The organism is Streptomyces sp. NPDC027185, from assembly GCF_055567035.1.
On record NZ_JBVHRF010000009.1, the window covers coordinates 1 to 56,328 of the forward strand.

A 56,328-nucleotide genomic window follows, 5' to 3' on the forward strand; every position below is an offset into this window, starting at 1 on the left:
CGAACCCGGAAGCTAAGCCTTTCAGCGCCGATGGTACTGCAGAGGGGACTCTGTGGGAGAGTAGGACGCCGCCGAACAATTTTTGGGGAAAGCCCCGCATCTTATGGTGCGGGGCTTTCCGCATTTCCAGGACCAATCGCCTGGAAGCCGACACCCTTTGGGTGCCGGCGGACGGACGCCTGTCCGTGGGCCTTCGCCCTCCGCCTCCCCAGCCGCGCCCCGTACGCGAGGAGCCTCGCCCCTCGGACACTCGGGCAAGCAAATGCCCCATTTCCTACCCTCCATCATGGTTTCATCCCGTCATGAAAGGTGAGGGAACGATGAACGGAGGCCGCCCGCAGGCTGCCTCCTCGCGGGTGGTCCCGTCCCGGCGGCGGTTGCTGGCCGCGGTGGCGGCGGCGCCGGTGCTGGCCGGAGCGGCGGGCGGCGGGGTAGCCGCCGCGGGCGCGCGGTTCGCGGGAGCGGGAGGGGGCCGGGGGTTGCGGAGGATCGCGCCGATGCCGACCACCGAGGCGGACTGGGCCGGGGTGGCGCGGGCGCTGGGGCGAGGCGGGAACATGTTGCGGGGGACGATCTATCACACGGGGTTTCCGCGGGGGGATCTGAGCGTGGTCTCCGAGGGGGTGCTCGTGCGGCCGGGGCTGGCGCTCGGGGCGCATGTGTCGTTCGTCCGGTACGCCGACGGCGGTGCGATGGCGATGGGCGATGTGGTCGTCACCGAGGACGAGATGCAGCGGGTGATCGACGCGTGGCAGACCCACGGGATCGAGCTGACCGCGCTCCACAAGCATCTGCTCGCGCAGTACCCGGACGTCTGGTGGGCCCATGTGCACGCGCACGGGCGGGACGCGGAGGCGATCGCCCGGGGGCTGCGCGCCGGGTTCGACCGGACCGGCACCCCGCCGCCGGGGCCGCCGGAGCCGTCGCTGCCCCTCGATCTCGACACCGCGGGGATCGAGGCGGCGCTGGGCACCCGCGGGACCACCGAGGACGGGGTCTTCAAATGCCTCTTCGTGCGCCGGGAGGAGGTGACCGGCGGTCCGCTGCTGCTGCCCACCGGGCTCGGGTCGACCTGCGCCTTCATCTTCCAGCCGGTCGGTGGCGGCCGGGCCGCGCTGGCCGGGGATTTCGCGATGACGGCGGACGAGGTCCCCGACGTGCTGCGGGTGCTGCGGCGCGGTGGGATCCGCCTCGTCGAGCTGCACAACCATCATCTGGACGAGTCGCCCCGGCTGTTCTTCACCCACTTCTGGGCCGTGGCGGACGCCGTCGCGCTCGCCCGGGTCCTGCGCCGCGCGGTGGACGCCGCGAACGTCGAGGCTCCGGTGGGGGAGGTGCCGGCCGGGTGAGGGGGCGCTTCCGTCCCGGTCCGCGGCCCTGTGGGTGCGGGACGGAAGCGTGCCGCCGTTGTGCGGGCCGTCGCCCGGGTGGTGTCGGCGGATGGGCCAAAGGGGATCAATCGCCCGGATGCGGCGCGTGTGCCGGGAGGTGACCGGGTACCTAGGTCGTGTCGTCCACGCCGGGACCGGTCCACGGGGTCCGGTGCACGAGGTCCGGCGCGCCCGAGTGCCGCCCCCGTCGGCACGCCGTCCCCGACCGTGCCCCGTGGCCGCGGACCGACCCCGTGGAACCGCCCGGCGGACGGACGGCGCCACGCCGGCGGTCTTCCGAGGGGCCTGATTCCCCTCCGGCCCCGCCCCATCCGTCCGATCCCGTACCTGGAGCTTCGTATGGACCCCGTGCCCGCCACGCGGAACTGCCCCTTCGACTACGCCGAGGCCCTCGAATTCGACCCGCAGCTGCGCGCGCTGCAGAACGAGGGGCCCGTCTCCCGGATCCGGCTGCCCTACGGCGAGGGGGAGGCGTGGCTGGTCACCGGCTACGACGACGTACGTACCGTCACCACCGACCGGCGTTTCAGCCGCAGAGAGGTGGTGGGCCGGGACTTCCCGCGGATGACGCCCGAGCCCATCGTCCAGGCCGAGGCCATCAACGTCATGGACCCGCCGGGCAGCAGCCGGCTGCGCAGCCTCATCTCGAAGGGGTTCGCGCCGCGCCACATGGAGCGGATGCGGGTCCGCACCCAGCATGTGGTGGACGAACTGCTGGACCGGATGGAGGAGCACGGCGCGCCCGCCGACCTCTTCGAGCACCTCGCGGCGCCGCTGCCGCTGACCACCATCTGCGAGGTCCTCGACATCCCCGAGGGCGACCGCGCGCAGCTGCGCAAGCACGCCCGGACGATGATGAACGTCACCGTCGAGAACAAGGAAGCCGCCATCCGCTCCAAGGCCGATCTGCGGGCCTACTTCGCGGAGCTGACCGCGCGGCGGCGGGCGGACCCGGGCGACGACCTGATCAGCGTGCTGGCCACCGCCCGCGACGGGGACGAGCTGCTCAACGACGACGAGCTGACCGTGATGGCGATGGTCCTGCTCATCACCGGCCAGGACACCACCACCTACCAGCTCGGCAACATCTCGTACGCCCTGCTGACCCGGCCCGATGAGATGGCGATGCTGCGGGACAACCCGGAGAAGTTCCCGCAGGCGCTGGAGGAACTGCTGCGGTACATCCCGTTCCGCAAGGGCGTCGGTATTCCCCGCGTGGCCACCGAGGACGTGGAACTGGGCGGGGTGCTGATCCGTAAGGGCGACATCGTGCACGTCTCGTACCTGACGGCCAATCGGGACGGCCGGAAGTTCGACCGGCCGGACGAACTGGACCTGGAGCGCAGCGGGCCGTCCCACATGACCTTCGGGTGGGGCGGCCATCACTGCCTGGGCGCCCCGCTGGCCGCCACCGAACTGGAGGTGGCGCTCACCACGCTGATGAAGCGCTTCCCGGCGCTCAAGCTGGCGGTGCCTGCCGAGTCGATCGAGTGGAACAAGAATTCCATCTGGCGCTACCCGCTCGCCCTGCCCGTCACCTGGTGAGCACGGGATGACGGCGTCCTGCCGGACCGGCGGCTCCCGCCCGTCCGGTGGGACACCGCGACGCGGCGCGCCCGGCGGGGCCCGTGGCCCCGGGGCGGTGCGGGCGGTGCGCCCGGCGGCGGTCCGTCGGCGCGACCTCTTCCGAAGGTGCGCCGGGCGTCAGGGTGCGGCAACCGGGGGCGCCGGGCCCGTGGGGCGCGGGGCCGGGAGCCGACATGCGGGCGTCACCTGGCTGCCGTAACGTAATGCCGAGGGCCAACCACGGTGCGGCGCACCATCATCTGCCCATACGGCGAGAACCCGATCTTTCGGCGGTCGGCCCGTCAGCGCCCATTCCGGGGACGCGCGGCGCCGCGCAACGCCAACGGCCCGCCCCGCGCCATCGCGCGCACAAACTGCCGCAACGCCGCCGGCCATCGGCCGGCGACCCCGTCGCGTCCCCCAGAGGGCTCAGCCGTGTGGAGCACCGTCCGCTAGGAGGAGATCCATGGCGGTTCTCTGCAAACCGGCCATCGCAGTACCCGAGCACGTCATCACCAACGAGGAAACACTCGAACTCGCGGAGCGGCTGCACGGCGACCATCCGCAACTCGGCCTGGTCCTCCGGCTGATCGAGCACACCGGTGTACGCAAGCGCCATCTGATCCAGCCGATCGAGGAGACACTGCGCCACCCGGGGCTCGACGCCCGCAGCATCGTCTACGAGGAGCAGACCAAGGAACGGGTGCCCGCCGTGGTGCGGCGCGCGCTCGACCACGCCCAACTGGAGCCGCAGCAGATCGACTTGATCGTCTACGTCTCCTGCACCGGCTTCATGATGCCGCCGGCCACCTCCTGGCTGATCAACGCCATGGGGTTCCGGCCCGAGACGCGGCAGCTGCCGATCGCCCAACTCGGCTGCGCGGCGGGCGGCGCGGCCGTCAACCGGGCCCACGACTTCTGCACGGCGTACCCGGACGCCAACGTGCTGATCGTCGCCTGCGAGTTCTGCTCGCTGTGCTACCAGCCCACCGACCTCGGGGTCGGATCGCTGTTGTCCAACGGCCTGTTCGGCGACGGGATCGCCGCGGCCGTCCTGCGGGGCGACGGCGGGACCGGCATCCGGCTGGAGCGCAACAGCTCGTACCTCATACCGGACACCGAGGCGTGGATCTCCTACGCGGTCCGGTCCACCGGGTTCCACTTCCAGCTCGACAAGCGGGTGCCGGGCACGATGGAACCGCTCGCCCCGGCGCTCTCCTCCGCCGCGGAGGACCACGACTGGAACGCCGGGAAGATGGACTTCTACATCATCCACGCCGGCGGCCCGCGGATCCTGGACGACCTCAGCTACTTCCTCGACGTGCCGCCGGAGGCGTTCCGCTTCAGCCGGGCCACGCTCACCGAGTACGGCAACATCGCCAGCGCCGTGGTGCTCGACGCCATGGCCCGGCTGTTCGACGAGGCGTCCGCCCTCGACGGGGACCGCGGTCTGATGGCCGGTTTCGGGCCCGGCATCACGGCCGAGATCTCCCTCGGCACCTGGGTCGCGGACTCCGAATCGGGGGAGTGAGCCGGGCGTTCGCGGGCGCGCCCGTCCCGGCGGCCCGCGGACGGGACGCCTGTGGACCGCTCCGTCCGGCGTCCGGCGGCCCGCCCCGCACCGCTCCGTGCGCCCCCTCGGCGGGCCGTGTCGCGCCTGCCGTCCTCCGGTGGCGCGTGCTTCAGTGAGCGCCATGGCCGAGGCAGGGAGCACGGGGAGCCGGGACGGTGTGGATCCCGGCGGTGAACAGGCGGGCACGCTCGACCGTAAGGGCGGGCCGGGGCACACCGTCCTGATGGCGCTGGCCCTCGCCGTGCCGGTCGTCAAGGTCGCGTACACGGTCGGGGGCGGTGACGCGGTCCGTGAGGTGCTCGTCGGGATGGAGCCTGCCAACTGGCCGGACGTCCTGATCGGGATGGTGCTCACCGATCCGCTGCTCGCCTCGGTGCTCGGCGTCGTCGTCTCCCGGGTGGTGTTCGCGTTGTTCGCGGCGCGTGGCGCGGTACCGGCCGGCGGCGGGGTGGCGGGCGCCGCGCGGCGGGTGGCGCTGACCGTCGTCAACCCGGTGGCGGTCGGCACGATCATCGCCTGCCTCTTCGGCCTGCGGTGGGGGCTCGGCACGTGTGCGGTGGCGTATCTGCTGCGCGAGGGCGTGGTGGTGGAGTACCTGACCGGGCGGCGCCGTCTGCGGGGCGGGAAGGGCGGTGGTGCCCCGGGGTACCGGCCGGCTTCCTGGCTGCGCCGGGCGGCGGCCGTCGAGCAGTGGGTGGCGCTGGCCCTGACCGTGCTGGTCCTGCCGGCGTTGGCGCTCGTCTCCGCGCTGGACGGGCGGGCGTGGACGCCGATCGTGCGGTGCCAGGTCACGAGCGGCACCGTGACCGGGAGCGACCGGCTGATCGAACTGGGCCGCAAGGGCAACGGCATCGTCGGCTGGAACCTCGACTCCGAGCAGATCTCCAACGGCCAGGGCTGCACCCGGGTGGAGAGCCTGTACGTACGCAAGCCGTGGTGGCGGGGGTGAGGCGCGGGGCCCGGTCCGCCGGGGCTGAGCGAGGCACGGCGGCGCGGGCCGCTCACCCGGGTCCGGCTGCGGGACGGCAGCACGCCCTGGCTGGTGACCCACGCCGGTCAGCGGGCCCTGCCGGCCGACCCCCGGATCAGCTCCGCCACCACGCGGCCCGGCCATCCCGCCTCCGCGCCCGCCCCGGGGGGCGCGCGGACGAGTTTCATCCTGGGGCGACACCTGGTGAACCGGGCGTCCCCGGGGCGGTGCGGGGCCCCGATGGGAGAGGGGGCGCGCGCCCGCCGGGACGCGCCCTTCCGCCGGGGCGGGCCGCCCGTCCCGTACGCCCACGGGCGATGCCTGCCCCGCCCCGGGCCGGAGGGGCGGGGCACATACCGCCCCGCCCCTCCGGCGTCACACGCTCTCCGGCACCTCCAGCAGCGCCCGGACCTCCTCCGCGGTGGTCTCCTGAAGCGTCTCGCCGACGAAGAGCCAGCGGGTGATGCCGATGGACTCCAGGAACGGCAGATCGTGCCCGGCGATCACCAGCGCACCCCGGTAGGACGCCAGCGCCGCCGTGAGCTGCCGCACCCCGGACAGGTCCAGGTTGTTGGTCGGCTCGTCCAGCATCAGCAGCTGCGGGGCGGGCGCGGCGAGCATCGTCGCGGCGAGCGCGGCGCGGAACCGCTCACCGCCCGACAACGTGCCCACCAGTGCCTCCGCGCGCGCCCCCTTGAACAGGAACCGGGCCAGCTGTGCCCGCAGCGCGTTGTCGGTGACACCGGGCGCCGTACGGGCCGCGTTCCGCGCCACGCTCAGACCGTCGTCCAGGATGTCCAGCCGCTGCGGCAGGAAACGCAGCGGCACGAACGTCCGCGCCTCACCGGACACCGGCTCCACCTGCCCGGCCAGCGTGCGCAGCAGCGTCGTCTTCCCGGCGCCGTTCCGGCCGATCAGTGCGACGCGCTCCGGGCCACGCACCTCCAGATCGCCTTCCCGCAGCAGCCCGTGGCGCGGCCGCAGCGCCGTCAGCCGCAGGACGGTGCGGCCCGCGGGGACCGCCGTGTGCGGCAGCTCCACCCGGATCTCGGCGTCGTCCCGGATCGCGTCCGCGGCCTCCTCACGCCGCTCGCGGGCCTCCTGGAGGCGGTCCTCGTGGATGCCGCGGACCCGGTCGGCGGACTCCTGGGCGGAGCGTTTGCGCTCCCCGGCGACGATGCGCGGCGCCCGCCGCTGTGCGTCCAGCTTCGCGCTCTGCCGGCGCCGCCGGGCCGCCTTGACGCGGCTCTCCTCCAGCTCCCGCTGCTGCCTGCGGACGTCCGCCTCGGCGGTACGCAGCGTCCGCGCGGCCGCGTCCTGCTGAGCGGCGACGGCCTCCCGGTACGCGGACCAGCCGCCGCCGTACCAGGTCACGCCGGTGGCGCGGAGTTCGGCGGTCCGGTCCATCCGCTCCAGCAGCTCCCGGTCGTGACTGACCACGATCAGCGCGCCGGAGCGCCAGGACGCGACGGCCTCGTACAGCCGCCGCCGGGCGAACACGTCGAGGTTGTTGGTCGGCTCGTCCAGCAGCAGGACGTCGGGGCGGTCGAGGAGCAGCGCGGCCAGCCGCAGCAGGACGGTCTCGCCGCCGGACATCTCCCCGACGGTCCGGTCGAGGCCGAGGGAGCCGAGCCCGAGGGAGCCCAGCACCGCAAGGGCGCGCTCCTCGATGTCCCAGTCGTCGCCGAGCGCGGTGAAGTGCGCCTCGTCGGTGTCGCCGGACTCGATGGCGCGCAGCGCGGCACGCCGCTCGGCGATGCCGAGGGCGTCCTCGACGCGCAGGGCGGTGTCGAGGGTGAGGTTCTGCGGCAGATAGCCGAGGGTGCCGGTGACGCTCACCGTGCCCTCGGCGGGCCGCAGCTGACCGGCGATGAGCCGCAGCAGCGTGGATTTTCCGGTGCCGTTGTCACCGACGAGACCGGTGCGGCCCCGGCCGATGACGAGGGAGAGCCGGTCGAGGACGGTAGTGCCGTCGGGCCACCGGAACGTCACGCCGGAGCAGGTGACCGAGGCTTGCGGAGCGGGGGGTCGGGACATGGTTCTTCTCGCAGTCTGCACGCAGGAACGGGGGCGTCGTAGGCGAGCACCACGCGGCGACCGGCCGGGGAGGGAGAGGTGCGGTCCTGGCAACGGAGGACGGCTCATGCACCGAGGTCGCATCCGCGCGAGGTCACGGGCGGCAGAAATGCCGGCACGGCGTGACAGGCGTACGGCGGGGCCGTACCGCGCGATGGTCGCGGACCTCAGATGCGCAACGTCCACCTCTATCGGAGACAACAGGACCCGGGAACCGTACCTCAGGCCGGAGCGGGCCGCATCAGGAATTCTCCGGGGGGCACGGCGGTGGCGAGCTCGGGCGAGGCTGAGCGGAGGCGAACCGGGCCGGGCGGTGGTGTGGCGGGCCGGTCCGTGAGGCGGGGAGCGGGCGGGGGGGCCGGTCCGCCGGTCCGCCGGTCCGCCGAGCTCCGGGGCCGCGGGACCACGCAGTCCTCGGGCTCGGGGCCTGCTCGTTCCGGCCTCGCGCCTGCTCGCCGCCCGCGCCGCGGGGGCCCCGGGACCTTCCCGATCCGGTTCGCCCGGGGCCCGGCCCGCCACCGTCGGTCCGGGCTCGTGGCGCCGCCCGGCCCGCCGCCACGCCCCGCCGCCGCCCGCCCCGTCGGCCGCGCTCCAGGTCAGGGGCGGTTGTCAGACCCCCGTGCCACGATGCGGGCATGAGCATTCCCGAACGTGTCATGCCGCCGATGGACGCCGACGAGCGGACGTCCCTGACCAGCTGGCTCGATTTCTACCGGGCGACCCTCGCCGGCAAGTGCGAGGGGCTGGCGGAGGAGCAGTTGCGGACGGCTTCGGCGCCGCCCTCGCCGCTCACCCTCACCGGTCTCGTCCGGCATCTCGCGGAGGTCGAGCGGCACTGGTTCCGCCGCGTCCTCACCGAGGAGGACGTCCCCGATCTGTTCCCCGGGGACCCGGGCGCCGAGGGCATGAGCGGTGGCTTCGGCGGCGCCGGGGAGATGACGGGCGAGGAGACCCTGGCCCTGTGGCACACCGAGGTGGAGCACGCCCGCCGCGTCTGCGCCGACCGCTCCCTGGACGGCACCGGGGCGCTGGGGGAGTCCCGTGTCACGCTCCGCTGGATATACACCCACATGATCGCCGAGTACGCGCGCCACTGCGGTCACGCCGACCTCATCCGCGAGCGCATCGACGGCCGCACGGGCTTCTGACGGCTCTCCGGCCCGGCGCTGTGCCCGGAGCCGGCGGCCCGGGACGGCCGGGCGCCCCGGGGCCGTGGCTTCCGGGGCGCCCGGCGGTCAGTCCCGGGGCGCGATCTCGCGGCCGTCCTCCCGCACGGTGATCGCCATCGCCGGGCACAGGTCCGCGGCGTCCAGGGCCAGTTCGTCGTCCCCGTCGATCTCCTCGCGCACCGGACGGGAGCGCGGGCCGTCCAGGACGAACAGTCCGGGCGCGGTTCCGGCGCAGATGCCGGAGCCGATACAGCGCAGCGGATCCACCTCCACCTGGCGGCTCACGGGCTCACCACCCCACCGGCAGCACGCGCGGACCGCGTACCAGCATCTCGGTCTTCCACTGCACATCACCCGCGACGTGCAGCCGCGGGAAGCGGGTGATCAACGCGCCCAGCGCCTCCTGGAGTTCCAGCCGGGCCAGCGGCGCGCCCAGGCAGTGGTGGACACCGTGGCCGAAACCGAGGTGCTGGTTGCCGGTCCGGGTGAAGTCCAGCGTGCCGGGGGACGAGAAGCGGAGCGCGTCGCGGTTGGCGGCGCCCACCGCGACCAGCACCGGCGTCCCGGCCTTCACCAGCGTGCCGCCGACCTCGATGTCCTCGGTGGCATACCGCGGCTGGCCCGCCCCGCTGCCCAGCGGCACGAACCGCAGCAGCTCCTCCACCGCACCGGCCATCAGCTCCGGCCGCTCCCGCAGCCGGGCCAGCTCCTCGGGGTGATCGAGCAGGGTGAGGACGAAGTTGGGGATCTGCGTCGCGGTCGTCTCGTGCCCGGCGACGAGGATGCCCACGCACAGATCGACCAGCTCCAGCTCGGAGAGGCGGTCCCCGGCGTCCCGCGCGTCGATGAGCGCCGTCATCAGGTCGTCCTGCGGACTGCTGCGGTGCTCCTCGATCAACTTCCGCATGTAGGAGCGGAGTTCCTCGCGGTTGGCGTCGAACTCCTCCGCCGTCAGCGAGCTGGTCGACAGCGCCGCGTCGCTCCAGGCCCGGAATTTCGGCCGGTCCTCGACGGGCACGCCCAGCATCCGGCAGATGACCGCCACCGGGATCGGCAGGGCGTAGCGGTCCACGAGATCGGCGGGCGGACCGGCGTCCTCCAGTTCGTCCAGCAACTGGCCGGTCAACTCCTTGACCTGTGGCCGGAGTTTCTCCACCTGGCGGACGGTGAACGCCTTCGCCACCAGGGAGCGCAGCCGGGTGTGCTCGGGCGGGTCCATGCTGAGGATGCCGCTGTCGCGGCTGCCCTCGGACTGCCGCGGCTCATCGTGTTCGAGCCCGAGGGCGCGGCTGAAGCGCTGGTCACCGAGGACGAAGCGGGCTTCGGCGTACCGCGTCACCAACCAGGCGGGCTCCCCGTAGGCCATACGGACCCGCAGCAGTCCGGGGCTGTTGCGGGCTTCGTCGTACATCTCGGAAAGCGACAGGTTGTCGGCGGTGTTGAAGGGATAGGAGAGGGGTGCTGTGTCAGCTGTGGTCACGGTGACCTCCCTTGTGTAAGCACCTGCTTACAAACGTTAGGGCGCCGGTCCGCGGACGGTCAACGACCGGTTACGGCCGTTATCCTGACGGACCGTCCGGAGAGGAGCACCATGGCGAACCCCGCCGGCGTACCGGCCGGTTCACCCCGTAGGAGAGATGCTCGGGCCACCCGCCGCAGACTGCTGGAGGCCGCCGCGGATCTCTTCGCCGAGCGCGGTTACGACGCCGCCACCGTGCGGGACATCGCGGACCGGGCCGGTGCCAACCAGGCGCTGCTGTTCCGCTACTTCGGGTCGAAGAGCGCGCTGCTGACGGAGGTGATGGCGCACAGCGGGCAGGAGCAGCTGCGCTCCACACCCCCGGAGAAGCTGTTCGAGACGACGCTGCGCGGCATGCTCACCCACCACGGCAAGGAGCCCCACGACCGTTCCCTCGCGGTGTATCTGCGCTCCCTCGGCGCCGACGACGCCACGGAGACGGTGAAGGCGCTGGGGGAGGAGTACGTGGCGGTGCTCGCGACGCTCTCCGGGGCGAAGGACGCGGCGCTGCGCGCGGATCTCGCCATGGCGTGGCTGCTGGGCATCGGCATGATGCGGGTCGTCGTCGGCCGCGAACCCCTCGCCAGCGCCGACCCCGACGACGTCTGCGAGCTGGTCCTCGGCCTCCTCTGGCGGCTCCTGGACGGAGTGCCGCCCCCGGACGGGACCGCGCCGCCGGAGCCCGGGGCGACCTGACACCGGCGGGGCTCCGCGCGGACCGCGCGCTGTCACCGGTACCCCCTAACCTGGAAGCAGGTTCACGGAGTTCGGGGGCGGAGATGGGCGACGCGGATTCTTTCCGGGCCGAGGCGGGCGAGGGCGGGCGCGTCCATCAGGCGGGCCGGGACCTGCACATCATCACCTACGGCGGACCGGCACCCGCAGCGGCGGCGGGACCGGACGCCGCGGCCCCGCCCGGCCCCGAGGAGCTGCTGGCGCGCTTCGCGGACGCGCCGCTGCCCGCCCAGGTGCTCGACGCGGCGGCGCTGGCCGCCGTCCCGCCGCCGGAGCCCGGCCCCACGTCCGGGGCACTGGCGGCGGCGGTCGGCACGCTCGCCGCCGAGACCGTGCCCGCGCTCCCGCCCACGGCACCGGAAGGCGCGGCCCCCGTCCGGGTCCGCTGTCTGCGTCCGCCCGCCGCCCCTCCCGGCGGCCCCGCGCGGCCCGCGCTCGACGCGTGGGCCGCCGCACTGCTGGAGCGCGCCCTGCCCCGGCGCGCCGACGACGCCGTACTCCCGCTGTTCGCCCCGCACGTCCACGCCCTCCTGCGGCGCTCCGGCGGGACGCGGCCCGAGCCGGTCGCCGCGGGCCGCCGCCTCCGGGAGGGCTTCGAGCGGTGCGGCGCCTACGGGGCGGCGCTGCCGTTCGCCGAGCTGATCGTGGCCTGCCCGGAGGGCGACGGTCTCGCCGACGCCCTGGCGCTGGGCCGCCTGAGGGTGCGCTGCGGGGAGTACGCCGAGGCCGAGGCGGCGTTGCGGCCGGCGCTGGCCCGCGCGGACGAGGCGGTGACCGCCCGCGGGCTGACCCTGGCCGGACGGACCGGCCCGTCCCTGGGGGAGCTGCTGCGGGAGAACGCCGAGGGGCCCTTCACCGGCAAGCTCTCCTCCGTCGACGGCGAGGTGCTGGTGCGGGCCGCCGACGTCCTGACGGTGCTGGCCGGCGCGGTGTGCGGCCGCCGCCGGTACGCGGAGGGGGAGCGGCTGCTGCTTTCCGCCAACGGGCTGTACTGGCGGGTCCTGGGCGCCGCCCATCCGGCGCGGATCCTCACCCAGCTGCACCGCGCCCGCGTCCGGGGCCGTCAACGGCTGTGGGGCGAGGCGCTGTCCCTGCTCCACGACGCCCTGTTCTTCCGGGACGCGGCGGCCCTGGAGCGTGACCACCCCCGCGCGGCCGCGCTCATCCGCCTCACCCATGCCGAGGTGGCCGGTGAGGCGGTCCGCAGCCTGGCCGAGGACGGTCCGGGCCGCACCCGCGCCGTCGGCGTGTTCCCCGCCCCCGTCGTCCGCTTCCTCGACGCCACCGTCAGCCGGCCACCGCGACCCACCCCCGCCGACGCCCACCGCCTGGCGAAGGAGGCGGCCGAGGCGTGCGAGCGCGCGTACGGCCCCTGGCATCCACGGACGTGCGAGGCCAGGGCGCTGCCGGCCCACCGGGAGCCGGACGGCCGGCGGGGCGGTCCGGCTCCGTGATCACCCGGCGGGGAAAAGAGCTGGACGGCGTGCGGCCGGGCTTGTAGCTTGCGTCCGACCGTGACGCCGCCCGAGGAGGTGAGACCCATGACCGCTGTATCGACGTGGGTGCTCCCCCTTCCCGTCACGGCCGGCGATTGACGTAGAGGTCGCCGGGAGCGCCTCGATCACCAGGCACTCCCGAAAGGCCCCACCATGCGCTCTCCGCACTTCACCGCCGAATCGTCGGCGAACGGCATCCGCGAACGCGACTTCACCGTCGGCGGCGTCCCCGGCGTCCTCCGGTCGCCGTCCTCCGGCGCCGAGCGGGCACCCCTGGTCCTGATGGGCCACGGCGGCGGCGCCCACAAGAAGCACCCGGCGATGCTGGGCCGGTCCCGGCAGCTGGTGACCGGCCACGGCTTCCACGTCGCCGTCATCGACGCCCCCGGCCACGGCGACCGGCCGCGTACCGCACAGGACGAGCGGGACATCGCCGCCCTGCGCGCGGCACAGGCGGCGGGCGCGCCGGAAGGCCCGGTCGTCGTCCCCTACAACGCCCGCCTGGCGGAGCAGGCCGTGCCCGAATGGCAGGCGACCCTGGACGCCCTGCAGACGCTCCCGGAGATCGGCGACGGTCCGGTGGGCTACGCCGGTATCGCGCTGGGCACCGCGATCGGCGTGCCGCTGGTGGCGGCGGAGCCCAGGATCAAGGCCGCCGTCCTCGGCCTGATGTGGCCCGACGCCCTGATCGGGGCGGCGAGGCGGATCACCGTCCCCGTCGAGTTCAGCCTGCAGTGGGACGACGAGCGCATCCCGCGCGAGGCCGCCCTCACCCTCTTCGACGCCTTCGCCTCGAAGGAGAAGACCCTGCACGCCCACGCGGGCGGACATGGCGCCTTCCCCGGTCTCACCGAGGCCGACAGCGCGGCCCGTTTCCTCGCCCGGCACCTCGCCCCGGCGGCGGGCTCACGGGGCTGAGGGGTGAGTGCCACGGCGTCCGGGCCGTCCACCGGGCGCCGTGGCCGCGGAACGGTGGTTCCGACGAGCCGGTGTTCCGGGCTCCGCCGGGCCGTCGCGGACGGTCCGCACCGTCGGCCCGCCGACCGGATCACTCCCGCTGATGCGCCGTCCGGGCCGCGTCCACGAAGTGTTCCAGGGCCTGCCAGAAGGGGTGGTAGGCGGCGTCGAGGTGGGCGCGGCCGGTGGAGTCGCCGTCGAGTTCGGCGGTGATGCCGGTGAAGAAGGGGCCGGTGGCCTTCTGGAGGGAGAGGGCCGCGGCGGCGGCCGCGGGCGGGCCCTCCAGTTCGACGACGCGGGCGCAGCGGCGGATGCGGGCGTACTCCGCGATCTCGCGGTTGTGGAGTTCGCGGAGGGCGGTGAGGCGTTCGGGGGAGTCGGGGCGGCGCAGGAGTGCGGAGGTCTCCCAGTACAGCTCGCCCATGCGGTGGGCCTGCTCGATGAGGTCGAGGTAGGCGGTGCGGCGGCTCTCCCGCAGCCGTTCGGCGCGCTGGGTACGGGCGGCGGTCTCCGCCTGGATGGTGGCGGCGCGGGCGCTGCCGCGGCCGGTCACCCAGCTCGCGAGCACCGCGGTGCCGCCCGTCACCGCGGAGATGGCCAAGGTCCACAGTGTGCTGTTGTCCCCCATACGGCGTCACGATACCGAGGCGGGGCAGCGGTGCGGGGCCCGGTGGCCGTCCCGCCGGGCGCGGGGGCCCGGGGTGCGGGACGATGGAGGTCCCAGACGTGACGCGCATCGCCGAAGAGGCAGCAATGGAGTACCCGGAAGCCTTTGAGCTGGTGTTCCAGTCGTCCGCCGTCGCCGACGACGTGGTGGTCGTCCGGCGCACCGCGGCCGCCGGTGCGGGCGGATTCCCCATCTACGAGGACGAGACGGGGATCGTCCGCGCCGAGATCAGCGACCGCGGTGAGGTCCGGATGCTGGCCAGCGGCGGGCACCAGGAGATCGGCGTACCGCTCCTGGCCCGCGCGCTGAAACCCTTCTGAACCCGGACGCCGTACGGATTGTGGCCCGCACCGCGGGGTCCCCCGTACGGCGGCCGTGACAGGCGCGGGGGTCAGTCGATGACCAGCTCGCCCATGGCGCTCCAGCCGGTGGCGCCCTCGATGGTGGTGCTGACGATCTCGGGGGTGTGCCGCAGCAGCGGCCGCATGGTCTCCAGCCCGGCGCGGAAGTGGTCGGAGGTGACGTGGGCCTCGGCGGCGTCGTCCTGGAACGCTTCGACGAGGGTGTAGGACAGCGGGTCCTCGACACTGCGGGACCACTCGAACCAGAGGTTGCCGGGCTCGGCCCGCGTCGCCTCGGTGAACGCCGCGACGTGCTGCGGCCACTCCTCGGCGTATTCGGGCTTCACCGGAAACTTCACAACAATAAAGATCATCCGGTGATTCTAGGGCATCTCCGGCAGGTGGGGCGGGGTGGGCCCCGCCGCCCCTACGGCGTGCGGTCAGGCGGCCGCGGGAGCGATCCGCGCGGTGACGCAGGGGTCGCCGGTGCGGTAGCCGAGGCGGTCGTAGAGCCGTTCGGCGGGGGCGTTGCCGCCGAGCTGCCACAGGGTGCAGACGCCGTCGTGGCGGACGGCGTGCCGGGTCAGCCAGGAGGTGAGGGCGGCGCCGAGCCCTTCGCCGCGCCGGGCCGCGTCGGTGGCGACGGAGACCATCAGCGGCGCGCCGCTGTCCCGCAGCCGGCTCAGCGCCCCGCACGCCACCAGCTGCCCGGCGTCGTCGCGGATACCGGCCCAGAGGGTGACGTCGGGGGAGCCGGGGCCCGTGGAGTGGGCGGGGCTGTGCTCGGCGAGGAAGGTGCGCAGCTCGTCGTGGTGGGTGGCGTCCAGCGCCTGGACCCGCTGCTCCGCGGGGTGGGCGGGCGGTTCCTGTTCCGTCCAGCGGAAGACCCAGTCGACGGCGTCGGTCACCGGGAGGTGCCGCCCGACGAGGACGTCGCAGCCACGCGGCACGGTGAACTCCCGCACCCGGTCCGGGAGTCCGTGCGCGGCGCGCAGGACGAGACCGGCGGCGGCGTCCGGGTCCCCGACGCTCAGCACCTGGCCGCGATCGAGCCAGGCGGCGGCGCCGGTGCCGCTCCAGCTGATCCGGTCGGCGGGACGGTGCCGCGCGACTCCGTAGCGCAGCAGAGCGGTACCGGTCCGCGACTCCAGGCCCTGACCGAGCGGGTCGGTGGTGCGGGGAGCGGGTGTCGTTGCCTGCATAGCGTTCTCTCGGGGGCGTGGGGAGGCCGACGGGCCGGGCGCGCGCGGGCGCGACCGGTGGCGGGCCGTTTTTTCGGAAGTGGGGGTCCGGCGGCGGCAGCGCGGACGCGCGCCCGGCCGGCCGGAGGACCACTGTCGCACACCGCCCCGACCCCGGCGCAACTCCGCGCCGCCGTCCGTCCGCCTCGCCTTCGCAGGGCGGGACGCGCCCGGACCACCGAAGCACAGGCGGATGCCCGTGTGGGCCGTCGGAAGGGGGCCGGGCCGGTCGGTCCGTTCTCGTCCCGGAGCCGTCAGACGCCGTCGCAGCGGCCGAGAAGGCGGTGCGGGGCCGGCGGCCCTCTAGGGGGCCGGGTCGCGGGTACGGGCGGCGCTCTCGCGGTGCGGCCGGGGGGCCGCGAGGGCGAGGAGTCGCCGCACGCGGTCGCTGATCCGCAGCGGCCGGGCCCGGGAGCCGGCCGGGTCGCGGTCGCGTACCACCGGACCTGCGCGGTGCGGACCGGCGACCTGGCGGCTGAGGGCCGACGTGTTGAGGCCGTACAGACCGGTGAGGCCGTCCGTGCGGACGCCCTCGTGTGCGGCCCTCTCGGTCAGGAGGGCGTAGCCGGCGAGGGGCAGCTCGGGGTGGAGCCGTTCGGCGTCGGCCCGGAAGCGTCGCGCGAGGATCTTCAACTGGCCTGCTGATCCCGGGAGTTCGACGCCTTCCTCCGTCGTCGTCCAGCGCGCCCGCCCCGCCTTTCCCGCCTCGGGGCGGCCGGTCGCCGGACCGGCCTCCGCGTGCTCACCCGTCCGCCCGGACGCGCGGCCGCGATGCGGGTGCGCCGGGGCCCCTCGGGAGGCGCCCCGGCGGCGTACAGTGATCGCGGAAGTCGCGTTGCGCGAGGCAACACGGCAGGTCGTGGGGTGTTCAGGGGTGTGTGCGGTGCCGTCCGGTGGCCGGCGCTGTGTCCCGGTGCGGGTGGCCCGTCCGGTACGCACCGGCGCCCCGCACGGAGAAAGGTGCAGCACATGGCCGGGACCGGTAGCGGCGCTCTCGCCGGGATCCGTGAGGTCACCGTGGTCGGGGGCGGTGTCATCGGCGCGTCGTGGGCGGCGCTCTTCCTCGCCCGCGGTCTCGCCGTGACCGTCAGCGATCCGCAGCCCGGCGTCGAGGAGACCGTCCGCGGATACCTGGCGGGGGCCGCGCCCGCGCTGGCCGAGCTGGGGCTCGACACCTCCCGTCTCACCGACCGGCTCACCTTCGAACCGGACCTGGCAGCGGCCGTCCGCACCGCCGATCTGGTGCAGGAGAACGGTCCGGAGCGGCTCGACGTCAAGCAGGAGATGTGGCGGACCGTCGAGGAGAACGCCCCGGCCGGTGCCCTGTTCGCCACCTCGACCTCGGGTATTCCCGCCACCGAGATCGCGACGGTCCTCAAGGATCCGGGGCGGCTGGTCGTCGGGCATCCGTTCAACCCGCCGCATCTGGTGCCGCTGGTGGAGGTCGTGCCCGGCGAGAAGACCTCGAAGGAGACGGTCGAGCGGGCCCGCGCCTTCTACGCCGCGCTCGGCAAGCGGCCGCAGGTGCTGCGCAAGGAGGTGCCCGGGTTCGTCGCCAACCGGCTGCAGTCCGCGATCTTCCGTGAGTGCGTCCACCTCGTCACCCAAGGCGTCGTCACCATGGAGGAACTCGACTCCGTCGTCACCTCCTCCCTCGGCCCGCGCTGGGCCGTCGCCGGCCCCTTCCGCTCCTTCCACCTCGGCGGCGGCGAAGGCGGACTCCCGCACTTCGTCCGCCATCTGGGCCCCGCCATGGAGCAGGGCTGGGCCGCCATGGCCGAGGAGCGGGTGACCTTCGACGAGCGGACCGTACGGCTGCTGACCGAGCAGACCGCGGAGTTCGGCGGCACCGTCGGCGAACTCGCCGCCGAACGCGACCGCAAACAGATCGCCGTCCTGCGCGCCCTCGGCGAGGACTTCGACGGCTGACGCGCGGGCGCGGCGCGCCGGGGAGCCGCGCCCGGCGGTCCGGCCGGGCCGTTCGCCCCGGGGCGGGCCGTTCGCGGTGGACCCCGGCACCGGGCCGGTGCCGGTGCCCGGCCCCCGCGCCCCGGCCGATCGGAGTGACCGATCCGTCCCGCCCTCGCCCTTGTCGCGAAGATCGTTTCCGTTGGACGCTGGGGCATGCGCACTCTTCCGACCTTCGTCCTCGTCCACGGGGCTTTCGCCAACTCCTTCTCCTTCGCGCCGCTCCAGGCCGAACTCGCCCTCCTGGGGCACCGGTCCGCCGCGGTCGATCTGCCGGGACACGGCTTCGAGGCGACGTTCCCCGCCGCGTACCAGGCGCCGCAGGATCTCGACGCACTCGCCGCCGCGCCGGGCGCCATCAAAGAGGTCACCCTCGCCGACGCCGTGGACCGCGTCATCGGCGTACTGGAGCGGGCCAAGCGGCACGGCCCGACCGTGCTCGTCGGCCACAGCCGGGGCGGCATCACCCTCACCGCCGTCGCCAACGCCCGGCCCGACCTGATCGACCGTCTCGTCTACGTCTCCGCCTGGTGTCCGGTCGACCTCGACGTCGCGGGCTATTACGCCGGGCCGGAGATGGCGGAGACCGACCCGCGGGCCCTGGCGACGGCGCTCGTCGGCGATCCCGCCGAACTCGGCCTGCTCCGCAACAATTTCCGTACCGCCGACCCGGAGGCGCTCGCCGCATTGCGCGACATCATGGCCGCCGACCTCACCGACGACGAATTCCGCACCTTTCTGAACACTTTCCAGCCCGATGACAATCTCGACGCCGGAACCCTCGACGATCGTGCCGGGCAGGCGACTTGGGGCCGTATTCCCAAGACGTACGTACGGCTGGCCGAGGACATCGCCATTCCGCTCGCCATGCAGGACCGGATGATCCGCGAAGGCGACGCGCTCACCCCAGGAAACCCCTTCGACGTCCACACCCTGCCGGGCAGCCATCTGCACTGGCTCGTCCACCCGGAGCCCGCCGCCGCGCTGCTCGCACAGCTCGTCGCGGAGTGACATCGCCCCTGGTGACCGGCGGTAGGGAAGGCGTGTACCGTCGGTCACCGCGCGGGGGTGGGGCCCTGCTCCGGCCGGGCCGGACACCCTTCGGTGAGGTGCGGTCAATTCCCTTGATGTGAGCGGGAGTTGTCCTGCGGTCGGCTCGCGGGGAAATGCGTACTCCCGGAAGGTGCGGTACTCCGCCGGAAAGGCGGAAATCCGGGACGGGCGCGGTATCCGGAAATCCGGGAAACCGCGTATTACTACAGCGGTATGTCAGCCTCGTGGCGGTAATACGTAAAGCCTGGTGCCGCCGCCGGGGAGCGGGCAAGACTGGCGTTCGCACATCTGTGCTCATGTCCCGTTCTCCCGGAAAGCTCCACGGCAATGCAGAAATCCCGCAGATCCGGCGCCCCCGCGGCCCGCCCCAGGAGGTGGGGCACATGCTGCGCCATGTGACGCGCAAGGCGGCGGGCTGGCTCCTGATGATCGCGGTCGCCACCAACGCCACCTATTTCCTGGCGAGTTGGTTCCTCGATCCGCGCGCCAACTTCCGGGACCTGCGGCCGGTCCGTACCGAGGCGCAGATCGACCGGGCCCTCGCGCCCTACAACCTGGACCCGGGCGAGCCGCTGGTGCACCGGTGGTGGGAGTGGCTGACCTCCGTCGTCCTCCACTTCGACTGGGGGAAGTCCCCCACGGGCGTCGCCGTCAACGGCGAGATCGGCTACCGCGCCCTGGTCAGCGCCGAACTCGTCGTCCTCGCCACCGTCCTGTCCGTCGTGCTCGGCGTCGCGCTGGGCGTCTACACCGCGTCCCGCCAGTACGGCTGGGCCGACCGCCTCTCCCAGGCGCTCTCCGTCCTGGTGCTGAACATCCCGACCTCCGTCGCCGCGCTCGCCGTGGTCTTCGTCGCCATCTGGCTCAACCAGCACGCCGGACTGCACTTCCTCTACGTCGCCGGGGAGAACTCCCCGAACGTCGAAGGGCTGCTCCCCACCCTCGGCGACCGGCTCCTCCATCTGATCCTGCCGACCCTGACGCTCACCCTGATGGGATACGTCGGCTACCACCTGACGCAGCGGTCGCTGCTGCTCGACACGCTCCACGCCGACTACGTCCGCACCGCCCGCGCCACCGGGCTCACCCGCGCCCAGGCGATCCGCCGGCACGCGCTGCGCACCGCGCTCATCCCGACGGCGACATCCGTGGCGTTCAGCATCCCGGCGCTCTTCACCGGCGCCGTCATCACCGAGACGATCTTCGGCTGGAACGGTATGGGCCGCTACTTCCTCCAGACCATCGCCAAGAACGATGTGCACGGCACCGTCGCCACCGCCGCCTTCGCCGCCGCGCTGACCGCCGTCGGCGCGATCCTCGCGGACATCGCCACCGTCTTCCTCGACCCGAGAGTGCGGGTGAGCTGAGATGGCCACAAGCGCCACCGACCTGACCGCCCGCACCGCCGCCGCCCCGCCCCGCTCCCACCGCCTCGGCCGTCTCTACCTGCGACGGTTCCTGCGCAACCGGCTCGCCGTCACCGGCGTGGCGATCTTCGTCCTGCTGGTGCTGTTCAGCGCCCTCGGCGGCCTGCTCACCCCGTACACCTACGCCGACACCGACTTCGCGGCGCTCACCCAACCGCCGGGCGCCGCGCACTGGTTCGGCACCAATCAGGGCGGCAACGACGTCTACGCCTCCGCCGTGCACGGCCTGAAGCGGTCCCTGGTGATCGCGGTCAGCGTCTCCGTGCTGACCGTCACCGTCGCCGCGGTCATCGGCTCCGGCGCCGCGTACTTCGGCGGCCGGATCGAGCGGATGACGCTCGCCGTCATCCACTTCCTGCTGGTCGTGCCCTCGTTCCTGATCCTGGCGCTGGTCTCCCACCGCCTCGCCGGTGACTGGCGGGTCCTCATCGTCGTGCTGACGGTCTTCGGCTGGATGTCCACCGCCCGCGTCATCTGGTCGGTCTCCACCTCACTGCGCGAGCGGGATTACGTACGGGCGGCGGAGTTCATGGGCGTCAGCCCGGCGCGCATCATCCGGCGCCACCTCATCCCCAACCTCGGCTCGCTGCTGATCGTCAACCTCACGCTCGGCGTCGTCGCGACCGTCCTGAGCGAGACCGCCCTCTCCTTCCTCGGGTTCGGCGTCCAGACGCCGGACGTCTCCCTCGGCACGATGCTCGCCGACGGCGCGACCACCGTCACCAGCGCCCCCTGGCTCTTCGCCTTCCCCGCGGGCCTGGTCGTCCTGCTCACCGTCTCGATGACCTTCATCGGCGACGGACTGCGCGACGCCCTCGACCCCACATCCGTGACCGGCGCGGCTGGAGGCCGACAGTGACCCGTACGACGACCCTGCCCCACCCGGCGCCGCGCTCCGCCGCCACCACCCCCGTGCTCTCCGTACGGGACCTGCGGATCTCCTTCCCCGCCGAATCCGGCCCCGTCGAGGCGGTCCGCGGTATCAGCTTCGATCTGCTGCCCGGCCGCACCCTCGGCATCGTCGGCGAGTCAGGATCCGGCAAATCGGCCACCGCGATGGGCGTCATGGGCCTGCTGCCGCCCACCGCCCACCTCTCCGGCCAGGTCCTGCTGCACGGCCGTGACCTGGCCTCACTCGACGACAAGGCGCTCTCCTCGGTCCGCGGCAACGACCTCGGCATGGTCTTCCAGGACCCGCTGTCCGCGCTCACCCCGATCTTCTCCGTGGGCCGCCAGCTCTCCGACGCCCTCCGCGTCCACCAGGACCTGACGAAACGCGCCGCCTGGGAGCGGGCCGTCGAACTCCTCGACCTCGTCGGCATCCCCGACCCGCGCGAGCGCGCCCGCTCCTTCCCGCACGAGTTCTCCGGCGGTATGCGCCAGCGCGTCGTCATCGCCCTCGCCATCGCCAACCAGCCGTCCGTCCTCATCGCCGACGAACCCACCACCGCCCTCGACGTCACCGTCCAGGCGCAGATCCTCGACGTGCTGCGGGTCGCCCAGCGGGAGACCGGCGCCGGACTCGTCCTCATCACCCACGACCTCGGCGTCGTCGCCGGACACGCCGACGACATCGCCGTGATGTACGCCGGCCGCATCGTGGAGCGCGCGGGCGCCCGGGAGCTGTTCGACCGGCCGGTCATGCCGTACACCGCCGGGCTGCTCGCCGCCGTGCCCACCGTCGACAGCGGGGTGCGCCGCCCGCTGGTCCCCATCGGCGGGGAGCCGCCCGTCCTCGTCGGCCCGCCGCCCGGCTGCGCCTTCGCGAGCCGTTGCCGCGTCGCCGTCGACGCCTGCCGCACCACCGACCCGGAGCTGCGCGACGTCCCCGGGCACGGGCAGGCCGCCTGCCTGCGCGCCGCCGAGGTCGCCGCCGGCACGCTCGACCCGGCGGGGGCCGCCCCGGACGGCGCGCCGGAGCCCGGCGGCGGCGAGACGGCCGCCGGTGAGGTGGTCCTCCGCGTCGAGGACCTGGTCAAGACGTTCCCCGTCACCCGGGGCGCCGTCCTCAAACGCCGTGTCGGCACGCTGCACGCCGTCAACCGCGTCAGCTTCGAACTGCGCGCGGGGGAGACCCTGGGCCTGGTCGGCGAGTCCGGCAGCGGCAAGACGACGACCCTGCTGGAGATCCTGCGGCTGAAGCGGCCCGAGGGCGGCCGTATCGAGATCGCCGGCACCGACATCGCGACCGCCGGGGCGCGCGCCCGGGAGCTGCGGCGGGACGTCCAGATCGTCCTCCAGGACCCGATGGGCTCCCTCGACCCGCGCCTGCCGGTCCACCATCTGCTCGCCGAACCGCTCCAGGCCATGGGCGCCGACCGCGCCACGATCGACGCCCGCGTCCCCGAACTGCTCCGCCTGGTCGGCCTGGACGAGACGCTGGGTGACCGCTTCCCGGCCGCGCTCTCCGGCGGTCAGCGCCAGCGCGTCGGCATCGCCCGCGCACTGGCCACCGAACCGAAACTCCTCGTCCTCGACGAACCGCTCTCCGCCCTCGACGTGTCCGTCCAGGCCGGAGTGATCAACCTGCTGGCGCGGCTGCGCCGGGAACTCTCCCTCGCCACCCTCGTCGTCGCCCACGACCTGGCCGTCGTCCGCTACCTCTCCGACCGCATCGCCGTGATGTACCTCGGCCACCTCGTCGAGACCGGCCCCACCGAGGCGCTCTTCGCCGACCCCCGGCACCCGTACACCCGGGCGCTGCTCTCCGCGATCCCGGTGCCCGACCCGGAGCGCGAACGCACCCGCGAGCGTCTGGTCCTGGAGGGCGAGCAGCCCAGCGCCACCCGGCTCCCCGCGGGCTGCGTCTTCGTCGACCGCTGCCCGCTGTACCGCGACGCCGGTGAGGACCTGCGCCGCCGCTGCCGCACCGAACGCCCGGCCCCGGCGGAGGTGGCGGGCGCCCCCGGCCACCGCTACGCCTGCCACGCCGCCTGACCCGAACCCCCCTCCCGCTCCCCGGAACCCGAAGGAACCCGCCGCCATGCGCGCAAGACTGGTCCTGCCCGTAGCTCTCGTCGCCGCCGTATCCGTCGCCGCCACCGCCTGCCAGGCGCCCGCCGCGAAGGACACCGCCGACGGCCCCAGGACCGCGTCGGCCGCCGTCGACTACAACCCGCAGCCCTACGACAAGCTCAAGGACGGCGGTACGTACACCACCGCCGGCACCTTCGACGACCAGGGCAACCCGTTCAACGTCAACGCCACGCTGACCGCGGCCCGCGTCTGGAGCTGGTACAACGCCGACGCGATCACCTACTCACCGGCGGGCGCGGTCCGCTACAACCCCGACTATTACAGCGACGTCAAGGTCACCGTCGACGGCGGCGACCAGAAGGTCGTCCTCACCCTCAACCCGAAGGCCGCGTTCAACGACGGCACGCCCATCGACTGGCGGGCGATCGAGGCCACCTGGAAGGCCAACAACGGCTCCGACAAGGAGTACGCCGCCGCCTCCACCGACGGCTACGACCGGATCACCGCCGTCGAGCGCGGCAAGGACGCCAAGCAGGCCGTCATCCGCTTCAAGGGCGTCAACCCCGCCTGGCCCGCCCTCTTCAGCACCTTCCTGCACCCGAAGGCCGCCACCGTCGCCCACTTCAACAAGGCGTACGTGAAGCGGGCCCACCCGGAGTGGGGCGCCGGCCCGTACACCGTCGGCAGCTGGGACACCCACTCCGGCAACATCACCTTCGTCCGCAACCCCAAGTGGTGGGGGAAGAAGGGCAAGCTCGACAAGCGCGTCTACGTCAACCTGGAGTCGCAGGCGGCGGTCAACGCCTTCAAGAACGGCCAGCTCGACTACGTCTCCGCCGTCGACGCGGAGAGCCTCAAGCAGCTCAAGGGCCTGAACGGCACCGAGATCCGCAGCGGCGGCAGCCCCTTCGAGTACTCGCTGAACATCAACACCCGCTCCGCGCTCCTCGCCGACAAGGCCGTCCGCAAGGCCGTCCTCGAAAGCGTCGACCGCCCGCAGATCGCCCGCATCCAGTTCCAGGGCCTCGACTACAAGGAACCGCTCCCCGGCTCCGCCGTCCTCTACAGCTTCCAGAAGGGCTACGAGGACAACGTCGCCGCCGTGGTGAAGTACGCGCCCGGCGACGCCCCCAAGACCCTCGACGCCGCGGGCTGGAAGCCCGGCCCGGACGGCGTCCGCGTCAAGAACGGCAAGAAGCTGGAGATCGGCTACACCCTCCTCGGGGACGACCCGCTGGGCAAGGCCACCGCGGGCGCGCTGACCGCCATGCTCAAGCCCGCCGGTATCCGCCTCGTCGTCAAGAAGGGCGACGACGCGGACTTCGCGAAGATCCTCAACGAGCGCCGCTTCGACCTGATCCTCTCCGGCAACCGCTCCATGGACCCGTTCGGCGCCCGCTACCTCTGCGACTTCTACTGCTCGGACCGCGACTCCAACCTCACCGGCGCCGGCACCCCCGCCCTCGACAAGAAGATCCGCGCCACCTCCGACCTCGCCGACCTCGGCGAGCAGGCGGTGGCCGTCAACAAGGCCGAACGCGAGGCGCTGGCCCAGTACGCTTTCCTGCCGCTGTTCAGCGGCCCGTCCACGTACGGCGTGAAGAAGGGCCTCGCCAACGTCGGCGCCACGATTTTCGACAGCCCGCTGCCGGAGACGGTCGGCTGGCAGAAGTGACCACCGCGGCCCGGCCGGCCCGCCCCGTGCGTCGCGTGCGGGGCGGGCCGGCCGCCGCGGTACGCGACCGGTGGCGGCTGCACCGCAAGCGGCGGTGAGCGCTACTCCGGGGAGCTGAGCGCGCCCTCCTGCCCGGCGCCGGACCGCAGCCCGGCGGACCACTTCTCCTCGATCCGGCCGAACTTCCAGACCGCGAACGCCACGACCCACGTGGCGAAGAAGAGCCCCACGATGACGAAGCCGACGATGTTCAGGTCGATCCCGGCGATCCAGTCCCAGAAGAAGCCGTGCAGTCCCAGCTTGTCGGCGAGCAGCCCGAGCAGTTCGACGGTCCCGATGAGCAGGGCCACGGCGACCGAGAGCCCGGTGATCGTGAGGTTGTAGTACACCTTGCGGACCGGCTTGGAGAACGCCCAGCCGTAGGCGAAGTTCATGAAGGAACCGTCGATGGTGTCCAGCAGCGACATCCCGGCCGCGAACAGCACCGGCAGACAGAGGATGGCGTACCAGGGCAGACCGGAGGCGGCGCCGGACCCGGCCAGTACCAGCAGCGCGATCTCGGTCGCGGTGTCGAAACCGAGCCCGAAGAGCAGCCCCAGCGGGTACATCTGCCACGGCTTGGTGATCGACTTCATCACGCGGCCGAGCAGCCGGTTCATGAACCCGCGGTTGTCGAGCTGCTCCTCCAGCGCCGCCTCGTCGAACGACCCGGCCCGCATCTTGCGGAAGACCTGCCAGATACCGGCCAGGATGACGAGGTTGACCGCGGCGATGACGTACAGGAAGACGCCGGAGACGGTGGTGCCGATCAGCCCGGTGATGTCGTGCAGCCGGGAGCTGTCGTCCCGCACCGGCCCGGCGAGGGCCTTCACGCCCAGGGAGAGCAGGAAGGCGAGGCCGAAGACGACGCTGGAGTGGCCCAGCGAGAACCAGAAACCGACCGACAGCGGACGCTGCCCCTCACCCATGAGCTTGCGGGTGGTGTTGTCGATGGCGGCGATGTGGTCGGCGTCGAAGGCGTGCCGCATGCCCAGGGTGTAGGCGGTGACCCCGATGCCGATGCCGAAGGTCTTGGTACCCAGGCTGTAGTGCTCCGGCGCCACGATGGCGACCAGCGTGAACCAGCCGATGACGTGCAGCGCGACGATGAACGAGGCCATACCCGCCATCCGGCCCCATTCGGCGCGGGTCATCGAGCGTGCGATGCGCTGACGGCGGGAGAGCGCGGTACCGGCCGCGGGGGTGGACGGGGGCATGGGCATGGATACCGCTTTCTTCTTTTCTCCGGTGGGGCTCACCCCTCCACATTCCTGCGGGTCGGTTTTACTTGCAACCAATGTGCAGTAAAACCGTCGCTGTCTCCCGCCGCGAGCGGCGCGGTGGCGGGTGGCGGTGTGGCCCGGGTCGCGCGGGCCGGGGTGCGCGCGCCCGCCCGGTGGCCGCTGCCCGCCGCGCCACGGGCCCGGTGCGCCGGGCCGCCCCTTCACCTCCCCCGGGCGGCACCGGGCCCCACATGCCAACTCTCCCCGGCCCGCGGGTTGTAGGCTGATCGGATTCGTGGGCTCGGCAGTGGTGCGGGCGGCGGCGCCGCTCCGCGTCCCGTGCGCGGGCGTGTGCGCGAGCCGGGGGGCCGCAGTGAACAATCCGATTCCGATACCCGTCAGTCTGGCTCTGCCGCCGGCCCGCCCCATGGGGCGGTTGCGGAGGCTGTGGCGTTCGAGGAAGGCGCTGGCGGGATTGACCCAGTGGGTCATCGACTGGGGAATGCCGTTCTCCGTCGTGGTCGCCGCACTGTCCGTCCTCGCCTCCCGGACGACGGGCCCGAGCCAGGTGTACCGGACGTTCACGCTGATCGACCCCCCGCGGCACGCGCTGCTGTGGTGCGCCTCGGTCATCGGCTGGCTGGCGGTCCCCGCGGTGATCGGTGGCGTGGCCGGTCATGTGATCGCGACCCGTATCCAGAGCGTGAAGTCCATGTCGACCGGTGCGCTGTTCCGGCGGCGCGGCTGGGCGGCGCGGCTGCGGCCCCCCGCCCGGATCGACTACCTGGGGTCGTACTTCCACGGGACACCTGCGGAGCAGGAGTTCGTCGACGCCTACGTCCGTATCGCACATCGCAACGACTGGGCCAGGGCACAGGATCACTGGGAGGTGGTGATCCGCGACACGATGAGCACCCAGCAGTTCTCCAAGCTCGACCGGCACGAGTGCCTGCGGCAGGCGCAGGACGCGACGCGGATTCACCTGCGGCCACCCGCGCTGGTGGGACTGTGTCCGGTGTGCGTGGCCCGCAAGCCGTGAGGGCCGCGCGGCGCGGGATACGACGGGTGGACGGCGCGGCGGCAGGGCCGCGAAACTCAAGGACCGGGGGTGACCGCTGATGCAGGCCGAAAGTGCGGTGGAGATTGTGCGGGCCTCGTTGGCGCTGGCGTTTCCCACCGCCACCGACGAGGGGCTGACGAGGGCCGCGGAGCTCGTGCTGCGGTGGGGCTCCGAAGGGGTCGGCGTCCAGTTGGAGCCGGACCTCGCGGAGCGGATGTTGCTGGACCTGATGGCGGTGGCGGGCCAGGACCCGACGGAGTTCGCAAGCGCTCGCGCGCCGCGTACCGAGCTGACCTTCGTCCCGCCGGCCACCAGCCGCGCCTGGAGCAGGACGAACGAGACCCGGGACGACTATCCCTTCGTCCCGCGTCCGCCGGAGCCCCCCGGCCGCGGGCGGTTCCGGCGCGGGCGGGGTGTCGCGGGCCCGGAATGACGGCGGGTACGGGGCGCGCCCGCGGCGTCCGGTTGCCCCCGCCACGGGCGAGGTGTGCGGGTATGAACGGGCACACACAAGCCCGACGCCGGAAACCGCCCCGGCTGTCGGTTCCGGCGCCGGTGGATGGTGCAGGATGGGGCCGCGGACGTGGTGCGATGTGTGCCGCGCCCGGCGGTGTTTGTATGTTTATCCCTGGAAATGATCGATGTGGATACCGCGTCAGGCAGTGCCCCCACGAATGAGGTGAAGCGGTGAACGGCCCCGATGCCACCGATGAGCAGTGGGAAGGGCTGGCCGAGGTCGTACCGCTGCGTAGCGGCAGTGAATGGCCCTCCTGGCCGGACCACCGCGCGCTGCCCGACGACGATCCGGCCGAGGAGAGCCGCCGGTTCGTCGTGATCCGGGTGCAGACCTTCGCCGACGCCCGCGAGGTCGCCGAGTACCTGATGGCCCAGATCCCCGTGCTGCTGGATCTCAGCAGCGCCGACGCGGATGTCGCCAAGCGCATCCTCGATTTCTCCAGCGGCGTCGTCTTCGGCCTGGCCAGCGGAATGCACCGCGTCGACACCAACGTCTTCCTGCTCGCCCCCCAGGGCACGGAGGTCGCGGAACCGACCGCTGGCGGCGTCCCCCATTCGTAGGAAGAACCTACGATGTAACGGTTCTCCGACGGGCGCCCCACGGGACGCTGCATAGCGTCGAGCTATGCACACTGCCAGCGCGCGTCCCGCGCTCACCGAGTTACGCCTCTCCGCCTTCCGCAACCACCGGGGCGTCAGCCTCCCGCTCGGCCCCGTCACCCTGCTGACCGGCCCGAGCGGCAGCGGCAAAACCGGCGCCCTCCAGGCGTACGGCATCCTCGCCCGGCTCGGCGCCGGTGAACGGCTCGCGGACGCGCTGGCGTCCGTGCCCGGTGGCGCCCCGGCGTGCGTCCCGGCCGGCGCGCGCCCCGACGAGCAGGGCCGCCGGGGCTTCCGGATCGGCTGCACCGTCGACGGACCGGCCGGTCCGGTCCACCTCGATCTCGCCGTCCAGACCGAGCCCCGGCTGCGGATCGCCGGGGAACGGCTGACCGGCGGCGGCGAAACCCTGCTCACCACCGCCCTGACGGACCCGGCCCGCCCCGCCGTGCAGGCCGCCTGGCACACGGCGGGCGCGGCGCCCGTCACCCGCGCCCCGCTGCCCGACGACCGCCTCGGCACCTCGCTGCTGCCGCTCCGCGTCGCGGGCAGGACGGCCGGTCAGCGGCTGGTGCTGGCCGCCGCGGAACAGGTCGTGGTGGCGCTCAGGTCGGTGTTCCGGTGCGATCCGCGCCCGGAGGCGATCCGCGGCGAACAGCCCGCCCCCGGGCCCGGCACGGACGGCGGCGGGCCCGGGGACGCCGCCGACGGCGACCGCGCGGCCCACGGGCGGCACGGCCCGGCACGCGGCCCACGGACCGGGATCCGCACGGCGCCGGACACGGTGGCCGGGCCGGAGCGGCTGCGGCCGTCCTGCGACAACCTGGCGGCGGTACTGGCACGGCTCACCGAGGAGCGCACCCGCCGCCGCACCGGCCTGCTGGCGGCGGTACGCGCGGCCTGCGCGGGACCGGCCGAGGGGCTGGTCGCCGTGCCCCGGCAGCCCGACGGACGGAACCGGAGCGCCGCGGCGACGGCCGGGAGGGCCCCGGGGGCGACGCTGTCCCGGGGCGGGCCCGTCGGGACACCGGGGCTGCGGGCCGTACTCGACCGGGGGCGCCCGGGGGCGATGCCCCTGGACCGGCTCGGCGACGGCGAACTGCGCTACCTGGGGCTCGCGGTGGTGCTCCTCACCGGGCCGGGCGAACTGGCGATGGACCCGGTGGCGGAGATCCCGGAGGCGCTCCAGCAGCTGACCGTCGTCGCGGACGGCGCGGACCGCTGCATGGACGCCCGGCAGGCGGCCGAACTGATGGCGCTGGCCGTACGGATGGCGGACCGCGGGCGGGTGCGGCTCCTGGGGACGGTGCGGGATCCGGCGGTCGCCGACGGACTGCCCGGGGTGCGGGTGCTACACCTGGGGCATGAGTGAAGATCTCCACGCCCTCCAGCGGCGGCTGGCCGCGTTCGCCGCGGCACGCGACTGGCAGCAGTACCACAACCCCAAGAATCTGGCGGCGGCGCTCAGCGTCGAAGCCTCCGAACTCGTCGAGATCTTCCAGTGGCTGACCCCTGAGCAGTCGGCCGCGGTCATGTCCGAACCGGCCTCCGCACACCGGGTCGAGGACGAGGTCGCGGACGTCCTCGCCTATCTGCTGCAGTTCTGCGAGGCCCTGGGCATCGACGCCCTCACGGCCCTGGCCGCGAAGATCGAACGCAACGAGGCCCGCTTCCCCGCGGTACGCGACGCCCGCCCGGACCGCGACCGCACGGCGGACGGGACGGACGGGGGCCGTACGGGGAGCGGGCCCGGGGGCGCCCGCCCGGGGGACGAGGCACCGGAGTCTCCCGGCGCGGCGGATTCCGCCTCCTGAGCTTCGTCCGGCGGCCGCCCGCCGTTCCCCGGGACCGCCCCTCGGCGGGGCAGAAGCGCGAGGGGAGGTCCCGGTACGGAGCGGTGGCCGGACCCGGGGGTGGCCGGATCGGGCGCGTGTGCGGGGCGCTTCAGGGCGTTCCGCCGCCGCCGGAGCGGTGTGTGGCCTGAGCGGCGCGCCCTCTGCCGTGACGGAACGGGGCGCCGGTACGCCCGGGGCTGCTGGGGCGACCATGACCCGATGGCGCGTCAGGGGTCGGAGGGGGCTCCGTGGCGGGAGCGGACGGAGCGACTCGGGCACGCCATAAGTCACTCTCCGGAGTCATGAACCTCTCCGCAGGGCCTTGGTTGTCCACAGATTTGCGAATTCCCCTGGTGTTTTTGGGTGTTCACCCTCACTCTGGGTAGTGGAACAGTGTGGGGTGAGGCAGATGACGGCGAAGGGAGGAACGCGCATGGACGCGGTGCTGATCATCGCGGCCGGTCGGCGCGGTCTGGCAGAGGCGAGCACGGTGCAGGAAGTGGTCGTCGAGGCGTGGCAGGCGCAAGCCCTGGCCGAGGCGGTCGGAAGCCATCTCGCGATATTCGGTCCGTACGAAGTGCGGTCCCGGGCGCGCGGGTTGGGCGATGCGGGCGGGCGGTTCAGCGGGGGACTGCTGTGCCCGGTGGCGAGGGCGGGCGGTCTGCGAGCGGCCCAGCTGACCGAAGTGAAGGATGTCAGGGCCGCGTTGACGGGCCTGCGAGGACTTCTGCGGGAGGTCTGCGAGGTACTGGTGGGCATCGTGTGCGCGGCGGACGAGGAGGGCATGTACTGGACCTGTGTCGAGGTGATGGATTCCGCCGACGAATCACGCGACCGCATCGCCGGAATACTCGAAAAGCTGGAGATACGCGACCGCGACCTCGCCTGAGGCGCGGCATCGCACGCCGGCCCCGCCCCGCCGTGGTGCCGCCGCGCCGCGGTCGGCGAGGCGCGTGACGGCGGCGCTCGCTCTCTCCGGCCCGCTCCCGGCTCCCGTCGGCAATCCGCGCTCCGCCGGGGTGGCATCTCTCGCCCCGGGGCGACGCGGGCCGTTGGCCCCGCTCGGCCGTCCTCTCCGCGGCCCCTTCCGGCTTCGACCGGGGTGCCTCTCGTCGGCCCGGTCCCGATGGCCCGGCCGCTGCGGGCCGCTCCCACCCGGTGCCGGTCCCGTGTCCCGATAGGGCTCGCTTCTCTGCAGCGCTCGCGTCTCGGCAGGTCCCGCTCTCGACAAGGTCCGGCGTTTCGGGCTCGCATCTCGACAGGTCCGGCGTCTCGGCAGGGCGTGCGTCCACCCGGTGCCGTCTCCTGATCCGGCCCCGTTCCCCGGCAGGGTTCCGCTTCCCGGGCCCGCTCCCGTCCTCCGGCGGGGTCCGCGTTCGTGGCGGTCCCGTGTCCCGTCCGGCCGGTGGCTCCTTCTGTCCGCCCGGTGCTTCGATCCGGGGCACGCGGTACGCGGCGCCGGTTCCGCGGGCGGTGAGCATGCAGGATGGAGGTATGGATCTGCGTATTTTCACGGAGCCTCAGCAGGGGGCTTCCTACGACACCCTTCTCACCGTCGCCAAGGCCACCGAGGACCTCGGCTTCGACGCCTTCTTCCGTTCCGACCACTACCTCGCGATGGGTAACTCCGACGGGCTGCCCGGTCCGACGGACGCCTGGATCACCCTGGCCGGTCTCGCCCGCGAGACGCGGCGCATCCGCCTCGGCACCCTGATGACCGCCGGTACCTTCCGTCTTCCCGGTGTGCTGGCGATCCAGGTCGCCCAGGTCGACCAGATGTCCGGCGGCCGCGTCGAACTGGGGCTGGGCGCCGGTTGGTTCGAGGAGGAGCACAAGGCGTACGGCATCCCCTTCCCGAAGGAGAAGTTCGCCAGGCTGGAGGAGCAACTCGCGATCGTCACCGGCCTGTGGTCCACCGAGGAGGGCAAGGAGTTCTCCTTCGACGGCGACCACTACCGGCTGACGAAGTCGCCCGCGCTGCCCAAGCCCGCCCAGCACAAGGTCCCGGTGCTGATCGGTGGCCACGGCGCGACCCGCACGCCGCGGCTGGCCGCGCAGTACGCCGACGAGTTCAACATCCCGTTCGCCTCGCTCCAGGACAGCGAGCGCCAGTTCGGCCGGGTGCGGGCGGCGGCGGAGGCGGCCGGCCGCAAGGGCGACGACCTGGTGTACTCCAACGCCCTCGTCGCCTGCGTCGGCAAGAACGACGCCGAGGTGGCGCGCCGCGCGGCGGCCATCGGGCGCGAGGTGGACGAACTGAAGGCCAACGGCCTGGCCGGTTCGCCGGCCGAGGTCGCCGACAAGATCGGGCGGTACGCCGAGATCGGCGCCTCCCGCGTCTACCTCCAGATCCTGGACCTGGACGATCTGGACCACCTGGAGCTGATCTCCGCCCAGGTGCAGTCGCAGCTCAGCTGAGCCGCGCGGGACCGCCGTACCGGGGCACGCCCCGGAACCCGGCGGGTCCGTGCCCGTACCGAGGCCATCACCCCGGGCAGGTGGCCGCCCGGGGTGATGGCCGTCGTGCTGCCCGGGGGCCACTCGGAGTGCTGGCTCCTGGGGCGTCGCCGTTCCGGGGAAGGCCGCCCCGCGTGCCGACCCGCGCCTGTTCCGGGTGTCCCGCCCGGCCGGGGCTCCGGTTCCGACCGGGCCGGCGTCCGCCGGCGCGAGCCCGCGGGGACGATTCTCCGCCCGGGTGGAGGAGCGGGGCCGGTAGCCGCCCCGCACGACCGGTTCGGCAGGACCGTGGAAATGCGGCTTTGCCGTAATTGCCGTCAACTCGGCGCCTGTTCCGAGCGATGCTCCGGGCACTGCTGGCGCCGTGTTGACGGCGGATCGGCGTGCTGCGGCGGCACGGTGGACGGATCGGCCACCGAAGCGGAATGCCGCCGGACGGTCCGCACGGAGCCGGCGGGGAGGCGCCGGACCTCGGACGGAAGGGAGCCGGGCCGGGCGGCGGCGACGGCTGGAACCGGCCATCGGCGAGCCCGCGGCCGTCCCACGGGCGAGGCCACACGGACGGCCGCCCGGCGCCCGGGAACCCACCGGACCACACGCGTCCCGGCCGCCCCGCGCACCGCTGCCGGGTCCCCGTCCCGGTGGCGCCGCGCGGCATTCACTCCGTCGCCCGTGAAAAGAGTCCGGCTCCCGCGCCACTGCGCCGACGCATGGACCGTACGCCCGCGGGCGCCGCAGCGAGAGCCCGGCGCCGGGTGGCAGCACGGGGCGTACGGCCGGAGCCCCGCCGGACCTTCGCGCGGTGCGCGGCGCCTGGAGCAGCGCGCACCGCACACCTCCGGCGCACGAAACCGGCAGCGCGCCCCCAGGCGGACCATCCGCTCTCTGCGCCGCCCCGGTCCCGCCGACCTCCCCGGCGCACGGCGGGCCGCGCCGACCGTGACGGCCCGCCTGACGCCCGGTCCGACCATCCCCCAGGGGGACTCCCCTGTCCGCCCCTGAGACGGACCCGTACTTCTCCCCTGAATCCCGTCGGCGGCGTTCACGGTGGGACGGAAGCGGCCAAGATGGAGAGATGGGATTCCATGTCGATTCCGAGGCCGGGCGGCTGCGCCGCGTCATCCTGCACCGCCCCGATCTGGAGCTGAAGCGGCTGACGCCGACCAACAAGGACGCGCTCCTCTTCGATGACGTGCTGTGGGTGCGCCGCGCGCGGGCGGAGCACGACGGTTTCGCCGACGTGCTGCGCGACCGCGGGGTGGCGGTGCATCTCTTCGGCGACCTGCTGGCCGAGACGCTCGCCCTGCCCGCCGCCCGCGAGCTGGTCCTGGACCGCGTCTTCGACGAGAAGGAGTACGGCCCGCTCGCCACCGACCACCTGCGGGCCGCCTTCGACGCGCTGCCCGTCGCGGAGCTGGTCGAGGCGCTGGTCGGCGGGATGACGAAACGGGAGTTCCTGGAGCGGCACCCGGAGCCGGCCTCGGTCCGCTTCCACGTCATGGAGCTGGACGACTTCCTGCTGGGCCCGCTGCCCAACCACCTCTTCACCCGTGACACCTCCGCCTGGGTCTACGACGGGGTGTCCGTCAACGCCATGCGCTGGCCGGCCCGGCAGCGCGAGACGGTGCACTACGAAGCGATCTACGCCCATCACCCGCTCTTCCGTGACGCGGAGTTCCACGTCTGGTCGAGGGGGCAGGCGGACTACCCCTCCACCATCGAGGGCGGTGACGTGCTGGTGCTGGGCAACGGCGCGGTGCTGATCGGGATGAGCGAGCGGACCACACCGCAGGCCGTCGAGATGCTGGCCAGGGGGCTGTTCGCCGCCGGATCGGCCCGCACCATCGTGGCGCTGGACATGCCCAAGCGCCGCGCCTTCATGCACCTCGACACGGTCATGACCATGATCGACGGCGATACCTTCACCCAGTACGCGGGGCTCGGCATGCTCCGCTCGTACACCATCGAGCCGGGCGGCGGCGAGGGCGACCTCAAGGTCACCGACCATCCCCCCGAGCACATGCACCGGGCGATGGCGGCGGCGCTCGGGCTGAGCGACATCCGGGTCCTCACCGCCACCCAGGACGTGCACGCCGCCGAGCGGGAGCAGTGGGACGACGGCTGCAACGTCCTCGCGGTGGAGCCGGGCGTGGTCGTCGCCTACGAGAGGAACGTCACGACCAACACCTTCCTGCGCAAGCGCGGTATCGAGGTCATCACCATCCCGGGCAGCGAACTGGGCCGTGGCCGGGGCGGTCCGCGCTGTATGAGCTGCCCGGTGGAGCGCGACGCGATACCGGACGCGGTCTGAGGGCGCCGGGCCGGCGGGCATCGGGCGACCGTGCCGGGCCGCGCCGTCCCGCCCCGGTCAGACGGACGAGCTTCTGAATATTGATGCGGCGACTCGTATACACTTCCAGGGTCCGTGTCCGAAAACATCCGCTCGTGCCCGATGCCGTGAACCAGGAGTCACCATGGCGATAGATCTCACCGGCCGCCACTTCCTCAAGGAACTGGACTTCACCGCCGAGGAATTCCGCGGACTGGTCGACCTGGCGGCCGAGCTGAAGGCCGCCAAGCGCGCCGGTACCGAGGTCCAGCGGCTGCGCGGCCGCAACATCGCTCTCATCTTCCAGAAGACCTCGACCCGCACCCGCTGCGCCTTCGAGGTCGCCGCCGCCGACCAGGGCGCCTCGACCACGTACCTCGACCCGGCCGCGTCGCAGATGGGGCACAAGGAGTCCGTCCGCGACACCGCGCGCGTCCTCGGCCGGATGTTCGACGGCATCGAGTTCCGGGGCAGTGCGCAGACGGACGTCGAGGAACTGGCCGCGTACGCCGGCGTCCCGGTCTTCAACGGTCTGACCGACGACTGGCACCCCACCCAGATGCTCGCCGACCTCCTCACCGTCGTCGAGCACAACGGCGGCCGCCCGCTGGCCGGAACCGCCTTCGCCTACCTCGGCGACGCCCGCTACAACATGGGCAACTCCTACCTCGTCACCGGCGCGCTGCTCGGCATGGACGTCCGGATCGTGGCGCCGCGCCCGCTCTGGCCGTCCGACGAGGTCGTGGCGCAGGCCCAGGCGCTCGCCGCGGCCAGCGGTGCCCGGATCACGCTCACCGAGGACGTCGCCGAGGGCGTGCGCGGTGCCGGTTTCGTGACCACCGACGTCTGGGTCTCCATGGGGGAGCCCAAGGAGGTGTGGGACGAGCGGATCGCGCTGCTCGCCCCGTACGCGGTCACCATGGACGTGCTGCGGGCCACCGGCAAGCCGGACGTGAAGTTCCTGCACTGCCTGCCCGCCTTCCACGATCTGGGCACGGCGGTCGGCCGGGAGATCCACGCCCGCCACGGCCTGACCTCGCTGGAGGTCACCGACGAGGTCTTCGAGTCGCCGCACTCCGTAGTCTTCGACGAGGCGGAGAACCGGATGCACACCATCAAGGCCGTCCTCGTCGCCACCCTCGGCCGCTGACGCCCGCCGGTCGCGGGGTGTGCCCGGCACGCCCCGCACTGCATACCCATGCGCACAAATGGGCGATCATGCAGTCATAGCGGTTACCATCGACCGCTCACGGGGCCCGGCCCACCGGCCGTGCCCCGTTCCGCGCGCCGCCCACCCCGCCGCGCGCACCCGCACCACCAGAGATGAGAACCACCCCATGCGCCCGTCCGCAGCCCGCCGCCCCTCCCAGGCGCGGCGCGCACCGCTCGCCGCCCGCCCCGGGCTGCGCATCAAGTCCCCCGACGCGCTCCTCGCCGAATCGGGCACGGACCTCGACGGCAACGGCCTCACCCGCAGCATGGGGCTCTTCCAGGTCGTCTGTTTCGGCATCGGCGCCATCGTCGGCACCGGCATCTTCGTCGGCCTGTCCGACACCGTTGCCCACGCCGGCCCCGCGGTCCTCATCTCCTTCGTCCTCGCCGCCCTGACCTGCGTCTTCACCGCCTTCTCCTTCGCCGAGCTGGGCGGCGCGATTCCGGTGTCCGGCAGCTCGTACTCCTACGCGTACGCCACCCTCGGCGAGCGGACCGCGTTCCTCGTCGGCTGGTGTCTGCTGCTGGAGTACGGCGTCTCGGTGTCGGCGGTCGCGGTCGGCTGGGGCCAGTACCTCAACGAACTGCTCGGCAGCCTCATCGGCCGGCAGCTGCCCGCCGCGCTGGCGAGCCCGCCCGGCGACGGCGGCATCGTCAACATCCCGGCGGTCGTCGTCCTGCTGCTCGCCGCGACGCTCCTGGTACGGGGCATCCGCGAGAGCGCCCGCGCCACCGCCGCCATGGCCGTGCTGAAGATCGCGGTGCTGCTGCTGTTCTGCGCCATCGCCCTCTCCGCCTTCCGCGACGGCAACCTCACACCGTTCGCGCCCGAGGGCGTCGCCGGGATCACCTCGGGCGCCTCCGTCGCGTTCTTCTCGTACATCGGCTTCGACGCGATCACCACCGCCGGTGAGGAGGTCAAGAACCCGCGCCGGAACATCCCGCTCGCGATCATGATCTGCATCGGCGTCGTCACCGTGCTGTACTGCCTGGTCGCCCTCAGCGCCATCGGCGCACTCTCCGCCGGGGACGTCGCCGACAAGCCCGCCGCGCTCTCGCTGATCGTCAACCACGTCACGCACTCCGCGCTCGGCGGCGGCGTGATCGCCTTCGGCGCGGTCGTCGCCATCGCCTCGGTCGTCCTGGCGGTCATGTACGGCCAGACCCGCATCCTGATGTCGATGTCGCGTGATGGCTTGATCCCGAGGGTCTTCGCCCGGATCTCGCCCCGGACGGCCACGCCCGTCGCCAACACCTGGATCGTCGCGGTCGTCTTCGCCGTCCCCGCCGCCGTCGTCCCGCTGGACGTGGTGATGAACCTGACCACCATCGGCACCCTGGCGATCATGGCGGTGGTCAACGTCAGCGTGATGGTGCTGCGCCGCACCCGCCCCGCGCTCGCCCGCCGCTTCCGCGTCCCGCTCTTCCCGCTCAGCCCGCTCCTGGGCATCGCGTTCAGCCTCTACCTGATCTACGGCACGGGCCGGACGACCTGGGTGCAGTTCGCCGCTTTCCTCGTCATCGGCGCGCTCGTCTACGCCTGCTACGGACGCCGCCACTCCCGCCTGCGCACCGCCCCGGAGCCGGACACGGAGGGCGCGCCGCGCGCCGAGGAGGCGCACCGCTCGGAGCCCGCGCCCCTGAGCTGAGCCTGAGCCGGGGCTCCGGGCGGCGCCGGGTCCCTGCGGCGCCGGGCCCCTGCGGCGCCGGGCTCAGGCCGCGGCGCGCGTGTCGCTCCCGCGCGGCTCCAGGTGGCTCAGCGCGCCCGCCGTCGCGAGCCCCGGCAGGGTGTGCTTCCACAGCGCCGTGACCCGCTCCGGCAGATCGGTACGGTCGGTCGCCGCCAGCGAGAACAGCTGCACACCGAAGTACGAGGCGACGAAGAACTCCGCCGCCCCCTCGGGCGAGACGCCGGGCAGCAGCTCACCGTTGGCCTGCGCGTCCGTGAACATGTTCACGATGATGTCGATCCACGCCTGGTACGGCACCAGCGGATCGCCGCTGAACGTCGTCTCCAGAGCGATACGGGTGCCGGCCTGGAGCAGCGGATCGTCCCGCAGCGCCACCGCCACCTGGTGCGTGAAGTCGATCGCGTCCTGGAGACGGGAGGCGGTCACCTTCTGCTCGAAGGGCTGGGTCTGCTCCATGATCACCGCGCGGGCCAGCGCGTGCTTGGAGGGGAAGTGGAAGTAGAGCGCGCCCTTGGTGACACCGGCCCGCTGGATGATCTCCGCCATCGTCGCGGCCTCGTATCCGCGCACGCCCATCACCTGAGCCGCCGCCTCAAGAACCGCTCGCCGCGTGCGCACTGCGCGTTCCTGCTTGACCACCGATCGCCCTCCGTATGCTCTCGTGGAGTTGTTGTGCCCGAGCGCGCCCGTCGCACATGGCCGGGGTCTCGCCCCGCATCATAAGGAACCAACCGGGCGGTACGGTCCGGGAATCGGGGCCGGTCCGCGGGCCACGGAACGCGATCACCGCCGCGGGCAAGCCCCGCTGTCCGCTTCCCCGGCCCCCGTCCCCCCATGCGGAATCCGGCTCGCCGGAAGCTTGCGACGGCCTGTCCGGCGCGGTGCCCGGACTCTTGGCGGGGCGCCCGCGCCCACCTCGGACCTGGGCAAGTCCCTTTCCGCGCACAGGTGATGGGCGCCGTCACGGCGCTGCGGCACCGGGAGGCCGGTGGCCGGCGGCCGACGCTGCCACCCGGTCCGGGCGGGGCGGGACGCGGCGCGGCCGCGGGTGGGGCGGCCACCGGTCCGCCCGGTCGGCCGGTGCCGGGCAAATTTGTCCAACACCCCGGGGGTTGGCGGGAATCAACCGCTGCCGGTGCCACGTCGTGGCCGGGGGCGGCCCGCCCGGCCCGGCGTGCCCCTCTCCGGGGCGGGCGCCGTTCAGCTTCCGGCGGGCGCCGGGACGGGGACGGGGGCGGCCGGAAGCAGCGTCCAGACGTCGGCCAGCGCGGCCTCCGCCCACCAGGCGGGGTCCTCGTAGCCGAGGTGCAGCAGGCCCACCACGACCGACGTCAGCAGCTGCGCGGTACGGCGCGGTTCGGTTTCCGATCGCGAAGCGCCGCCCGCTCCGCCGGTCATCGCCTTGTCGAGGAAGAGCGCGTACCAGCGCCGCTCCAGAGAGGTGATCTCCAGCCCCGGCGCGGTCTCCGGGCGCAGGCGCAGCCCCGCGCGCAGCACCGGATCGCTCTCCACCCGCGCGAACAGCTCCGCCGCGAAGTCCTGTACGGCGGTGCCGATCGGCTGCGGTGAGCGGATCAGCCCTTCCTCGATTCGCTGCAGGGTGCTCAGTGCCGTATCGCGTACCGCGAGGGTCAGATCGTCCTTGGACGTGAAGTGGAAGTAGAGGGCGCCTTTGCTCAGCCGGGCCCGCCGGCTGATCTCGACCATCCCGGCCGCCGGTACCCCTTTCTCCAGGAAGGTCTCGGCGGCCGAGCGGATGAGCGCCTGGCGGCTCTGGATGGCGCGATGCTGCGTGGGCACGGTGTCCGTCCCGTCTCTAGTACGGCTGCGAGCTGGCAGGGCAGTCTACTGAGAAAACCAACCATGCGGTTCTGTAACGGGTTCCGGAATGGCCGGTATGGGGTGTCCTGCGTCGCATACCGATCGGTGGCCTGGGCTTACGGAGATGGTTGAAGAACCCACGATTTCCGTGCGGGGCCAGGGATCCCGCGGGTGGTCCGCTTCTGGGACGAGGGTGCATTGACAAACAGCGCAGACGGTTTTTAAATCTGCGAAGGCGGTAAACGGGATCCTCCTCTTCCGTGGTGTCCGCCACGACGGTCGCGCGTCGCGTCGGGACGGCGGTGCGCCACGGAGAACCTCCCCAGCCGTCGCCCGTCGTCGACCGCGGGCCACCGGGATCAGCCGGCCGGCCACGCTCCCCAGCCAGTGCACCCATCGGAATCCGGAAAGGTCTCCAGCCATGCGCGTATCAGCGGTAGTCGGCGAACGTCCTGTGAGAGGCGTACGGGGCGCCGGCAGCGAGACGATCAAGGCTGCCGTCTTCGATCTGGACGGCACCCTCGCCAATACGCGCCCGGCGATCGCCAAACTCCTCGTCAAGGTGGCGGCGGAGCAGGGCCGTACGGTGACCCCGAGGCAGGCCGCGGCCGCCGTCGGCAAACCTCCGGGCCAGGCGTTCGGCCGTCTGCTGGGCAAGCCCGAGGACGACGCCCAGGTGCTCGCCGCGATCAACCGCTACCGCGAGCAGTTCGCCGTAGACGTGATGTGCCTGGGGCCGCAGTTGCTGTTCCCGGGTGTAACGGCCGGGCTTTCCGCGCTGCGTGCCCACGGTGTGGAGCTGGCCGTCGCGACGTCCAAGTCCACCCGGGGCGCCGAGGCGCTGCTGGACGTCATGGGCATCCGTGAGCTGGTCGGCCCGGTCATCGGGCAGGACATGGTCCGCCGCGGCAAGCCGCACCCGGAGATGGTGCTGCGGGCCGCCGGGCGGCTCGGCGTCGCCGCCTGGGAGAGCGCGTACGTCGGGGACACCGTCGGTGACATGCGGATGGCGGTGACCGCGCGGATGGAGGCCGTCGCCGTCACGTACGGCGCCGGGACGTTCGGGGAGCTGGCGGCGGTCGCCGGTACCCGGATGTGCAGCTCGTTCAAGGACGTGGTGTCGGTGATCGCGGCGGCCCGGCCGCGGCGGATGCCGGCCCCGGCGCTGGCGGCGCAGCGGCGCCGCCGGTGACATCGCCGCGGACGCCGGGAGCGTCTGCGGCAGGAGGACCTGAGGGGCTTCGGCCCTGACGGGACAGCGGCGCCGGGGGGCGCCGCTGTCCGGTGCCGGTGCCGTCGGGCGCCGTCGCCGAGGGGGGAAGGGGCTGCCGCCGGGGGGCGGAGCCCATGGGGGCGTCCGCCCGTGGGGTGGACGCCCGCAGTGCTGCCCGTCGGGGGGCGGGCAGCAGGAGGGGTGTTCCGGGGGGGGGAACCGCATTCCGCGGAGGACCGCGGCCCGTCGCGGTACCGCGCGGACGGGCCGCCGCACCGTGGACCGTAGCCGGACGCTCCGCCCGCCTGTCGCCGCTGCACCGGTGACGGGCGGAGACCGCCGTGCGGGTCCCCGGTCGGCCCTCCGTCAGGAGGGGAGAGGGCAGACCGGGGCCCGCCGGGCGGACGGAACGCCCGCGGTGGACCGCCGGGCGCCGGACCGGGCGCCGGCCCTCCGCTCCCGGAGCCTTGCGCCGGCGGTGGCCGGACCCCGTCGTGAGAAGTACGCGGCCGGAACGCTCCCGTGGTGGCGTTGCCGGAACCACCCGGACGAGCGAGGGCGCGCCGCGCGGGCCGCGCCGTACGGGCACCGTCGCGGGGCCGGGGCCGGGGCGGTGCCGGTGGCCCGGGGGAGGCGCTGCCGGGGGGCGACTGTCAGTGGTGGGTGTCACGCTGGAACGCGCAGCGCATTCGTGGCATGCGGTCCGTGGAGGAAGACCATGATCACCACTGAGTTTCTGCCCGGTTCACCCTGCTGGCTCGACCTCGGCACCCCGGACGTCCGGAAGGCCGCGGCCTTCTACGGCGAGGTCTTCGACTGGACCACCGAACCGTTCGGCGGCCAGGAGCCCGGCGGGTACACGGTCTGCCGCCGGGACGGGAAGGTGGCCGCGGCGATCGGCCCGTCGGCGGAGGAGGGCGCCCGCGCGGCGTGGACGGTCTACTTCCACACACCGGACGCCGAGGCGACGGCGCGGGCGGTGCGGGAGGCCGGCGGCGAGGTGCGGGTACCGCCGTCGCCGGTCGGCGAGGACAGCGGATGGCACGCCCAGCTCACCGATCCGCAGGGCGGCCGGTTCGCGGTCTGGCAGCCCGGTACGTACCCGGGCCTGGAGGCGGTGGACGGAGCCGGCAGCCTGGGGTGGACGGAGCTGTTCACCACCGATACGGCGGCCGCGCAGCGCTTCTACGGCACGGTCTTCGGCTGGACCACCCAGGACGTACCGCTGCCCGGCGGCAACACGGGCACCTACACACTGGTGACGCCGCGCGGCGCCGGTCCGGAGCGGATGCAGGGCGGCATCATGCAGCTGCCGGCTTCGGCGCTGGCGGAGACCGGCGGTGCGGCGTACTGGCACCCGGTGTTCGGCTCCGCCGACTGCGACGCCACGATCGCCGCGATCACCGCGGCGGGCGGCGCCGTCCGGATGGGACCGGAGGACGCCGAGGGCGTCGGCCGCCTCGCGGTCTGTACGGACCCGGCGGGCGCGGAGTTCGTGGTGCTGACACCGACCCAGGAAGGCTGACGCGGGCCGAGGGGCGAAAGCCCGGCCGGGGGCCGGCCTCGGGCGGGCCCGCCGGGCGGCGGCGGGTCCGGAGCGGGAGACGGGGGGCTGCCCCGGGGTGCTCGTCACGTCCGTCGTCCCGGACGTCGTGTGGGCCCGCCTTCCCCGGCGCCGCGCCCGGCCCCCCGGCGGTGCCGCGTCCGTCCGCCCTCCGGACGCCGCCGGGCCCGCCGCCCGTGGGACGGCGGGCCCGGCGGGGCGCGGGGTGCTCAGCTCCGGGACGCCTTGGTTCCGGCGCCGTCCCGGTCCGGTTCCGTGCGGGCCGCGGGTACCTGCGCGGTGATCCTGCCGTTCTCGGCGAGCACCACGACGGCGTCGTCCGCGCGCAGGGACAGCGGCGTGGTCTTGGGCGGATTGAGGACGACGCCGTAGCCGGGCGGGGTGTCGCTCTCGCTCGCGCGGCGGTAGCCGATCGCGGTCTCGCCGCGCCGCCGGGCCGCCTCGATGACCGTCGCGAAGGTGGCCGGGGTGTCCGGGAGGAGGTACCCGCCGGCCGGCTTCAGGTAGATCTCCGACCCTTCCGGGTCGAAGAGGTCGGTGAAGACGGCGTACAGATGGCGGTCCTCGACGAGTTGGGTCAGCAGCAGGCTGATGATCTTGGTGCTGACGATGAAGTCGTCCGCCTTGGTGACCTGCGCGATCTCCCGGTTGGCGTCGCTGTGCATCTCCGTGACGATCGAGTACGGGGTGCCGGTGCGGGTGGCGATGTCCCGCAGGTGCAACAGCGTCACCAGCGTGCGGTCGTCGGCCCGGTCGGAGTCGATGTCGTCGTCGGTCAGCACGATGATGTGGCGGTAGCGGTCCAGGCCCAGCGCCTCCAGGGACGGCCGGTGGGTCGGCTCGCAGCGCCGGAAGCCGGTGGTGAGATTCTCCAGCCCTTCCCGGGGCAGGGCCGACGGCTCCCGGGGAGCGGCGACATCGACCAGCGAACCGGGCTCCACCAGCCGGTCCAACAGCGAAATGATCTTCGCCGCGCGGGAGTTCCAGCCGATGACGAGGGTGTGATCGGGCGCGGTCTCCCCGCCACCCCCCGAGGTCATCGCCGCCTCGACGAGTTCCGGCCGCCGCTGCGCCCGCCGGATGAGCAGATCGTCCTCCGCGAGCACCAGGATCTCGTCCCCGGCCGAAACCACCGCGTCCATGGGCGGGTTGACCTGCACCTCCCCGTTCTCCCGGCGCAACCCGACGGGTACGCCGAGTTCGAAGCCGCTGAGCGTCTCCCCGTAGGTGCTGCCCGCGAGGGGGCCTGCCGGGTACGGGTAGATCTCGTTGCCGACGAAGCTGAGCAGTTCGTTGAAGACGGTGGACAGGCCGGATTGCCGGTGGGACTGGACGATCAGCCGGACGGCGATGTCGTCGGCGTCGATGACGAGCGTGGACTCGCCCGCGGCGAGGCGGGCCGCCGCCAGGTTGGGGGAGCTCTGCACCGCCGCCACGATGTTGGGCCGGGTGTCCTTCCAGGTGCGGCTGTTGAGAAGCAGCAGCACCTTGATGACCTCGGTGTCGCTGTCGTCCCCGACGGGCGGCAGCACCATGACGGACTTGGCCGCGTCCAGGCTCACCAGTTCCAGGTCCGGCCGCTGGAGCGGGCTGCCGGAGCGGCAGATGACGCGGGTGCGGCCGGTGTCGGGGATCCGGCGGCGGATCTCCTCCTCCATCGTGACCTTGTCCCGGTCGGCGAGGATCACCACGCAGGAGCGCCGTTCGCTCTGGTTGGCCTCGACCAGTTCGGCGAGGACCGTGAAGACCTGCTCCGACCAGCCCAGCACCACGGTGTGGCCGCGCTCGACCAGCCGTGACCTGCCGCGCCGCAGCTCCTCGATCCGGGCTTCGAGACCGGTGGTCAGCACACCGATCAGGGCACTGACGATGAAGATGCCGCCGATCGTCACGATCAGCATCAGACCGAGGAAGACCGGGCCGCCGGTGTCGCCGCCCATCGTGCCGGGGTCGAGGGTGCGCAGCACGCTCATCCAGACCACGCCGGGCCAGCCGCCGTTCTTCTCCGTGTCCTCGTCGGTGAAGGTCACCACCAGCGCGGTCACCACGGCGATCAGCAGGATCGACGCCAGCCCCAGCCACCCGATCAGGGCGGGGGTGCCCCGGTCCATCGTTCCGTCGAACCAGTACCGCAACCGGCCCCGCAGGTCCCGCAGTTTTCTGCTCACCGAAAAAAATCTCCCTCACCGCGACCGGTCTCCCCCGAGCTCCGGCACTTTCACACTTGCGTGATCAGTTAACCGTCATCCGGTGCGGGGCAAGGAAGTTGAGGGCGTGATTGACCCGTTCAGGGAGGTTTCGACGGGATCAAGCCACGGGAGGGGCACCGGCTGCGGTGCGCGGCGTCCCGCGCCCGGCGGAGGGCAGGGCCGGCCACGGAGGCGTACGGGCGCGGGGCTGCCGGTCCACGTGCCGGTCCAAGTGCCGGTGGAATGCCTGGGGTTCACCGCGGTGACGCGCTTGGGTGGGGCGAGGAGAAAAACGGGAACAGCCGCACTCCGGTTGCGGTGTTCCGTTCGTACGCGATTTCCGCGCGGATTTCACATCCGCGTGGGTACGGGCGTGGCCAGGTTTTTCCACGTTCATCGGTGAGAGGTGGGAGGGTGCGGCATGGTGACCATCGAGCGGATCGGTGTCTGTCTGCCCGATCACTCCGTCCGCGTGGGAGATCTCCGCGAAGAGCTGGGCCTCACGGAAAGTCAGGTGCGGCTCTACACGCGGTTTCTCGGTCTGGACCGGATCGCGGTGGCCCGGGAGAAAAGCCTTTCCGATCTCCTCGTCGCGGCGGCGGAGAACGCGCTGAGCGGTATCGATCCGCGGACGGTCCGGTACGTGATCCACGCGTACACGCTGCAGTACACACCGCCGCCCGAGCGGCGTCTGCTGAACACCGTGGTGCGGGAACTGGGGCTCTCCCACGCCGTGGCGTTCGGCATCACGCACCAGAACTGTGTGGCCGGTCTCCACGCGCTGGAGCTGTGCGAAGCGCTGCTGAGCGGCGAGGAAGCCGGGGCGAAGGCGCTCGTCCTGACGGGGGACCGCATTCTCCACCGGGACGTCCACACGATCCCCGACACCACGATCATGGGCGAGGCGGTCTCCGCCTGCCTGGTGGGGGACGCCCCCGGCGGGAACCGGGTCATCGGGCGGGCCACTCAGGTGGCGGGGAAGTTCTACAAGTGCCTCGGACTTTCCGAGGAAAGAGAACTCGAATACAAGAAGTTCTATCCGGAGGGTCTTGTCGGCGTCATGCGGCGCGTGCTGCGTCAGAGCGGTACCGAAGGCCGTGAAATAGCCGCCGTGGTGCCGCACAACGTGAACCGGATGTCCTGGAAACGCGTCCTGCGTGAGCTCGGAATTCCGGTGGACCGGGTCTATCTCGACAACGTCCCCAGGCTCGGGCACTGCTTCACCGCGGACCCTTTCATCAATCTTCGCTCGGCCCGGATCGACGGCCGGGTAGGGCCCGGTGACACCGTTCTCCTGGTGGGTGCTGGGCTGGGGGCCACCTTCACGGCCGCCGTCGTCGAGATCGGGGAGACGGACCACGTCGGAAAAGAGGCGGCAGGGTGAATTTCTCCCGGCGATTGAAGAGCGCCCTGGTCACAGAGGCGGAAGCGCGCTTCATCCACCTGAACAACTTCGAGGTCGAGCGCAGTTGGGCGGCGGGCGAGCCCGGTCTGCCCGGCGCCGGTATCTCCTTCGCGGGCGTCACCGTCAACCGTATGGAGGAGATGGGCGCGCTGCTGGCCGAGCGGGACGACGTCGTGGTGCTGAAGGAGCCGATCGACGACGGGTACGCCGCGTATCTGCGGCGGTCGGGCGCGCTCGTGGGCCGGGTGCTCACCGCGGACGACGGTGATCCGGCGCGTACGGTCACCGAGGACGCGCTGCGCTCCCCGCGGCTGCTCGCGCAGTTGAGTGCGCTGGCCGACGGCCGGACGTACCTGATGCCCATGGGAGTCTCGGCCGCCGAGGAGGAACTGGCCAAGGTGACCGGGCTGCCGCTCGCGGGCAGCTCCGCGGCCGTCTGCAAGCACGTCAACGGGAAGATCTTCAGCCGGGAACTGGTCGACCGCACCGGACTGCGGGCCGTGCCGGGCGGAGTGGCCCGCACCGTCGGTGAGCTGTCCGGGGTGCTCCGGGAACAACTGGCGTCGGGCGCTCGCGCGGTCGTCAAGGAATCCCTCGGGGTCTCCGGCCGGGGCATGGTGCGGATCGACGACGAACGCGCCGCCGCCCGCCTGCTGCGGCTCATCGAGCGGCGCGGCGCCGGCGCCCCGGCCGCGCTGGTCGTCGAGTCGTGGGTGGAGCGGGCGACGGACCTCAACTACCAGTTCCTCGTCGGCCGCACCGGCGAGGTCCGGTTCGAGACGGTCAAAGCGGCGGTCCTGCGCGACGGCGTCCACCAGGGGCACCGCTTCCCGGTGGCGCTGCCGGACGCGGTGACCGCCGAACTGCACCACGCGGCCGAGGTCATCGGCGCGGCCCTCTTCGAGGAGGGTTATGTCGGAGTGGTGGGTGTGGACGCGATGCTCGCACCGGGGGATGTGCTCTACCCCTGTCTGGAGATCAACGCGCGGCTCAACATGTCGACGTACCAGAGCCGGATCGCCGAGGAACTGCTTCCCGCGGACGCCCACGCGATCGCGGCGACGGTCCATCTGCGGCCGTCGCGCCGGCACTCCTTCGCCGAGGTGGCGCGGGCGCTCGGCGGACTGCTGCTCGACGGCGGCGAAGGCCCCGGCGTGCTGATCAACAACTTCGCGACGCTCAACGCCGCGGCCCCTGTGGGCGGCGGCGAGTTCGCCGGCCGCCTCTACCTCGTCTGCGCGGCCGGCTCGCCCGAGGAGGCCGCACAGCTGAGGACCGAGGCGGAGGAACGACTGGTGAGGATGGCGGAGCAGGCATGAAGATCCAGGGGATCGCGTACGAGGAGCTGGCGCGGCGGTACGGCACACCGCTGTACGTCTACGACGGCGAGGTGCTCACGGAGACGGTCACCGGACTGCGGGAGGCGCTGCACCCGGGCGTCGAGGTGTTCTTCTCGCTGAAGTCCAACCCGAACATCAGCGTCTTCTCCGTGCTGCGGGACGGCGGTGCCCGCGCCGAGGTCTCCTCGCTCGTGGAGCTGCGCACGGCGCTGGCCGCCGGTACGGAGCCGGGGGACATCATCTTCCTCGGCCCCGGCAAGAGCGAACAGGAGCTGGCCGCCTGCCTGAACGAGGGCGTCTACGCCGTCGTCGCCGAATCGTTCGGCGAACTCGACCGGATCGAGGAGCTGGCCGCCGCGCGGGGGGTGCGCCAGCGCGTCCTGCTGCGGGTCAACCCGGCCTGTGCGGTGACCGGTTCACGGCTCACCATGGGCGGCAAACCGCGGCAGTTCGGTATCGACGAGGAACAGGTGCTCGCCGCCGGTGACCTCGCGGCGGCCTACCGGCACGCCGACATTGCCGGTGTCCACGTCTACTCCGGAACCCGCATCCTCGACGCCCAGGTGCTCGGCAGGAACACCGCGTACGTCTTGGACCTGGCCGAACGTGTGGCCGAAGCCACCGGGATCAGGCTGGACGCCGTCGACATCGGCGGTGGGATGGGCGTCGCCTACTTCGACGGCGAGAAGGACCTCGACCTCGCGGAGGCGGCCGGGGAACTCAACCCCCGCATCGAGGAGTTCTTGACCCGCCGCCCCGGCACCCGGCTCCTCCTGGAGTCCGGCCGCTACCTGGCGGGCCGCGCGGGCGTGTACGTACTCGGCGTCCGGTACGTCAAGGAGTCCATGGGGGAGCTGTTCGCGGTCACGGACGGCGGCACCCACCACCACATGGCCGCCGTCGGCATCGGCTCCTTCGTCAAGCGCAACTTCCCCGCGGTGCTGCTCGGCGGCGACGGCGCACGGCCGTCCGCGACCGGGGGCGGCGCCCGCAGGTGGAACGTGACCGGCCCGCTGTGCACGCCCAACGACACGCTGCTCAAACAGGTCGCGCTGCCGGAGCTGCGGCCCGGCGACCTGATCGGCGTGGAGCGCTCGGGCGCGTACGGGCCCACCGCCTCGCCCGGACTGTTCCTCAGCCACGGCTTCCCCGCGGAGGTGCTGGTCAAGGACGGTGCCTGCCATCTCGTCCGGAGCCGGGACGAGCCCGAGGACCTGATGCGCAAACAGCACCTGTACCCCCGCTGACCCCGCGCGCCGCCGCACCCGTCCATCTCACCCAGGAGCGACACGTATGAACCGCACCGAACTCATCGATCACATCCGCACCGCGCTGGCGCACGTCCTCAGGAAGGAGATCGGCGAACTCCGCGAGGAGGCACGTCTCTTCGAGGACCTCTCCCTCGACTCCACCGGCGTTATCGAGCTGCTGATGGACCTGGAGGACACCGTCGGCCTGGAGATCGACCCGGACGAGCTGGAACCCGAGGTCTTCCGGAGCGTCGGCACCCTCGCCGACTACGTCGAGGCGGGCCTCGCGAAGACCGCGGCCTGAGCCGATGACCACCACATCCGTGCCGGGGCGCGGGACGTCGGAGGCCGGGCCCGCCGCCAGGATACGGCTGTCGGCGCTCCGCTGCGAGGTGTTCACGGAACGGGGCGAGCCGCTGGTCGGCTGGGGGCGGGAGCTGATGGACGGCGTGGTCGCCCTGCACGGGCTGCCGGTCGGCGCGGCTGCGCTGGCCGAGCGCCGGGGCAACAGCTTCATCACCATGAGCACCCGGCTGCTGTCCGGCACGGGCGCCCTGAGCCGCGATCAGCTCCCCGCGCTGGACCGGGTGTACCTCGCCTACCGCACCCCGGACCTCTTCTCGTACGACGTGGCGGGGTGCTACCTGGCCGACCACCTGCCGGGGAGCCCGGTCCCGCTGGCCGTCACCGATCAGGGTGCCGGCGCGCCGTTCACCGCCCTGCGCCTCGCCGGGGCGGCGAGCGCCGGCGGCTCCGGCCGCAGCGCGCTCTTCGTCTACGACCAGCGGGCCGGCGGCTGGGCGGCCCCCGGCGGGCCCGACGCGTCCGGCGACACCGACGCCGCGGCGCTGCTGCTCCTCGGGACACGGGACGGCGTACCGGTCCGCGACATCCGGGAAACGCCCACCGACGACCCCGGGCAGGCCCTCAAAGACCTCCTCGCGCGACACCCGTCCGTGCCCTGCTACGTGGGCGGGGCGCTGCGCGCCGCCGCCGGGCCGGAAGCGGCGGGCCGGCGGCTGGTCACCGCGGAGCCCGGCCACGACTGCACGGGCGCGTGGAGCGTGCTCGCCGCGCACTGGCCGCCGACCGGACCGGTCGTCCTCGCCGACCACGAGCCCACCACCCGGCGGCTGCACAGCTGCCTGATCACCCCGGAGGGAGCGTCATGACCACCGCACCACCCTCCCTCGGACTGTCCCGGGTCGGCGTGCGGCTGCCCCGGAGCAGTGAACGCGTCGACGACGTCCTCACCCGCGCCGGTGTTCCCGCCGCGGAACGCCGGGTCTTCACCCGGTTCCACGGGCTGCGGGACACCCCGACGCTCGGCCCCGGCGAACACCTGCCGGACCTGCTGGCGGACGCCGCGCGCGAGGCCCTGGGAGGCGGCGGCGCGGACCTGGTGCTCTACGGACACACCCATCTGATCCAGGGATTCGCGATGCGGCCCGGCTTCACCGACCGGCTACGGGCCCGGCTGGGCCTTTCGGGGGCGCCGTTCCACGGGATCTCCCAGGTGGGCTGCACCTCCGTGCTGCGCTCCGTGGAACTGGCCCGGCGCTTCCTGCTGCGGCCCGCCGCCCGGCCCGGCGAACGGGTCCTCGTCCTCGGCGGCGACCACGGCAGTTTCCACGACAGCGCGCGGATCCTGCCGCGCAACACCGTCGCGTCCGACACGGCCGTCGCGGTCACCGTGGGCCGGGAGCCGGACGGTCCGGGCCTGCGCTACCGCCACCTGGGCGCGGCCACACTCACCGACCCGCGCTTCCACCGCAACCTGCGGATGACCGGCGCGGAACTGGCCGACCACGGCCGGGCCTGCGTCACGCTCATGGCGCGCGTCATGGACCGGGCGGCCCGCGCGGCGGGCGGGGACCTCACCGGGATCGACCTGGTCATGCCCCACCTGTCCACCACCTTGTTCTGGAAGGCGGTCGGCCGCGCGGCGGGCGTCCCGGCCGGGCGCGTCTGCCTGGACCTGCTCCCCGAGCGCGGCCACGGCTTCGGCACCGACGCGCTGATGGCACTGGAGCACGCCGACACCTCCGGGCGGCTCCGGCCCGGCGACCGCTGCCTCCTGGCGTCCACGGGACAGGGCGCCTACTTCACCGCCGTCGTCGTCGAGGTTCTGGAGGAGCCGTGAGAGAGGAACTGCCGGCATGCGAACGGGCCGGCCGCACCGAGGGCCTGGCCGCCGGACTGACCCGGGCGCTGGAGGGTGTCGACGTGGCCACTGCCGCCCCGGGGACGTACGCCGCGGTCCCGGAGGCGCTCGTACCGGTGGGGGCGACGGTCCGCACCCACCGGCTCGCGGACCGGGAGGGCATCGTCTTCGTGGCGCGTCCACCGGGACGGCCGCACTCCGCGGACGCCTGCGCCCGCGCCGGGCTCCATCTGGCCGCCGTCCGGCTGGGCCTGGTCCGGCAGCGGCTCGACGCGGCGGTGGCGCACCTCTCCGCACGCACCGGCGGCGGCAGCCCCCTGGACCGCAAACAGCTGGTGGTGGGCACCGTCGCGGACACCGCCACCGAGATCGAGCTGCTCCGCCGTCACCTCGCCACCCTCCGGGAGCGCCCGGACCTGGCGGAGGCCCACGCCCGGCTCGACCGGCTGGGCTGGGAGGTCGCCCGGCTTTTCGGGGCATCCGGTTACCTCACCGACGGCGGTGCCCGCGCTCTGTACGTGTCGGCGCTCGCCGCCCGCACCTGGACGGACGAAGGCCCGGAAGATGACCGACTCTGACGCGCGGCTGCGGACGGTCCGTGCCGTCGCCGCCGAAACCGCCGCCGACCTGCGCGCCCGCGCCCTGTCCGTGGACGCCGACCCCGCCGACATGGCACCGCACGTCGACGCCCCCGGCCTGCGCCTGCTGCGCTCCCTCGGCACCCCGCCGGAACACCGGGACCCCGCGGACACCTGCGGGCTGCGCCTGGACCCCCGCCGCCACCACCTGGAACACACGATCTGCACCCTGGAACTGGCCCGCGGGGACGCGGGGATGGTCCTCGCCGCCCCCGGCCCGGGACTCGCCGGTGTCCTCGTCCGCGAACTGGGCGACGCCGCACAGCGCGAGCGCTTCCACCGCCGGCTCGCCGACGGCCGGACCTGGTCGTTCTTCGCGATGACCGAACCGGCCCGGGGCAACGACGCCACCGCCATGGAGACCCGGCTCGACGCCGACGGCTTTGGCGGCCGGCTGCTCAGCGGACACAAGCGGTACATCGGCAACGGTGCCCGCGGCGGCGTCGGCGTGGTCTTCGCCCGTACGGGACCGTCCCCGCTCGCCCTCCGCGCGGTGCTCGTCGAACCGCCTCTGCCCGGCTGGCGGGGCACCGCCCTGGACATGGTGGGGCTGCGCGGCGCCCGCCTCGGCGACCTCACCTTCGACGCCGTGCCGGTGGCCGGGGACGCGCTGCTCGGCGCGCACCTGCCGGCGACCCGCCGGGGCCTGTGGGGCGCGATCAGAACCTTCCACGCCATGCGGGTGCAGATCGCCGCGCTCGCCGTCGGCACCACCCTGGCCATGGCCGAGTACGTCGCACAGCAGCGCACCGGCAAGGCCGTACGGCACGGCACGGAGCGCGTCCTGGCGCGGGCCGAGGCCGCCCGGCAGCTGGTCCACGAGGCGGCCGCGCGCATCGATCACGACCCGGAGCGCGGCTATCTCTCCTCGGTCGCGAAGCTGGCCGCCAACCGGCTGGCGGTGGAGACGGCCGGCTGGGCGTCGGCGGCGCTCGGCCCGGCGGGACTGATCGAGCATCCGCTGCTGGAGAAGTGGACCCGGGACGTCCACGCCTTCGAGTTCATGGAGGGCACCGCCAACATCCAGCGGCTGCACGTCGAGAAGGGCTACCGCGCGGGGGACGCGGATGTCTGAGCTGTCCCTGACCCGGTTCGTCACCGCGGTCCGTGAGCGTCCCGTCCACCGTCCCCTCTCCGGCCTTCCCGCGCACGACGAACGGCGCTGGCTCGGCGAGTTCACCGCGCGCGCCACCGGCACGGACCCGGCGCGGACCACCGTGCTGGACGTGGCGGACCCGGAGGAGGAGCAGGGCGCACTGTGCGCCGCGGCGCTGACCGCGCTCGGCCCCGGAACCCCCGCCGACCTGCTCTGTCTGGTCCGCTCCGGCCCGCTGCCCGACTCCCGGGTGTCGCTGCTGCCGCGACTGGTCCACGAACACGGCTGGCCGGGCGAGGACCTCGGCCTCACCCACCTCGACGACCGGGGCGGCACCGCCGTGTTCGGCCTGCTCGACTGGGCGGTCCCGGACGGCGCCGGAGCGGCCGTACTGATCTCCGACGAACCGCCCGTGCGCGTCGCCGGTGACCGGCCGCGGCCCCATGCGGTGGTGGGCCTGCGGCTGCGGCACGGGCCCGGCGCGCTGCGGATCACCGCGGCGGGCGAGGGGCGGCCGCGCCACCGCGCGGCACACACCTTCGCCGGACCAGGACCCTGCGGTGCGTGGCTGGCACTGGCCGGGGCGCTCACCGCCGGCCGGATCCGCCCCGGGGAGAGCGTCCTGTTGCGCACCGCCGACGGCAGTACGTCCCCGGGCTGGGCCCTCGTCGAGGTGACCGACCCGGAGGCCGCCCGGCCGCTGCGCGCCGGCGGACGGGAGGGCGCGGCATGAGGATCGGCGTCGATCTGCAGTCCGTCTCCCGCTTCGCGCGGATCGCCGCGCACCCGCGCTACCCGGGACTGCTGTTCACCGAGGCGGAGCTGGCTCAGGCCGGCGGCCTCGCACCCGAGCGGTACGCCGAGCGGATGGCCGGCCGGTTCTCCGCCAAGGAGGCCGTCTGCAAAGTGCTGGGCCGCGGCTTCGGGCAGGGCGTGCGCCGCCGCGACATCGAGGTGACGGCGGACGCGTGGGGAGCCCCGTCGGTGTCCCTCTCGGGCGGCGCCCGCGACGTCGCACGGGCCGCGGGACTGTGCGCCTTCCGCCTCACCCTGACCCACCAGGCCGACCTGGTCGTGGCCGTGGCGCTCGCCGAGGAGGCGCCCCGGGCCTGCTGCTGCACCCACACCCACCACACCACCCCGACCCCCGGCACACCGGGGGAGTGAGGAGACCACCGTGAACACCGGCACCCTGTCCGACGAGGACGCCCGCCTGCGGGAGATCGCCGAGATCGCCGCGGACCTGTTCACCGTCACGCCCGAGGAGGTCGTCACGGCCGAGTCGTTCATCGACGACCTCGGCACCGACTCCCTGCTGGCGATCGAACTGCTCTGCCAGCTGGAGAAGCATTTCGGTATGCGCATCGAGGAGGACGCGTCGTCCCGGATGACGAACCTGCGCAACACCTACGACGTCGTGTCCGAGATCGCCGGATGGTGACCGGGCCGTGAACCGACGTGTAGTGATCACGGGGATCGGCCCGGTCTCGCAGGTCGGCACCGGCGTCGCCGGCTTCACCGAGGGACTGCGCGGCGGACGCAGCGGCGTGGGTCCGATCACCCGGTTCGACGCCACCGGCTTCGAACGGCGGGTGGCGGGCGAGGTGACCGGCTTCCGGCCCGAGGACGTCCTCCAGCGGCTCGACACCGGGGCATGGGGGCGCAGCTCCCTCTTCGCCGCCACGGCCGCCCGCCTCGCCGCCTCCGACGCACAACTGCGCCCCCCGCCGGACCGCACCGCCGTCGTGATGGGCACCACCTGCGGGGAGATCCCCTCCCTCGTCGCGGTCACCGAGGACTGGTACGCCGAGGGGCACCACGTCCCGCGGCCCGCCCTCGCCGCACAGCTGCCGACCTCGCGGCTCGGCCTGGCCGTCGCCCGCGAACTCGGCCTGCGCGGCGAGGCGGTGACCCTGGCCACCGCCTGCGCCGCGGGCAACTACGCGATCGGGCACGCCTACGACCTGCTGACCCTCGGTGAGGCGGAGGTGGCGATCGCGGGCGGCGCCGACACCGTCAACCGGTTCCTGCACGCCGGTTTCCACCGTCTGGGCGCGCTCACCTCCGAGGTGTGCAGCCCCTTCGACCGGGACCGCACCGGCATCGTCACCGCGGAGGGCGGTATCGCGCTGGTGCTGGAGACCCTGGACGGCGCCCGCGCCCGGGGCGCGCGGATCTACGCCGAGGTGCTCGGGTACGCCATGACCTGCGACGCACGGCACCCGGTGGCTCCCGACGCGGACAGCATCGCCCGGGGTATCCGGGCGGCCCACGCGCGGTCCGGTGTCGCTGCGGGGCAGGTGGACTACATCTGTGCGCACGGCACCGGCACCCGCACCAACGACCTCGTCGAATCCACCGCCGTCCGTGCGGTGTTCGGAGACCGGCCGCCGCCGATGAGTTCCATCAAATCGATGCTGGGCCACACGATGGGCGCGGCGAGTGGTTTCGGCGCCGCGGCCTGCGCGCTCGGCATCCACCACGGGTTCCTGCCGCCCACCACGAACCACCGGACACCGGACCCGGAGCTGCCGGGTATCGACCCGGTCCCCGGCACCTCCCGCGCGGCCGAGGTGACCGTGGCGCAGAACCACGGGTTCGCCTTCGGCGGCAACAACGCCATCGTGCTGTTCGGGAGGGTGCGGTGAACGACATCGTCCTCACCGGGACGGGGCTGATCGGCCCGGATCCCGCGGGCCCCGTCGCCGTCGGCGACGACGCGGGGCCGGTACCGCAGGGACACGCGTTCCGCGCCGCCGCCTTCGACCCCGTCGCCGTACTGGGGCGCCGGGCCGCCCGGTTCAACCACCGCTCCACACTCCTGGCCATCGCGGCGTGCGGTGCGGCGCTGCGCGACGCCGGGATCGAGGTCCATCCCGGCAACCGCGACGGCATCGGTGTCACACTCGGCACGTTCTGCGGCAGCGTCAGCGGCTCCGTCGACTTCGCCTGGGAGTCGTACGCCCAGCCGCGTCCGTACATGGTCGATCCGGCGGCCTTCCCCAATCTGGTGATCAACACGGCCGCCGGGGCCGCCGCCATCCACCACGGGCTGCGCGGCGCCAACTCCACGGTCGCGGGCGGTCCCCTCGCGGGCGTGCTCGCGTTGCGGCACGCCGCGCTCACCCTGCGGGCCGGACATGTGGCCACCGTGCTGGCCGGGGCGTCGGAGGAGTTCGGCAGGCACGAGGCGTGGCTGGCCGCCGCGACCCGCCCAGGCCTGATCCCGGGGGAGGCGGCGGGTGTGCTCGTCGCCGAGACCGCGGACGCGGCGCGGGAGGCCGGGCGCGAGGTACGCGCCCGGGTCGCCGCGGTACTCAGCCGCACGGTCGACACCGGCAGCGCGGCGGAGGTCGCCGCGGTGCTCGGCGAAGCCCTCGCCGTGGCCGGTACCGCTCCGGAGCGGGTGCGCCGGCTCGCGCTGCGGACCACCGGCGCGGTCGCCGTCGACGCCGCGGCCCGCGCGGCGGCGGCGCGGGTGCGGGCCGTACCGCACTTCAGCGAGGAGCGGATCGGGGACTGCCATGCCGCACACGCGGCGGTCCAGCTGGTGGAGACCGTGGCGGCCGCCCGGCGCGAGGAGTGGTCCGCGCACGACGCGGGCGTGGTCCTCGCCCTGGACCCGGACGGCTCCGCCGCGGTCGCCGTTCTCACCGGGCCGGGGACCGCCTGACCCGGGGCGGGCCGCCGGACGGCGGCGCACCCCGGCCCCGTCAACCGGCGGCCGGTGCCGGCCAGGGCACGCCCGGGGAGACCGGTCCGCCGTCATCGACGCGGGGGCGGCACGGAGCCGTGGAGGTGCCCCCGGCGGTGCCCGGCCGGACGGCTTCCGCACCTGGCGGACCCACGGCGCGGGCGCACCCCGTCGGATCCGCGCGGAAGCACC

The 56,328-nt window shown here is 73.3% G+C and carries 50 protein-coding genes, 1 rRNA gene and 1 pseudogene; 41 read left to right on the top strand and 11 right to left on the bottom strand.

Annotated features, from left to right (window positions below):
- The 5 genes from rrf to ACZ4M8_RS26180 form a co-directional block, all read left to right on the top strand.
- Positions 1 to 77, top strand: a 5S ribosomal RNA gene (gene rrf, locus ACZ4M8_RS26160); the annotation flags it as partial.
- 420 nt (positions 78 to 497) lie between these two features.
- Positions 498 to 1,349 carry a DUF1259 domain-containing protein gene (locus tag ACZ4M8_RS26165; protein ID WP_467611334.1) on the top strand — a complete coding sequence of 284 codons (852 nt, stop codon included), beginning with the start codon at positions 498 to 500 and terminating at the stop codon, positions 1,347 to 1,349.
- Positions 1,350 to 1,730: 381 nt separating this feature from the next.
- Positions 1,731 to 2,936, top strand: a complete 1,206-nt coding sequence (locus ACZ4M8_RS26170) for a cytochrome P450 (RefSeq protein ID WP_467611336.1) — start codon at positions 1,731 to 1,733, stop codon at positions 2,934 to 2,936.
- Between the two features lie 487 nt (positions 2,937 to 3,423).
- The gene (locus ACZ4M8_RS26175) at positions 3,424 to 4,488 is read left to right on the top strand and encodes a type III polyketide synthase (RefSeq protein WP_467611338.1); all 1,065 of its coding nucleotides are present in this window, start codon (positions 3,424 to 3,426) and stop codon (positions 4,486 to 4,488) included.
- A 163-nt stretch (positions 4,489 to 4,651) separates the two neighbouring features.
- On the top strand, positions 4,652 to 5,479 hold the full coding sequence (locus ACZ4M8_RS26180) for a hypothetical protein (RefSeq protein ID WP_467611340.1): 828 nt from the start codon (positions 4,652 to 4,654) through the stop codon (positions 5,477 to 5,479).
- A 396-nt stretch (positions 5,480 to 5,875) separates the two neighbouring features.
- On the opposite strand, the gene ACZ4M8_RS26185 is transcribed toward ACZ4M8_RS26180, so the two are convergent.
- Positions 5,876 to 7,537: an ATP-binding cassette domain-containing protein gene (locus ACZ4M8_RS26185; protein WP_467611341.1), complete on the bottom strand. Its 1,662-nt coding sequence runs from the start codon at positions 7,535 to 7,537 to the stop codon at positions 5,876 to 5,878.
- A gap of 674 nt (positions 7,538 to 8,211) precedes the next feature.
- Between ACZ4M8_RS26185 and ACZ4M8_RS26190 the strand changes: the two genes are divergently transcribed.
- A complete protein-coding gene (locus ACZ4M8_RS26190) occupies positions 8,212 to 8,724 on the top strand; it encodes a DinB family protein (RefSeq protein WP_467611343.1) in 513 nt (170 codons plus the stop codon).
- Positions 8,725 to 8,811: 87 nt separating this feature from the next.
- Here the strand turns inward: ACZ4M8_RS26190 and ACZ4M8_RS26195 are convergent, their stop codons facing one another.
- Positions 8,812 to 9,030 (bottom strand): ferredoxin, encoded by a 219-nt coding sequence (locus ACZ4M8_RS26195; protein ID WP_399084524.1) that lies wholly within the window; start codon positions 9,028 to 9,030, stop codon positions 8,812 to 8,814.
- 4 nt (positions 9,031 to 9,034) lie between these two features.
- The gene (locus ACZ4M8_RS26200) at positions 9,035 to 10,225 is read right to left on the bottom strand and encodes a cytochrome P450 (protein ID WP_467611345.1); all 1,191 of its coding nucleotides are present in this window, start codon (positions 10,223 to 10,225) and stop codon (positions 9,035 to 9,037) included.
- Positions 10,226 to 10,336: 111 nt separating this feature from the next.
- On the opposite strand from ACZ4M8_RS26200, the gene ACZ4M8_RS26205 reads away from it, so the two are divergent.
- The 3 genes from ACZ4M8_RS26205 to ACZ4M8_RS26215 all read left to right on the top strand — a co-directional run bounded on the left by ACZ4M8_RS26205 (position 10,337) and on the right by ACZ4M8_RS26215 (position 13,413).
- Positions 10,337 to 10,960, top strand: coding sequence for a TetR/AcrR family transcriptional regulator (locus ACZ4M8_RS26205; protein ID WP_467611347.1), 624 nt, complete (start codon positions 10,337 to 10,339; stop codon positions 10,958 to 10,960).
- Positions 10,961 to 11,043: 83 nt separating this feature from the next.
- Positions 11,044 to 12,453: a hypothetical protein gene (locus ACZ4M8_RS26210; RefSeq protein ID WP_467611349.1), complete on the top strand. Its 1,410-nt coding sequence runs from the start codon at positions 11,044 to 11,046 to the stop codon at positions 12,451 to 12,453.
- Between the two features lie 195 nt (positions 12,454 to 12,648).
- Positions 12,649 to 13,413, top strand: coding sequence for an alpha/beta hydrolase family protein (locus ACZ4M8_RS26215; RefSeq protein ID WP_467611351.1), 765 nt, complete (start codon positions 12,649 to 12,651; stop codon positions 13,411 to 13,413).
- A gap of 130 nt (positions 13,414 to 13,543) precedes the next feature.
- Here the strand turns inward: ACZ4M8_RS26215 and ACZ4M8_RS26220 are convergent, their stop codons facing one another.
- Positions 13,544 to 14,080 (bottom strand): hypothetical protein, encoded by a 537-nt coding sequence (locus ACZ4M8_RS26220; protein ID WP_467611353.1) that lies wholly within the window; start codon positions 14,078 to 14,080, stop codon positions 13,544 to 13,546.
- A gap of 125 nt (positions 14,081 to 14,205) precedes the next feature.
- On the opposite strand from ACZ4M8_RS26220, the gene ACZ4M8_RS26225 reads away from it, so the two are divergent.
- Positions 14,206 to 14,439, top strand: a complete 234-nt coding sequence (locus ACZ4M8_RS26225) for a DUF6296 family protein (RefSeq protein ID WP_399084507.1) — start codon at positions 14,206 to 14,208, stop codon at positions 14,437 to 14,439.
- 71 nt (positions 14,440 to 14,510) lie between these two features.
- Here ACZ4M8_RS26225 and ACZ4M8_RS26230 read toward each other — a convergent pair whose 3' ends face one another.
- The 3 genes from ACZ4M8_RS26230 to ACZ4M8_RS26240 all read right to left on the bottom strand — a co-directional run bounded on the left by ACZ4M8_RS26230 (position 14,511) and on the right by ACZ4M8_RS26240 (position 16,334).
- Positions 14,511 to 14,834, bottom strand: a complete 324-nt coding sequence (locus tag ACZ4M8_RS26230) for a putative quinol monooxygenase (RefSeq protein ID WP_450959472.1) — start codon at positions 14,832 to 14,834, stop codon at positions 14,511 to 14,513.
- A 66-nt stretch (positions 14,835 to 14,900) separates the two neighbouring features.
- Positions 14,901 to 15,662, bottom strand: coding sequence for a GNAT family N-acetyltransferase (locus ACZ4M8_RS26235; protein ID WP_467611355.1), 762 nt, complete (start codon positions 15,660 to 15,662; stop codon positions 14,901 to 14,903).
- 342 nt (positions 15,663 to 16,004) lie between these two features.
- A complete protein-coding gene (locus ACZ4M8_RS26240; RefSeq protein ID WP_467611357.1) occupies positions 16,005 to 16,334 on the bottom strand; it encodes a MarR family transcriptional regulator in 330 nt (109 codons plus the stop codon).
- A 336-nt stretch (positions 16,335 to 16,670) separates the two neighbouring features.
- Here ACZ4M8_RS26240 and ACZ4M8_RS26245 point away from each other — a divergent pair, with 336 nt between their 5' ends.
- The 6 genes from ACZ4M8_RS26245 (at position 16,671) to ACZ4M8_RS26270 (ending at position 24,800) form a co-directional block, all read left to right on the top strand.
- Positions 16,671 to 17,630, top strand: a complete 960-nt coding sequence (locus tag ACZ4M8_RS26245) for a 3-hydroxyacyl-CoA dehydrogenase NAD-binding domain-containing protein (protein ID WP_467611359.1) — start codon at positions 16,671 to 16,673, stop codon at positions 17,628 to 17,630.
- A 195-nt stretch (positions 17,631 to 17,825) separates the two neighbouring features.
- Positions 17,826 to 18,680 (top strand): alpha/beta fold hydrolase, encoded by an 855-nt coding sequence (locus ACZ4M8_RS26250; protein WP_467611361.1) that lies wholly within the window; start codon positions 17,826 to 17,828, stop codon positions 18,678 to 18,680.
- 425 nt (positions 18,681 to 19,105) lie between these two features.
- A complete protein-coding gene (locus ACZ4M8_RS26255) occupies positions 19,106 to 20,089 on the top strand; it encodes an ABC transporter permease (protein ID WP_467611836.1) in 984 nt (327 codons plus the stop codon).
- 1 nt (position 20,090) lies between these two features.
- Positions 20,091 to 21,008 carry an ABC transporter permease gene (locus ACZ4M8_RS26260; RefSeq protein WP_467611363.1) on the top strand — a complete coding sequence of 306 codons (918 nt, stop codon included), beginning with the start codon at positions 20,091 to 20,093 and terminating at the stop codon, positions 21,006 to 21,008.
- The gene (locus ACZ4M8_RS26265) at positions 21,005 to 23,086 is read left to right on the top strand and encodes a dipeptide ABC transporter ATP-binding protein (RefSeq protein WP_467611365.1); all 2,082 of its coding nucleotides are present in this window, start codon (positions 21,005 to 21,007) and stop codon (positions 23,084 to 23,086) included. Before ACZ4M8_RS26260 ends, ACZ4M8_RS26265 begins: the two co-directional genes overlap by 4 nt.
- Before the next feature lie 46 nt (positions 23,087 to 23,132).
- Entirely contained in the window at positions 23,133 to 24,800 is a 1,668-nt protein-coding gene (locus tag ACZ4M8_RS26270; RefSeq protein ID WP_467611367.1) for an ABC transporter family substrate-binding protein, read from the top strand.
- 101 nt (positions 24,801 to 24,901) lie between these two features.
- Here the strand turns inward: ACZ4M8_RS26270 and nicT are convergent, their stop codons facing one another.
- On the bottom strand, positions 24,902 to 25,993 hold the full coding sequence (gene nicT, locus ACZ4M8_RS26275) for a Nickel transporter NicT (RefSeq protein ID WP_467611839.1): 1,092 nt from the start codon (positions 25,991 to 25,993) through the stop codon (positions 24,902 to 24,904).
- Between the two features lie 544 nt (positions 25,994 to 26,537).
- Here nicT and ACZ4M8_RS26280 point away from each other — a divergent pair.
- The 10 genes and pseudogenes from ACZ4M8_RS26280 (at position 26,538) to ACZ4M8_RS26325 (ending at position 37,720) form a co-directional block, all read left to right on the top strand.
- Positions 26,538 to 27,101, top strand: coding sequence for a DUF6313 family protein (locus ACZ4M8_RS26280; protein WP_467611369.1), 564 nt, complete (start codon positions 26,538 to 26,540; stop codon positions 27,099 to 27,101).
- A 79-nt stretch (positions 27,102 to 27,180) separates the two neighbouring features.
- On the top strand, positions 27,181 to 27,555 hold the full coding sequence (locus ACZ4M8_RS26285) for a hypothetical protein (protein ID WP_467611371.1): 375 nt from the start codon (positions 27,181 to 27,183) through the stop codon (positions 27,553 to 27,555).
- A 254-nt stretch (positions 27,556 to 27,809) separates the two neighbouring features.
- Positions 27,810 to 28,199 (top strand): cell division protein SepF, encoded by a 390-nt coding sequence (locus ACZ4M8_RS26290; RefSeq protein ID WP_467611373.1) that lies wholly within the window; start codon positions 27,810 to 27,812, stop codon positions 28,197 to 28,199.
- A 64-nt stretch (positions 28,200 to 28,263) separates the two neighbouring features.
- Entirely contained in the window at positions 28,264 to 29,610 is a 1,347-nt protein-coding gene (locus ACZ4M8_RS26295; protein ID WP_467611375.1) for an AAA family ATPase, read from the top strand.
- Positions 29,603 to 29,941 (top strand): annotated as a pseudogene (locus ACZ4M8_RS26300) (nucleotide pyrophosphohydrolase); the annotation flags it as partial. The gene ACZ4M8_RS26295 and the pseudogene ACZ4M8_RS26300, both read left to right, overlap by 8 nt.
- A gap of 565 nt (positions 29,942 to 30,506) precedes the next feature.
- Positions 30,507 to 30,962 (top strand): DUF6099 family protein, encoded by a 456-nt coding sequence (locus tag ACZ4M8_RS26305; protein ID WP_467611377.1) that lies wholly within the window; start codon positions 30,507 to 30,509, stop codon positions 30,960 to 30,962.
- Between the two features lie 605 nt (positions 30,963 to 31,567).
- On the top strand, positions 31,568 to 32,491 hold the full coding sequence (locus tag ACZ4M8_RS26310; protein WP_467611379.1) for an LLM class F420-dependent oxidoreductase: 924 nt from the start codon (positions 31,568 to 31,570) through the stop codon (positions 32,489 to 32,491).
- 1,114 nt (positions 32,492 to 33,605) lie between these two features.
- Complete coding sequence (locus tag ACZ4M8_RS26315) at positions 33,606 to 34,841, top strand: arginine deiminase (protein ID WP_467611380.1); 1,236 nt, start codon at positions 33,606 to 33,608, stop codon at positions 34,839 to 34,841.
- Between the two features lie 163 nt (positions 34,842 to 35,004).
- Positions 35,005 to 36,009, top strand: a complete 1,005-nt coding sequence (gene argF / locus ACZ4M8_RS26320) for an ornithine carbamoyltransferase (RefSeq protein WP_467611382.1) — start codon at positions 35,005 to 35,007, stop codon at positions 36,007 to 36,009.
- Between the two features lie 187 nt (positions 36,010 to 36,196).
- Positions 36,197 to 37,720 (top strand): amino acid permease, encoded by a 1,524-nt coding sequence (locus tag ACZ4M8_RS26325; RefSeq protein WP_467611384.1) that lies wholly within the window; start codon positions 36,197 to 36,199, stop codon positions 37,718 to 37,720.
- A 63-nt stretch (positions 37,721 to 37,783) separates the two neighbouring features.
- Here ACZ4M8_RS26325 and ACZ4M8_RS26330 read toward each other — a convergent pair whose 3' ends face one another.
- Together ACZ4M8_RS26330 and ACZ4M8_RS26335 are read right to left on the bottom strand one after the other, a co-directional pair.
- Positions 37,784 to 38,380 (bottom strand): ScbR family autoregulator-binding transcription factor, encoded by a 597-nt coding sequence (locus ACZ4M8_RS26330; RefSeq protein WP_467611386.1) that lies wholly within the window; start codon positions 38,378 to 38,380, stop codon positions 37,784 to 37,786.
- Between the two features lie 582 nt (positions 38,381 to 38,962).
- The gene (locus tag ACZ4M8_RS26335) at positions 38,963 to 39,562 is read right to left on the bottom strand and encodes a TetR family transcriptional regulator (RefSeq protein WP_467611388.1); all 600 of its coding nucleotides are present in this window, start codon (positions 39,560 to 39,562) and stop codon (positions 38,963 to 38,965) included.
- 475 nt (positions 39,563 to 40,037) lie between these two features.
- On the opposite strand from ACZ4M8_RS26335, the gene ACZ4M8_RS26340 reads away from it, so the two are divergent.
- Complete coding sequence (locus ACZ4M8_RS26340) at positions 40,038 to 40,775, top strand: HAD family hydrolase (protein WP_245654883.1); 738 nt, start codon at positions 40,038 to 40,040, stop codon at positions 40,773 to 40,775.
- A gap of 739 nt (positions 40,776 to 41,514) precedes the next feature.
- Complete coding sequence (locus ACZ4M8_RS26345; RefSeq protein ID WP_467611390.1) at positions 41,515 to 42,321, top strand: VOC family protein; 807 nt, start codon at positions 41,515 to 41,517, stop codon at positions 42,319 to 42,321.
- Between the two features lie 248 nt (positions 42,322 to 42,569).
- Here the strand turns inward: ACZ4M8_RS26345 and ACZ4M8_RS26350 are convergent, their stop codons facing one another.
- Positions 42,570 to 44,528, bottom strand: a complete 1,959-nt coding sequence (locus ACZ4M8_RS26350) for a CASTOR/POLLUX-related putative ion channel (RefSeq protein ID WP_467611392.1) — start codon at positions 44,526 to 44,528, stop codon at positions 42,570 to 42,572.
- A 442-nt stretch (positions 44,529 to 44,970) separates the two neighbouring features.
- On the opposite strand from ACZ4M8_RS26350, the gene ACZ4M8_RS26355 reads away from it, so the two are divergent.
- Genes ACZ4M8_RS26355 through ACZ4M8_RS26415 form a run of 13 tightly spaced genes read left to right on the top strand, consistent with a single transcriptional unit; the run spans position 44,971 to position 56,115 of the window.
- Positions 44,971 to 45,933 carry a 3-oxoacyl-[acyl-carrier-protein] synthase III C-terminal domain-containing protein gene (locus tag ACZ4M8_RS26355; protein ID WP_467611394.1) on the top strand — a complete coding sequence of 321 codons (963 nt, stop codon included), beginning with the start codon at positions 44,971 to 44,973 and terminating at the stop codon, positions 45,931 to 45,933.
- Positions 45,930 to 47,273, top strand: coding sequence for a preATP grasp domain-containing protein (locus ACZ4M8_RS26360; protein ID WP_467611396.1), 1,344 nt, complete (start codon positions 45,930 to 45,932; stop codon positions 47,271 to 47,273). Before ACZ4M8_RS26355 ends, ACZ4M8_RS26360 begins: the two co-directional genes overlap by 4 nt.
- Entirely contained in the window at positions 47,270 to 48,541 is a 1,272-nt protein-coding gene (locus ACZ4M8_RS26365) for a type III PLP-dependent enzyme (RefSeq protein WP_467611398.1), read from the top strand. The genes ACZ4M8_RS26360 and ACZ4M8_RS26365 overlap by 4 nt, the downstream gene beginning before the upstream one ends.
- Before the next feature lie 46 nt (positions 48,542 to 48,587).
- Positions 48,588 to 48,848, top strand: a complete 261-nt coding sequence (locus tag ACZ4M8_RS26370) for an acyl carrier protein (protein ID WP_467611400.1) — start codon at positions 48,588 to 48,590, stop codon at positions 48,846 to 48,848.
- A gap of 4 nt (positions 48,849 to 48,852) precedes the next feature.
- On the top strand, positions 48,853 to 49,716 hold the full coding sequence (locus tag ACZ4M8_RS26375; protein WP_467611401.1) for a hypothetical protein: 864 nt from the start codon (positions 48,853 to 48,855) through the stop codon (positions 49,714 to 49,716).
- Complete coding sequence (locus ACZ4M8_RS26380; RefSeq protein WP_467611403.1) at positions 49,713 to 50,687, top strand: 3-oxoacyl-[acyl-carrier-protein] synthase III C-terminal domain-containing protein; 975 nt, start codon at positions 49,713 to 49,715, stop codon at positions 50,685 to 50,687. The genes ACZ4M8_RS26375 and ACZ4M8_RS26380 overlap by 4 nt, the downstream gene beginning before the upstream one ends.
- Positions 50,684 to 51,286, top strand: a complete 603-nt coding sequence (locus ACZ4M8_RS26385) for an acyl-CoA dehydrogenase family protein (RefSeq protein ID WP_467611405.1) — start codon at positions 50,684 to 50,686, stop codon at positions 51,284 to 51,286. Before ACZ4M8_RS26380 ends, ACZ4M8_RS26385 begins: the two co-directional genes overlap by 4 nt.
- Positions 51,273 to 52,421, top strand: coding sequence for an acyl-CoA dehydrogenase family protein (locus ACZ4M8_RS26390; protein ID WP_467611407.1), 1,149 nt, complete (start codon positions 51,273 to 51,275; stop codon positions 52,419 to 52,421). Before ACZ4M8_RS26385 ends, ACZ4M8_RS26390 begins: the two co-directional genes overlap by 14 nt.
- A complete protein-coding gene (locus ACZ4M8_RS26395) occupies positions 52,414 to 53,175 on the top strand; it encodes a hypothetical protein (RefSeq protein WP_467611408.1) in 762 nt (253 codons plus the stop codon). The genes ACZ4M8_RS26390 and ACZ4M8_RS26395 overlap by 8 nt, the downstream gene beginning before the upstream one ends.
- On the top strand, positions 53,172 to 53,609 hold the full coding sequence (locus tag ACZ4M8_RS26400) for a holo-ACP synthase (RefSeq protein WP_467611410.1): 438 nt from the start codon (positions 53,172 to 53,174) through the stop codon (positions 53,607 to 53,609). The genes ACZ4M8_RS26395 and ACZ4M8_RS26400 overlap by 4 nt, the downstream gene beginning before the upstream one ends.
- Positions 53,610 to 53,619: 10 nt before the next feature.
- Positions 53,620 to 53,883, top strand: a complete 264-nt coding sequence (locus ACZ4M8_RS26405) for an acyl carrier protein (RefSeq protein WP_467611412.1) — start codon at positions 53,620 to 53,622, stop codon at positions 53,881 to 53,883.
- A 7-nt stretch (positions 53,884 to 53,890) separates the two neighbouring features.
- Positions 53,891 to 55,090: a beta-ketoacyl-[acyl-carrier-protein] synthase family protein gene (locus ACZ4M8_RS26410; protein WP_467611414.1), complete on the top strand. Its 1,200-nt coding sequence runs from the start codon at positions 53,891 to 53,893 to the stop codon at positions 55,088 to 55,090.
- Positions 55,087 to 56,115 (top strand): beta-ketoacyl synthase N-terminal-like domain-containing protein, encoded by a 1,029-nt coding sequence (locus tag ACZ4M8_RS26415; RefSeq protein WP_467611416.1) that lies wholly within the window; start codon positions 55,087 to 55,089, stop codon positions 56,113 to 56,115. Before ACZ4M8_RS26410 ends, ACZ4M8_RS26415 begins: the two co-directional genes overlap by 4 nt.
- Positions 56,116 to 56,328 lie beyond the last annotated feature (213 nt).

What these genes read in the sequence shown, in the direction of transcription:
- ACZ4M8_RS26165 (WP_467611334.1), top strand. Translation starts at nt 498, where the DNA reads ATGCCGACCACCGAGGCGGACTGGGCCGGGGTGGCGCGGGCGCTGGGG.
- ACZ4M8_RS26170 (WP_467611336.1), top strand. Translation starts at nt 1,731, where the DNA reads ATGGACCCCGTGCCCGCCACGCGGAACTGCCCCTTCGACTACGCCGAG.
- ACZ4M8_RS26175 (WP_467611338.1), top strand. Translation starts at nt 3,424, where the DNA reads ATGGCGGTTCTCTGCAAACCGGCCATCGCAGTACCCGAGCACGTCATC.
- ACZ4M8_RS26180 (WP_467611340.1), top strand. Translation starts at nt 4,652, where the DNA reads ATGGCCGAGGCAGGGAGCACGGGGAGCCGGGACGGTGTGGATCCCGGC.
- ACZ4M8_RS26185 (WP_467611341.1), bottom strand. Translation starts at nt 7,537, where the DNA reads ATGTCCCGACCCCCCGCTCCGCAAGCCTCGGTCACCTGCTCCGGCGTG.
- ACZ4M8_RS26190 (WP_467611343.1), top strand. Translation starts at nt 8,212, where the DNA reads ATGAGCATTCCCGAACGTGTCATGCCGCCGATGGACGCCGACGAGCGG.
- ACZ4M8_RS26205 (WP_467611347.1), top strand. Translation starts at nt 10,337, where the DNA reads ATGGCGAACCCCGCCGGCGTACCGGCCGGTTCACCCCGTAGGAGAGAT.
- ACZ4M8_RS26210 (WP_467611349.1), top strand. Translation starts at nt 11,044, where the DNA reads ATGGGCGACGCGGATTCTTTCCGGGCCGAGGCGGGCGAGGGCGGGCGC.
- ACZ4M8_RS26215 (WP_467611351.1), top strand. Translation starts at nt 12,649, where the DNA reads ATGCGCTCTCCGCACTTCACCGCCGAATCGTCGGCGAACGGCATCCGC.
- ACZ4M8_RS26220 (WP_467611353.1), bottom strand. Translation starts at nt 14,080, where the DNA reads ATGGGGGACAACAGCACACTGTGGACCTTGGCCATCTCCGCGGTGACG.
- ACZ4M8_RS26225 (WP_399084507.1), top strand. Translation starts at nt 14,206, where the DNA reads ATGGAGTACCCGGAAGCCTTTGAGCTGGTGTTCCAGTCGTCCGCCGTC.
- ACZ4M8_RS26230 (WP_450959472.1), bottom strand. Translation starts at nt 14,834, where the DNA reads ATGATCTTTATTGTTGTGAAGTTTCCGGTGAAGCCCGAATACGCCGAG.
- ACZ4M8_RS26235 (WP_467611355.1), bottom strand. Translation starts at nt 15,662, where the DNA reads ATGCAGGCAACGACACCCGCTCCCCGCACCACCGACCCGCTCGGTCAG.
- ACZ4M8_RS26245 (WP_467611359.1), top strand. Translation starts at nt 16,671, where the DNA reads ATGGCCGGGACCGGTAGCGGCGCTCTCGCCGGGATCCGTGAGGTCACC.
- ACZ4M8_RS26250 (WP_467611361.1), top strand. Translation starts at nt 17,826, where the DNA reads ATGCGCACTCTTCCGACCTTCGTCCTCGTCCACGGGGCTTTCGCCAAC.
- ACZ4M8_RS26255 (WP_467611836.1), top strand. Translation starts at nt 19,106, where the DNA reads ATGCTGCGCCATGTGACGCGCAAGGCGGCGGGCTGGCTCCTGATGATC.
- ACZ4M8_RS26260 (WP_467611363.1), top strand. Translation starts at nt 20,091, where the DNA reads ATGGCCACAAGCGCCACCGACCTGACCGCCCGCACCGCCGCCGCCCCG.
- ACZ4M8_RS26270 (WP_467611367.1), top strand. Translation starts at nt 23,133, where the DNA reads ATGCGCGCAAGACTGGTCCTGCCCGTAGCTCTCGTCGCCGCCGTATCC.
- nicT (WP_467611839.1), bottom strand. Translation starts at nt 25,993, where the DNA reads ATGACCCGCGCCGAATGGGGCCGGATGGCGGGTATGGCCTCGTTCATC.
- ACZ4M8_RS26285 (WP_467611371.1), top strand. Translation starts at nt 27,181, where the DNA reads ATGCAGGCCGAAAGTGCGGTGGAGATTGTGCGGGCCTCGTTGGCGCTG.
- ACZ4M8_RS26295 (WP_467611375.1), top strand. Translation starts at nt 28,264, where the DNA reads ATGCACACTGCCAGCGCGCGTCCCGCGCTCACCGAGTTACGCCTCTCC.
- ACZ4M8_RS26305 (WP_467611377.1), top strand. Translation starts at nt 30,507, where the DNA reads ATGGACGCGGTGCTGATCATCGCGGCCGGTCGGCGCGGTCTGGCAGAG.
- ACZ4M8_RS26310 (WP_467611379.1), top strand. Translation starts at nt 31,568, where the DNA reads ATGGATCTGCGTATTTTCACGGAGCCTCAGCAGGGGGCTTCCTACGAC.
- ACZ4M8_RS26315 (WP_467611380.1), top strand. Translation starts at nt 33,606, where the DNA reads ATGGGATTCCATGTCGATTCCGAGGCCGGGCGGCTGCGCCGCGTCATC.
- argF (WP_467611382.1), top strand. Translation starts at nt 35,005, where the DNA reads ATGGCGATAGATCTCACCGGCCGCCACTTCCTCAAGGAACTGGACTTC.
- ACZ4M8_RS26325 (WP_467611384.1), top strand. Translation starts at nt 36,197, where the DNA reads ATGCGCCCGTCCGCAGCCCGCCGCCCCTCCCAGGCGCGGCGCGCACCG.
- ACZ4M8_RS26345 (WP_467611390.1), top strand. Translation starts at nt 41,515, where the DNA reads ATGATCACCACTGAGTTTCTGCCCGGTTCACCCTGCTGGCTCGACCTC.
- ACZ4M8_RS26355 (WP_467611394.1), top strand. Translation starts at nt 44,971, where the DNA reads ATGGTGACCATCGAGCGGATCGGTGTCTGTCTGCCCGATCACTCCGTC.
- ACZ4M8_RS26365 (WP_467611398.1), top strand. Translation starts at nt 47,270, where the DNA reads ATGAAGATCCAGGGGATCGCGTACGAGGAGCTGGCGCGGCGGTACGGC.
- ACZ4M8_RS26370 (WP_467611400.1), top strand. Translation starts at nt 48,588, where the DNA reads ATGAACCGCACCGAACTCATCGATCACATCCGCACCGCGCTGGCGCAC.
- ACZ4M8_RS26375 (WP_467611401.1), top strand. Translation starts at nt 48,853, where the DNA reads ATGACCACCACATCCGTGCCGGGGCGCGGGACGTCGGAGGCCGGGCCC.
- ACZ4M8_RS26380 (WP_467611403.1), top strand. Translation starts at nt 49,713, where the DNA reads ATGACCACCGCACCACCCTCCCTCGGACTGTCCCGGGTCGGCGTGCGG.
- ACZ4M8_RS26390 (WP_467611407.1), top strand. Translation starts at nt 51,273, where the DNA reads ATGACCGACTCTGACGCGCGGCTGCGGACGGTCCGTGCCGTCGCCGCC.
- ACZ4M8_RS26395 (WP_467611408.1), top strand. Translation starts at nt 52,414, where the DNA reads ATGTCTGAGCTGTCCCTGACCCGGTTCGTCACCGCGGTCCGTGAGCGT.
- ACZ4M8_RS26400 (WP_467611410.1), top strand. Translation starts at nt 53,172, where the DNA reads ATGAGGATCGGCGTCGATCTGCAGTCCGTCTCCCGCTTCGCGCGGATC.